Annotated in this window: 42 protein-coding genes (1 of these 42 running past the window's edge); 15 read left to right on the top strand and 27 right to left on the bottom strand. The window is 60.9% G+C overall.

Features of this window, described 5'->3' with window-relative positions; translation table 11 throughout:
* On the top strand, nucleotides 1-2,575 hold the 3' portion of the coding sequence (locus U1A53_RS12390; RefSeq protein WP_322281303.1) for a protein kinase. 563 nt of this gene lie to the left of the window's left edge; the window shows 2,575 of its 3,138 coding nt (coding positions 564-3,138); its start codon lies off the left edge, out of view; its stop codon occupies nucleotides 2,573-2,575.
* A 3-nt stretch (nucleotides 2,576-2,578) separates the two neighbouring features.
* Here U1A53_RS12390 and hisC read toward each other — a convergent pair whose 3' ends face one another.
* The gene (gene hisC / locus U1A53_RS12385; protein ID WP_322281302.1) at nucleotides 2,579-3,673 is read right to left on the bottom strand and encodes a histidinol-phosphate transaminase; all 1,095 of its coding nucleotides are present in this window, start codon (nucleotides 3,671-3,673) and stop codon (nucleotides 2,579-2,581) included.
* 93 nt (nucleotides 3,674-3,766) lie between these two features.
* Between hisC and U1A53_RS12380 the strand changes: the two genes are divergently transcribed.
* The 3 genes from U1A53_RS12380 to U1A53_RS12370 are packed head-to-tail and all read left to right on the top strand — an operon-like array spanning nucleotide 3,767 to nucleotide 6,698.
* Nucleotides 3,767-4,465: a DUF2238 domain-containing protein gene (locus U1A53_RS12380; RefSeq protein WP_322281301.1), complete on the top strand. Its 699-nt coding sequence runs from the start codon at nucleotides 3,767-3,769 to the stop codon at nucleotides 4,463-4,465.
* A 12-nt stretch (nucleotides 4,466-4,477) separates the two neighbouring features.
* Nucleotides 4,478-5,734, top strand: coding sequence for a DUF4010 domain-containing protein (locus U1A53_RS12375; protein WP_322281299.1), 1,257 nt, complete (start codon nucleotides 4,478-4,480; stop codon nucleotides 5,732-5,734).
* Between the two features lie 22 nt (nucleotides 5,735-5,756).
* Nucleotides 5,757-6,698, top strand: a complete 942-nt coding sequence (locus U1A53_RS12370; RefSeq protein WP_322281297.1) for a manganese-dependent inorganic pyrophosphatase — start codon at nucleotides 5,757-5,759, stop codon at nucleotides 6,696-6,698.
* Nucleotides 6,699-6,846: 148 nt separating this feature from the next.
* Here U1A53_RS12370 and U1A53_RS12365 read toward each other — a convergent pair whose 3' ends face one another.
* From U1A53_RS12365 to U1A53_RS12320, 10 genes are all read right to left on the bottom strand, one after another.
* Nucleotides 6,847-7,572, bottom strand: coding sequence for a hypothetical protein (locus U1A53_RS12365; protein ID WP_322281295.1), 726 nt, complete (start codon nucleotides 7,570-7,572; stop codon nucleotides 6,847-6,849).
* A gap of 15 nt (nucleotides 7,573-7,587) precedes the next feature.
* Nucleotides 7,588-7,830, bottom strand: coding sequence for a phosphopantetheine-binding protein (locus U1A53_RS12360; RefSeq protein ID WP_322281293.1), 243 nt, complete (start codon nucleotides 7,828-7,830; stop codon nucleotides 7,588-7,590).
* Nucleotides 7,827-9,068, bottom strand: a complete 1,242-nt coding sequence (locus U1A53_RS12355) for a dihydrolipoamide acetyltransferase family protein (protein WP_322281291.1) — start codon at nucleotides 9,066-9,068, stop codon at nucleotides 7,827-7,829. The genes U1A53_RS12360 and U1A53_RS12355 overlap by 4 nt, the downstream gene beginning before the upstream one ends.
* A complete protein-coding gene (locus U1A53_RS12350; protein WP_322281289.1) occupies nucleotides 9,061-10,062 on the bottom strand; it encodes an alpha-ketoacid dehydrogenase subunit beta in 1,002 nt (333 codons plus the stop codon). Before U1A53_RS12350 ends, U1A53_RS12355 begins: the two co-directional genes overlap by 8 nt.
* Nucleotides 10,059-11,039 (bottom strand): pyruvate dehydrogenase (acetyl-transferring) E1 component subunit alpha, encoded by a 981-nt coding sequence (gene pdhA, locus U1A53_RS12345; protein ID WP_322281287.1) that lies wholly within the window; start codon nucleotides 11,037-11,039, stop codon nucleotides 10,059-10,061. Before pdhA ends, U1A53_RS12350 begins: the two co-directional genes overlap by 4 nt.
* A gap of 1 nt (nucleotide 11,040) precedes the next feature.
* Nucleotides 11,041-12,792 carry an acetate--CoA ligase gene (gene acsA, locus U1A53_RS12340; protein ID WP_322281285.1) on the bottom strand — a complete coding sequence of 584 codons (1,752 nt, stop codon included), beginning with the start codon at nucleotides 12,790-12,792 and terminating at the stop codon, nucleotides 11,041-11,043.
* 82 nt (nucleotides 12,793-12,874) lie between these two features.
* Complete coding sequence (locus tag U1A53_RS12335) at nucleotides 12,875-13,444, bottom strand: PqiC family protein (RefSeq protein WP_322281283.1); 570 nt, start codon at nucleotides 13,442-13,444, stop codon at nucleotides 12,875-12,877.
* On the bottom strand, nucleotides 13,441-14,451 hold the full coding sequence (locus U1A53_RS12330; protein WP_322281281.1) for an MlaD family protein: 1,011 nt from the start codon (nucleotides 14,449-14,451) through the stop codon (nucleotides 13,441-13,443). Before U1A53_RS12330 ends, U1A53_RS12335 begins: the two co-directional genes overlap by 4 nt.
* Nucleotides 14,448-15,209, bottom strand: a complete 762-nt coding sequence (locus tag U1A53_RS12325) for an ATP-binding cassette domain-containing protein (protein WP_322281279.1) — start codon at nucleotides 15,207-15,209, stop codon at nucleotides 14,448-14,450. Before U1A53_RS12325 ends, U1A53_RS12330 begins: the two co-directional genes overlap by 4 nt.
* A 2-nt stretch (nucleotides 15,210-15,211) precedes the next feature.
* Nucleotides 15,212-16,336 carry an ABC transporter permease gene (locus U1A53_RS12320; RefSeq protein ID WP_322281276.1) on the bottom strand — a complete coding sequence of 375 codons (1,125 nt, stop codon included), beginning with the start codon at nucleotides 16,334-16,336 and terminating at the stop codon, nucleotides 15,212-15,214.
* 184 nt (nucleotides 16,337-16,520) lie between these two features.
* Between U1A53_RS12320 and U1A53_RS12315 the strand changes: the two genes are divergently transcribed.
* Nucleotides 16,521-17,459 (top strand): J domain-containing protein, encoded by a 939-nt coding sequence (locus tag U1A53_RS12315; protein ID WP_322281274.1) that lies wholly within the window; start codon nucleotides 16,521-16,523, stop codon nucleotides 17,457-17,459.
* Nucleotide 17,460: 1 nt separating this feature from the next.
* On the top strand, nucleotides 17,461-17,715 hold the full coding sequence (locus U1A53_RS12310) for a chaperone modulator CbpM (RefSeq protein WP_322281272.1): 255 nt from the start codon (nucleotides 17,461-17,463) through the stop codon (nucleotides 17,713-17,715).
* A gap of 49 nt (nucleotides 17,716-17,764) precedes the next feature.
* Here the strand turns inward: U1A53_RS12310 and U1A53_RS12305 are convergent, their stop codons facing one another.
* From U1A53_RS12305 to U1A53_RS12290, 4 genes are all read right to left on the bottom strand, one after another.
* On the bottom strand, nucleotides 17,765-22,381 hold the full coding sequence (locus U1A53_RS12305) for a PAS domain S-box protein (protein WP_322281270.1): 4,617 nt from the start codon (nucleotides 22,379-22,381) through the stop codon (nucleotides 17,765-17,767).
* A 180-nt stretch (nucleotides 22,382-22,561) separates the two neighbouring features.
* A complete protein-coding gene (locus U1A53_RS12300) occupies nucleotides 22,562-23,953 on the bottom strand; it encodes a Gfo/Idh/MocA family oxidoreductase (RefSeq protein ID WP_322281269.1) in 1,392 nt (463 codons plus the stop codon).
* A gap of 105 nt (nucleotides 23,954-24,058) precedes the next feature.
* Nucleotides 24,059-24,541 carry a hypothetical protein gene (locus U1A53_RS12295; protein ID WP_322281267.1) on the bottom strand — a complete coding sequence of 161 codons (483 nt, stop codon included), beginning with the start codon at nucleotides 24,539-24,541 and terminating at the stop codon, nucleotides 24,059-24,061.
* A gap of 3 nt (nucleotides 24,542-24,544) precedes the next feature.
* Complete coding sequence (locus tag U1A53_RS12290) at nucleotides 24,545-24,865, bottom strand: hypothetical protein (RefSeq protein ID WP_322281265.1); 321 nt, start codon at nucleotides 24,863-24,865, stop codon at nucleotides 24,545-24,547.
* A 142-nt stretch (nucleotides 24,866-25,007) separates the two neighbouring features.
* Here U1A53_RS12290 and U1A53_RS12285 point away from each other — a divergent pair, with 142 nt between their 5' ends.
* The gene (locus tag U1A53_RS12285; RefSeq protein WP_322281263.1) at nucleotides 25,008-25,376 is read left to right on the top strand and encodes an iron-sulfur cluster assembly accessory protein; all 369 of its coding nucleotides are present in this window, start codon (nucleotides 25,008-25,010) and stop codon (nucleotides 25,374-25,376) included.
* A gap of 7 nt (nucleotides 25,377-25,383) precedes the next feature.
* The gene (locus U1A53_RS12280) at nucleotides 25,384-25,944 is read left to right on the top strand and encodes a hypothetical protein (RefSeq protein ID WP_322281262.1); all 561 of its coding nucleotides are present in this window, start codon (nucleotides 25,384-25,386) and stop codon (nucleotides 25,942-25,944) included.
* A gap of 27 nt (nucleotides 25,945-25,971) precedes the next feature.
* Here U1A53_RS12280 and U1A53_RS12275 read toward each other — a convergent pair whose 3' ends face one another.
* From U1A53_RS12275 to U1A53_RS12265, 3 genes are read right to left on the bottom strand one after another with little or no spacing between them, the layout of a single operon-like run.
* Nucleotides 25,972-27,822, bottom strand: coding sequence for a hypothetical protein (locus tag U1A53_RS12275; RefSeq protein ID WP_322281261.1), 1,851 nt, complete (start codon nucleotides 27,820-27,822; stop codon nucleotides 25,972-25,974).
* 55 nt (nucleotides 27,823-27,877) lie between these two features.
* Nucleotides 27,878-30,244, bottom strand: coding sequence for an FtsX-like permease family protein (locus U1A53_RS12270; RefSeq protein ID WP_322281259.1), 2,367 nt, complete (start codon nucleotides 30,242-30,244; stop codon nucleotides 27,878-27,880).
* Nucleotides 30,245-30,262: 18 nt separating this feature from the next.
* Entirely contained in the window at nucleotides 30,263-32,629 is a 2,367-nt protein-coding gene (locus tag U1A53_RS12265) for an FtsX-like permease family protein (protein ID WP_322281258.1), read from the bottom strand.
* Nucleotides 32,630-32,775: 146 nt separating this feature from the next.
* Here U1A53_RS12265 and U1A53_RS12260 point away from each other — a divergent pair, with 146 nt between their 5' ends.
* The gene (locus U1A53_RS12260; RefSeq protein ID WP_322281257.1) at nucleotides 32,776-41,601 is read left to right on the top strand and encodes a polyketide synthase; all 8,826 of its coding nucleotides are present in this window, start codon (nucleotides 32,776-32,778) and stop codon (nucleotides 41,599-41,601) included.
* On the opposite strand, the gene U1A53_RS12255 is transcribed toward U1A53_RS12260, so the two are convergent.
* Nucleotides 41,589-42,833 (bottom strand): fatty acid desaturase, encoded by a 1,245-nt coding sequence (locus U1A53_RS12255; RefSeq protein WP_322281255.1) that lies wholly within the window; start codon nucleotides 42,831-42,833, stop codon nucleotides 41,589-41,591. The two genes, U1A53_RS12260 and U1A53_RS12255, sit on opposite strands and share 13 nt — an antisense overlap.
* A gap of 216 nt (nucleotides 42,834-43,049) precedes the next feature.
* Between U1A53_RS12255 and U1A53_RS12250 the strand changes: the two genes are divergently transcribed.
* The gene (locus U1A53_RS12250) at nucleotides 43,050-44,081 is read left to right on the top strand and encodes a hypothetical protein (protein ID WP_322281254.1); all 1,032 of its coding nucleotides are present in this window, start codon (nucleotides 43,050-43,052) and stop codon (nucleotides 44,079-44,081) included.
* Nucleotides 44,082-44,316: 235 nt separating this feature from the next.
* On the top strand, nucleotides 44,317-45,426 hold the full coding sequence (locus U1A53_RS12245) for a hypothetical protein (protein WP_322281253.1): 1,110 nt from the start codon (nucleotides 44,317-44,319) through the stop codon (nucleotides 45,424-45,426).
* 48 nt (nucleotides 45,427-45,474) lie between these two features.
* Here the strand turns inward: U1A53_RS12245 and U1A53_RS12240 are convergent, their stop codons facing one another.
* Complete coding sequence (locus U1A53_RS12240) at nucleotides 45,475-46,164, bottom strand: SGNH/GDSL hydrolase family protein (RefSeq protein WP_322281252.1); 690 nt, start codon at nucleotides 46,162-46,164, stop codon at nucleotides 45,475-45,477.
* Between the two features lie 121 nt (nucleotides 46,165-46,285).
* Here U1A53_RS12240 and U1A53_RS12235 point away from each other — a divergent pair, with 121 nt between their 5' ends.
* The gene (locus U1A53_RS12235) at nucleotides 46,286-46,825 is read left to right on the top strand and encodes a hypothetical protein (RefSeq protein ID WP_322281251.1); all 540 of its coding nucleotides are present in this window, start codon (nucleotides 46,286-46,288) and stop codon (nucleotides 46,823-46,825) included.
* 27 nt (nucleotides 46,826-46,852) lie between these two features.
* Here U1A53_RS12235 and U1A53_RS12230 read toward each other — a convergent pair whose 3' ends face one another.
* Together U1A53_RS12230 and U1A53_RS12225 are read right to left on the bottom strand one after the other, a co-directional pair.
* Nucleotides 46,853-48,052 (bottom strand): aminotransferase class I/II-fold pyridoxal phosphate-dependent enzyme, encoded by a 1,200-nt coding sequence (locus tag U1A53_RS12230; protein WP_322281250.1) that lies wholly within the window; start codon nucleotides 48,050-48,052, stop codon nucleotides 46,853-46,855.
* A complete protein-coding gene (locus U1A53_RS12225; RefSeq protein ID WP_322281249.1) occupies nucleotides 48,049-48,528 on the bottom strand; it encodes an Lrp/AsnC family transcriptional regulator in 480 nt (159 codons plus the stop codon). Before U1A53_RS12225 ends, U1A53_RS12230 begins: the two co-directional genes overlap by 4 nt.
* A 97-nt stretch (nucleotides 48,529-48,625) precedes the next feature.
* Between U1A53_RS12225 and U1A53_RS12220 the strand changes: the two genes are divergently transcribed.
* Nucleotides 48,626-49,963: a CCA tRNA nucleotidyltransferase gene (locus U1A53_RS12220; RefSeq protein WP_322281248.1), complete on the top strand. Its 1,338-nt coding sequence runs from the start codon at nucleotides 48,626-48,628 to the stop codon at nucleotides 49,961-49,963.
* 58 nt (nucleotides 49,964-50,021) lie between these two features.
* Here the strand turns inward: U1A53_RS12220 and bla are convergent, their stop codons facing one another.
* Together bla and U1A53_RS12210 are read right to left on the bottom strand one after the other, a co-directional pair.
* Nucleotides 50,022-50,867: a subclass B3 metallo-beta-lactamase gene (gene bla, locus U1A53_RS12215; RefSeq protein WP_322281247.1), complete on the bottom strand. Its 846-nt coding sequence runs from the start codon at nucleotides 50,865-50,867 to the stop codon at nucleotides 50,022-50,024.
* 137 nt (nucleotides 50,868-51,004) lie between these two features.
* Entirely contained in the window at nucleotides 51,005-52,066 is a 1,062-nt protein-coding gene (locus tag U1A53_RS12210) for an aminopeptidase (RefSeq protein WP_322281246.1), read from the bottom strand.
* An 18-nt stretch (nucleotides 52,067-52,084) separates the two neighbouring features.
* On the opposite strand from U1A53_RS12210, the gene uxaC reads away from it, so the two are divergent.
* Complete coding sequence (gene uxaC / locus U1A53_RS12205) at nucleotides 52,085-53,491, top strand: glucuronate isomerase (protein ID WP_322281245.1); 1,407 nt, start codon at nucleotides 52,085-52,087, stop codon at nucleotides 53,489-53,491.
* Between the two features lie 72 nt (nucleotides 53,492-53,563).
* On the opposite strand, the gene U1A53_RS12200 is transcribed toward uxaC, so the two are convergent.
* Nucleotides 53,564-53,770 carry a hypothetical protein gene (locus U1A53_RS12200; protein ID WP_322281243.1) on the bottom strand — a complete coding sequence of 69 codons (207 nt, stop codon included), beginning with the start codon at nucleotides 53,768-53,770 and terminating at the stop codon, nucleotides 53,564-53,566.
* Between the two features lie 233 nt (nucleotides 53,771-54,003).
* Between U1A53_RS12200 and U1A53_RS12195 the strand changes: the two genes are divergently transcribed.
* Entirely contained in the window at nucleotides 54,004-54,537 is a 534-nt protein-coding gene (locus U1A53_RS12195) for a hypothetical protein (protein WP_322281242.1), read from the top strand.
* A gap of 23 nt (nucleotides 54,538-54,560) precedes the next feature.
* Here U1A53_RS12195 and U1A53_RS12190 read toward each other — a convergent pair whose 3' ends face one another.
* On the bottom strand, nucleotides 54,561-56,507 hold the full coding sequence (locus tag U1A53_RS12190; protein WP_322281241.1) for a DUF6600 domain-containing protein: 1,947 nt from the start codon (nucleotides 56,505-56,507) through the stop codon (nucleotides 54,561-54,563).
* Nucleotides 56,508-56,794: 287 nt separating this feature from the next.
* Nucleotides 56,795-57,184: a hypothetical protein gene (locus U1A53_RS12185; protein WP_322281240.1), complete on the bottom strand. Its 390-nt coding sequence runs from the start codon at nucleotides 57,182-57,184 to the stop codon at nucleotides 56,795-56,797.
* Nucleotides 57,185-57,671 lie beyond the last annotated feature (487 nt).

Genomic DNA, 57,671 nt, shown 5'->3' with positions numbered 1-57,671 from the left:
GGACTTCGGCCTCGCCAAAATCAACCAAGGCGGCGAATCCGGTCTCACCCGCAGCGGCACAGCCATGGGCACGCTGCATTACATGGCCCCCGAAACGCTGACGCTCGGCGCGGCGGTGGATCATCGCGCGGATCTGTATGCTGTGGGGGTCATGCTCTTCCAGATGCTCACCGGCAGCCTGCCGCAGGGCATGTTTGAAATGCCTTCGGAGCAGGTGCCCGGCACGGACCCGCGCTTTGATGCCATCATCATCAAGGCGCTGCGCAATGACCGTGACCTGCGCTACCAATCCGCCGAAGCGCTCCGTGCGGACTTGGACGCCATCCTGACCCAACCAGTGGCCAAGGTGTCCGCTGATGATTCTCATGCCCACGCCGCGCTGCCGACAGATGCACGCCCCCAGAGGCCGGAGGAGGAAAGCGACAGGGAGATCGAAGAAACCGAGCCTGTCGTCATCCGGCGTGGCGGTTCTTTCCTACGACAGGCAGCGCTGCTGGTGCTCGGCAGCCTCGCAGCCGGGTTCTATTGGGAGAAAATCCAGAACACACCGCCAAAGACTGCCGCAAGCGCTGAGCCCACCACTCCGCCTGCTCCAGTGCAGACACCCTCACCTCCCACCGCCACCACACCACCGCCTCCAGCCACTCCTGCGGCAACTGCAACTGTCGAAAAGCCAGCGCCAGTCGTGCCTGAGCCAACTGCACCAGCGAGCACTGCGGCAGCCTCATCAATGACCACCGCGCCTGTTCCGCAACCCACGCCCACCATCCCTGTGGCCGTCGTCACACCGCCATCCACCACCGCTGCACCACCTTCAATCACGCCGCTTTCCAAACGCGTACGTACCCAATCCACCTCGATTCCCGCCGATGCCTTGTCCTACAAGACCTCACGGTACAAGTTTGTTCCCGGTCCGATCACCTGGAACGACGCCAAACGCAGGGCCGAGGTCATGGGAGGGCACCTGGCCACCATCACCAGCAGCGAAGAGCAGCGATGGCTCCAACGCTCGTTGCCGCCCGGCATCAAAGCAGTAACCCTCGGCGGCGAACTGACCCCCAATGGCAAATGGCGCTGGATCACCGGGGAACCTTGGAGTTTCACCGCCTGGGCACGCAATCCGGATGGCACTGGCGAACCCAACGGCGCCGGTCCCAATGCCAAGCTGGAGTATATGACCTACTTTTACGGGCCTGACGGTGGCTGGAATGACCTGTTCGAAGACGAGGCTGTGAAAATCAATCAGTCCATCCGTGCCTTCCTCGTGGAGTGGGACAACTCCGCGCCCCTCTCCATCAACGACGCACGCGTTTCCGCGCTCGACGACTCCTTCGCCGCCGCTTACGAAAAGGATGCCGCCCAGCCTTGGCGGGAAGCCATGAGCACGCTTCGCGAGCAGTATCTCCAGGCTCTGCAACGTAGGCTGGCGGAAATCCGGCCACGTCCTGAGATGCGCAATGCAGTTTCGATCATCGAGGCAGAGATCGCCCTGATACGTTCCGGCCAGAACATGCCTGCCGACATCGCAACGGATCATCCCGTCCTCACCAGCTTGCGAAAGACTTATCGAGACACTGCCAAACGGCACCTGACGGAGCGCGAAAAAGTCACCATCCCTCTCTACGACATCTACACCAAGACGCTCGCAACCTACGAGGCTGAACTTCTGCGCAACAAGCGCAAGAACGAGGCCTACACCATCAAAGCACTGCGTGAAGCCGTGCAGAACCGGCAGATCACCCCGCTGGCAGAGGCTCCGCTCACCACCACGTCCTCCTCGGCCCCGATTCCAGCAGCCCCCGCACCTCCTAGCTTTCCTCTCAAACAAATGTTCGTTTGGAGCGACACCCAGGGAAAAGACATCCTCGCAGATTTTGTTGGAATCGAGAGTGACCTGCTCGTCATGCGGCTGCCGAGCCAGGCCATCGCACGCATGCCGATGAACACACTCGCCGCCGGAAGCAGGCAACTCGCGCTGGATCTCCAAACGAAACCCGGACAACCCGTCTGGACGCCGCTCTGTGACGGCACCACGCTCGTCAGGTGGAAAGGTGACACCACCGGCTACCAGATCATCAGCGCGGTGCTCACCAGCACAGCCACCGGCAGCGATTTAATTTCAGACAAGGAGTATGGCAGCTTTCACCTGAAGTTTGACCTGCGCCTCTCGCCAGGTGGCAACAGCGGTATTGGTGTTTGGTGCGCGGAGGACAAAGGAACTTTCAAATCCCTCTCTCACACCGGCTTCGAGATCCAACTGCTGGACGACAATGCTCCACTGCATGCAAACATGGAACGCTGGCAGCAGCATGCGTCCATCTACGGCATGCAAGGCCCGGATCGCAAAACCAGCGTGACAACGGGTGTCTGGGCAAGTCATGAGGTCATCGTCCAGAACGACCGGGTCACTGTCATCATTGATGGTGCCACCGTGCAGGATGCCGACCTCCCACGGTTGAAAGTACAAGACAATTTTCGCCCACCACTCGACATCTCCAAACGCCGCGGTCATCTCGTCCTCTGCGGGCGGAAAGGCCCGGTCGAGTTCCGCAACATGCGCATCAAGGCATTGTAGCGGTCATTTCCCCAACACTTCCTTCAGCACCTCGATGCAGCGCACGTTCTGTGGCATGGTGCCGATGCTGATGCGCACCCACTCCGGCAGTTTGTAAGCGGCCATGGCGCGGACGATGACGCCCTGGTCCATCATGGCTTTGAAGACGGCGTTGCCATCGCCGACTTTGACGAGGACGAAATTGGCGTAGCTCGGGATGTATTCGAGGCCCATGGCACCGAACTGAGCCTGCAAATACGTGCGACCTTCGTCGGTGATGCGTTTGGTCTTGTCCTGGTGTTCCTGATCGAGCAGACCGGCCAAGGCACCTGCCTGGGCGACGGAATTGAGATTGAAGGGCTGCCGCGTGCGCTGGAGCACGTCGATCAATTCCTTGTTGGCGATGCCGTAGCCGACGCGGGTGCCTGCCAGGCCTTGAATCTTCGAGAAGGTGCGCAGGACGACCACGTTGCGGCCTTCGCGCACGTATTTGAGCGTGTCGGGAGGATTGTCGAGGAACTCGTAGTAGGCCTCGTCGAACACGACAACGACATGATCGGGAACCTTGGCCATGAAGCGGTCGATCTGCTCCTGCGTCACCAAAGTGCCCGTCGGATTGTTCGGATTGGCAATGAAGACCTCCTTCGTCTGCGGCGTGATCGCGGCGGCCATGGCGTCGAGATCATGCACGTAGCCGGGATCAGGCACTTCAATGGTGTCCGCACCGAAGACCTTGGCCATGAGCTTGTACACGAGGAAGGCGTGCTCGGCGGTGATGATATTGTCACCGGGCTTCAGGAAGGCGTGGCCGATGAACTCGATGATCTCGTTGCTGCCGCTGCCAACGATGATGTTGCCCATCTCCAGGCCAAACTTGTTCGCCAAGGCATTGCGCAGCTTCCATGAAGCACCGTCGGGATAGATGTGAACCTCCTTCACCGCCTCCTGCATCGCCGCGATGGCCTTCGGCGACGGGCCGAGCGGATTCTCGTTTGAAGCGAGCTTGATGATGTCTTCCGGTTTCAAGCCACGTTCGCGGGCCACATCCTCGATGGGCTTGCCGGGTTCGTAGGCGACGAGGTCTTTGAGCTGCGGGTTGGCGTAGTTCCAGATGGACATGGTTGGGGGCTTGGAGGAATGTTTCTTGGACTGGGATGACCCCGATGGCAAGTGCGCGTGAAATGCTTTGTTTTCAATTCTATGATCCGCCCCATGACTTACGAACGGCTGGTGAAACTGCTGGGGGCTCTTTTTTTGCTGCTGTGGGTGGCGCTGGCCATCAAGCCGCTCTACCGCGCAGACTGGATGGTGGAGAACGTGCTCGTGCTGCTCCTGGTGCCACTCCTCATCGCCGGTTACCGCAAGCACCTGTTCTCCCGGCTTTCCTGGGTGCTGATCTTCGTGTTCATGTGCGTGCATGAGATCGGCGCGCACTACACTTATTCCAAGGTGCCGTACGATGAATGGTGCCGTTCGCTCACCGGCCACACCATCAATGAAGTTTTCGGCTGGGAGCGCAATCACTTCGACCGCTTCATCCACCTCATCTACGGCCTGCTGCTGGCCTATCCGTTTCGAGAAATTTTCCTGCGCATCGCCAAAGCGCGTGGCTTCTGGGGCTATTTCCTGCCGCTGGACCTGACAATGTCCACTTCCATGCTGTTTGAACTGATCGAATGGCTGGCGGCTGAGGTTCTCGGCGGGGATCTGGGGCAGGCTTATCTGGGCACCCAGGGCGACATTTGGGATGCTCATAAAGACATGGCGCTCGCATCACTCGGTGCCATCATCGCCATGCTCATCATCGCCGCCATCAACTACCGCTATCAGCGTGACTTTGCACGCCAGTGGTCGGACAGTTGGCGCGTGAAGGCATCCGGTGATGCTTTCGCAGCCGAACCCAAGAAATAAAACCGCCCCTTCATGCCCACCGCGCTTCCAGACACCGCCGAACTGCTGCAATCTTTCGGCACGGCGCTGGGACTTGGACTGCTCGTCGGTTTGCAGCGTGAATGGGTGCAGAGCCGGGTCGCGGGCATCCGCACGTTTGCCTTGCTGTCACTGTTCGGTGCGCTCAGCGGCGTGCTGGGGATCGTGTATGGCGGCTGGGTCATTGCAGCGGCCTTGATCGCCTTCGCCAGCATGGTGATCCTCGGCAATCTGGCAGAAATGAAGAGCAAAGAGCTGGATTCCGGCCTCACGACCGAAATGGCCATGCTCGTCATGTTTGCGGCGGGCATCCTCACGGTGCTCGGCCATCGCCTGGAGGCGGTGGTCATCGCCGGCACGGTCATGGTGCTGCTGCAAAGCAAAAAGCCGCTGCACAACATGGTCCGCCGCATCGGCGAGGATGATCTGCGCGAGATCGCGCGACTCGTTCTCGCAGGGCTGGTCATTCTGCCCGTGCTGCCGAATCGCGAGATGGGCTGGCTCGGCGTGCTGAATCCTTTCGCCATCTGGCTCATGGTCGTGCTCATCGTCGGCATCAGCCTCGCCGCGTATCTCGCCGGCAAATTCATGGGCGGCAACAAGGGCGCGGCGCTCGCGGGCATCCTCGGTGGTTTGATCTCCAGCACCGCCACCACCGCCAGCTTCGCACGTCGCAGCCATGTGGCAGGAGCGTGCGGCATCAGTCTGGCCGCCATCATCCTCATCGCCTCAGCCATTGTCTTCCTGCGCGTGATGGTCGAGGTCGTCATTGCAGCACCAGCGCACCTCAAAGAAATGCTGCCGCCACTGCTCGCCATGATGTTCTGGTTCGGCCTCGTCGCCGCCATTGCTCACCGCATCTCAGAAAAACAGGGCCAGCATCGCGCCGATGAGCAGCCGCCCTCCGAACTCAAAAGCGCCGTGATCTTCGGCCTGCTCTACGCTGTCGTATTGATCGCCGTCGCCGCCGCGCGCGAGCATTTCGGCAATTCTGGCCTTTACGTCGCCGCTGCCATCTCGGGCCTCACGGACATGGATGCCATCACGCTTTCGACCTCCCGTCTCGTCAGCACCGCTCACCTTGATACAACCACCGCCTGGCGCATGATCCTCGTCGGCGGTCTCGCCAATGTCGTTTTCAAAGGAATACTCGTCGTCGTCCTTGGCGCGCGCGCGTTCATCAAGCCTGCGCTGACCGGCCTTGGGATCGCCCTCGCTGGCGGTGTGGCGATTTTGGCTCTCTGGCCGTGATTGGAAACCTGTCGCGCTGTTTATGGAAGAACCCATCCACGTCATCGGTCACAAGAATCCCGACACCGACTCGATCTGCTCGGCGATCGGTTACGCCTTCCTGCGGAACGCGCTGGGAGACGCCGAGGTGCGACCGGCACGAGCGGGCGAACTCAACCGCGAAACCCGGCATGTGCTGGAGCGGTTCTCACTGTCGGAACCTGATCTGCTGACCACTGCAACTGGACGTCAGTTGATCTTGGTGGACCATAACGAGGTCGCGCAGGCGCTGGACGACATTCGGCACGGCACGGTGCTGGAAGTTTGGGAGCATCATCGCATCGGCGATCTGCAGATCCCGAGTCCAATCACTTTTCACTGCGAACCCGTCGGTGCCACGGCGACTCTCATCGCCGAGCAGTTCTTCCTTCATGACATCGAGCCGCCACCTGCCATCGCCGGGGCGCTGCTGGCCGCGATTCTGTCAGACACGCTCGTGCTCGCCTCCCCCACCACCTCGGGAAAAGATCGCCGCATGGCCCCACGGCTCGCCGCGCTGGCAGGTCTGGAGGTTTCGGAGTTCGGAGCAGAATTGATGGCTGCACGGGGAGACATTGCCACGCGCTCGGCGCGCGATCTCATTGACGCGGACTTCAAGGCGTTCAACTTCGCCGGGCACCGCGTGGGAATCGCCCAGGTGGAAGTGCCGGATGCGCGACCGCTCGTCACGCGCCGCACAGAGTTGTTGGAAGCCATGCGGCGTGTGAAGGATGAGCAGAATCTCCGTCAGGTGATCCTGATCGGCACCGACATTTCACGCAAAGGCAGCTACCTGTGGGCCGTCGGCGAACTTCGTGACGTGGCGGAACGCGCGTTTCACTGTCAGCTCACCGATGAAGGTGCGTTTCTCGAAGGCTGCATGTCGCGCAAGAAGCAGGTCGTGCCAGTCCTGGAAGCGGCGTTTGCAAGTGTTCCGACCGGGTGATGTCACACTTGTCAATTTTAAGAGCCGCTCATGGGATGGAACCCTGCCAGGAGAACGCTAAGCTGCTTGATGTCGCAAGCTGATACCGCGAGTTCATTAACCGCGCTTCTTGCGTGGCTGATCCGTGCGCTCCACCGGCTTCTGCGACTCACCAAGGATTGCCGTTTGGCGCATGGAATTTGTGTCCTCGCCGACAATGCAGCCACGCGCTCCACAACCAGCCATACATCACCACAAAGCCAAGCCGCTGCCACAATCCACGGCGGAACTCTAGGTGGTCACCCATCAAAAAGAGCACGGACATCGCCAGTACCGCGCCGAAGGTTCCCCAGGCGAAAGAACGTCCAAGCGAAGACGGAAACAAACCCGCTGCGATGAAGGAAATGCCTGTCAGGCCCATGCTCACAACAAGGCGGATGGCACGGTAGTGGACATCGGCATAGGCGTCCGCCATGCCATGCTCATAGGGCGTATGCGAGGTCTGCGAGGTGAACCACCATGTCGGCGTCCACCATTCGTGGGCGGGCGGCGGCGGTTGCTCGACACGGCGCATCGGTGCATAGGCCACGAAAAAATTGCCCATCGCCGTGGCGGCGAGCAGCAGACAACCGGCGACGATGAGAATCCGTCCCCCGCCCTGTCGCAGAAACGCCAACGCGAGCAGGAACAGCAGCAGCGCAAAGGCAAAGCTCGCCACGATGAGCCAGGGCCAGTGCGGCGCCTTTTTCATGTACTCCGTGATATAGCTGTCCATGAGGCTCAGCCCGCTCTCCGCGCCACCCACATGACCGTAAATCAGGGCAACCAGGATGACGAGCAGGCAAAGGACAATGCCCGCTTCAATGAATCGCGAGATGAACGAGCGGTCATTCATGGATCTGGGCTGGTCTCACACCTTCGGGACGAGATAACGTAGCATGGCATCAAGGGTGTTCAGCTTGCCGTAGTCGGCTTCGGGGATTTCCACGCCGAGTTTGTCATGCAGGGCGATAAGGAAGCTGAGGAAGTCGAAGGAGTCGATGTCGAGTGTCTCACGGATGTTCTGATCGCCACGCAGCATGGCGGGATCTGCCTCGGGTGCGATTTTGCGCAATCCATCAAGGAGGAGTGCTTTAAGTTCGGCTTCACTCATGGCTGGTCGGGCGTTTGCAGGTGACGGTTCAGTGCTTCGAGGAATTGGGCGCCGAGATGACCGTCGGTGGCACGATGATCAGCGGCAAGCGAGGCGGTCATCACGGGATGAACGCCGAGCATGCCATCCTTCGCCCAAGGTTGTTCCATAATCTTGCCCAGACCAACAATCGCGACCTGCGGGGGATAGATGACCCCAAACACCGTCTCCACGCCGAGATCGCCGAGGCTGGTGATGGTGATGGTGGCATCCGTCATCTCGGAACTGCGCAGACGGCCACTGCGGGCGCGGGGAATCAGATCGCGCAGGTCGGTCATGAGTTCGTCGCAAGATTTCTTGTCCACATCATGAATCGCCGGGGCCACGAGGCCGCCGCCCTTCATCGAGATGGCAAAACCAAGGTGAATGGCCTCCGAGACGCGATGCTGGCCGTCGATCCAGAAACCATTGAGCTGCGGCACGTCACGCAAAGCCTTCGCCAGAGCCTTCAGCAGCGGCACTACCGGCAGCAGGCGGTCTTTGATGCTGCGCTTCTGATTCTCAGCCTGGAGCCACGACAGCAGCGCACTCATGTCGATGCGTGTTTGCAGGTAGTAGTGCGGAATCTCGCGCTTCGATTTTGCCATCGCTGCCGCGATGGCGCGGCGCATCGCGTCGCTGGGTTTGTGCGGAGCAGCGGCACGTTCAATGTCGGCAGCTTCGATGGCGCCGTCAGGGCCGCTTCCTTGGATGTGAGTGACATCGACATGCAATTCCTCGGCCCTTCTGCGTGCCAGAGGCGAGACCCTCACACGAGTTTGCGGAGCAGAAACAGGTTTGGCGGCTTGCTCGACATCTTCGCGATCAATCAAACCGCCTGGACCGGTGCCGTGGCCGACGAGTTTGTTCAAATCGACTCCAAGCTCAGCCGCGATCTTCTTGGCGAGTGGCGAGACATGAATGTGCGGCACCTCAGTTACCGCCACTGGCGCAGGAACAGGTGTCGCAGCCGCTACAGGAGCTTCACCGCCTTGGATCACCGCCAGCAGCGCACCGACGGGAATCTTCGCGCCAGGTTCGATCACGAGCTTCTCAATGATGCCAGACTGAAAGCATTCGACATCGATGATGCCCTTGTCGGTATCGACCTCGGCGATGATGTCGCCGCGCTTCACGGCATCGCCGGGTTTGACGTGCCATTTCACGAGTGTGGCGGACTCCATGTCCGCGCCGAGGCTGGGCATGACGAAATCAGCCATGGGAACGGACGAGGTTTTGCACGGCGGCGATGATCGACTCTACCTGTGGCAGCGCCGCCTGCTCCAGATGCTTCGCATAAGGAATCGGCACCTCGGCGGAGCACAGACGCTGCACCGGGCGGTCGAGTTCAAAAAAGGCCTGCTCCTGAATGCGCGCGCTGATCTCAGCGGAGATGCCACCGCTGCGCCAGCCTTCATCCACGATGAGCACGCGGTGCGTCTTCGCCACACTGCTCATGATGGTCGCGTCATCGAGGGGTCGGAGAACCCGCAGATCCACGACCTCGGCATGAATGCCCTGCTCTGCGAGCTTCGCGGCGGCTTCGAGGGACTTTGGCAAACTCGCGCCGTAGGTCAGAATGGACACGTCCTTGCCTTCACGACGCACTTTGGCACTCGAAATGTCCACCGGGCCGGCATTGGCAGGCAACTCGCCTTCCATGATATAAAGCGTTTGGTTTTCAAAGATCAGCACCGGATCAGGATCGGCCAGCGCGCTGGCCAGCATGCCGTAACCATCCTCCAGCGTGGCCGGCGTGAGCACCTTGAGGCCAGGAATGTGCGCATACCAGCCTTCGAGGCTGTGCGAATGCTGAGCGCCGAGTTGCTTGCCGCCGCCGGTGGCCATGCGAATGACGATGGGCACGTTGAACTGCCCGCCGGACATGTGCAGCAGCGATGCGGCGGTGTTCATGATCTGATCCAGCGCCAGCAGGCTGAAATTGCAGGTCATGATCTCGACAATCGGCCTCATGCCGCCTAGTGCCGCGCCGATGCCCGCGCCGACAAAGGCCGACTCGGCCAGTGGCGTGTCGCGAATGCGGTCCTCGCCAAATTCAGCCAGCAAGCCGCGGCTCACGGCAAAACAGCCGCCGTAATGCCCCACGTCCTCGCCCATCAAGAACACGCGCGGATCATTTTGCATGGCGCTGCGGATGCCTTCGCGCACCGCATCGCGATACGTCATCTTTTTCGGCGGATCGGTCGCGTTCATGATGGTGTCACCTCCGAATAGACAAAGCGTGTGAGATCTTCCACCGGCTCCCAGGTGCCCGCCTCGGCAAAAGCGACTGAGTCATCGACTTCCTTCGCCACCTCCGCCTCGACGGCGGCGTAATCGGCATCGCTCAGCACGTTCGCCGCCTTCATCGCATCAAAGAACAGCGTGATCGGATCACGCTTCTTCCATTCCGCGACCTCGTCCTTCGAGCGATACAGCTCAGCGTCGAACATCGAATGCGCACGGAAGCGGTAGGTGCGGCATTCGAGCAGGAAGGGCTGGCCTTCGCGTGTCGTCGCGATAGCTTTGCGCGCCGCCTCGCTGACAGCGAGCACATCCATGCCATCAACGACGGCGTTGGCCACGTTGTAGGCATCGCCTTTCTTGGCGATCTCGGTTTTTGATTCGGTGTACCGCAGCGCCGTTCCCATCGCGTAGAGATTGTTCTCGCACACAAACAACACCGGTAGTTTCCACAGCGCGGCGAGATTCATCGACTCGTGAAACTCGCCCTCTGCCACCGCACCTTCGCCAAAAAAGCAGGCGGTGACGGCTTTGCGATTCTGCATCTTGTCCGCCAGCGCCAGACCAATGGCCAGTGGCAGTCCGCCGCCGACAATCGCATTGCCGCCGCAGAAGCGCGTCTTCGCATCAAACAGGTGCATCGAACCGCCGCGACCACGCGCACAGCCTTCCTGCTTGCCATACATCTCCGCCATGATCGATCCTGCGCTCATTCCGCGCACGAGCGCCTGACCATGCTCGCGATACGTCGCCACGATGGCGTCCTCGGGTCGTAGCTGCTCGATGATGCCCGTCGCGACGGCTTCCTCGCCGATGTAGAGATGCATGAAGCCGCGAATCTTCTGCGCGCTGTACATCTCGACGCATTTCTCCTCGAAGCGCCGGATGCGCACCATCTGCCAGAGCAGGCGGCGGGCTTGATCGTGGTCCGGCAGGGCGGTGCTCATGTCAGTCGTTCTCCAAGGTGGATAAATCGCCCTCAGGCAGGCCCAACTCGCGAGCTTTGAGCAGACGGCGCATGATTTTGCCACTGCGAGTTTTCGGCAGGCTTTCGACAAAGGCGATCTCCTTCGGTGCGACCGCAGGGCCAAGGCGTTTGCGGGCAAAACCGATCAATTCCAAACGCAGTTCCTCACTCGCGGCATGCCCGGCCTTCAGCGTGACGAACGCCTTCACCAACTCGCCGATCAGCGGTTCCGGTTTGCCGATCACACCCGCCTCCGCGACCGCCGGATGCTCCATGAGCGCGCTTTCGACCTCGAACGGACCGACCATGTGGCCGGAGGTCTTAATGATGTCATCCGCACGACCGACAAACCAAAAATAGCCATCGGCATCGCGCTTTGCCAGATCACCGCTGAGATACCAGCCATCCACGAAGCACTTCGCGTAGCGTGCCTCATCGTGCAGATAGGCGCGAAACATCGAGGGCCAGCCCGGCTTGAGCGCGAGTTCGCCTTCCACATCGGGTTCGGTGATGACTTCGATGCCATGCTCGCCGCGCTTCACGATGGCCGCATCAATGCCCGGCAGTGGCTTGCCCATCGAACCTGGACGAATGTCCATCGCGGCGTAGTTCGCGATCATGATGCCGCCGGTTTCCGTCTGCCACCAGTTGTCGTGAATCGGCAGACCGAGCGCCCGCTCGCCCCATACGACAGCTTCAGGATTGAGCGGCTCACCGACACTGTGAATGAGGCGCAGATGACTCAGATCATACTGCGTGCGTGGCTCACCAGGAATGCGCATGAGGCGGCGGATCGCGGTCGGTGCGGTATACCAAACCGTCACCTTCTGATCCTGCAGCAGGCGATACCAACGCTCCGCGTCGAAGTCCGCCTCATCGACCAGATTCGTCACGCCATGCAGCAGCGGCGCGAAGATGCCATACGATGTGCCCGTGACCCAGCCCGGATCGGCGGTACACCAGAACACATCATCGGGGTGCAGATCGAGCACATAGCGGCCGGTGGCAAAGTGCGTAAGCGCCGCCTGATGCACATGCACCGCGCCCTTTGGCATGCCGGTGGTGCCACTGGTGAAATGCAGCAGTGCCATGTCCTCGGGACTGGTCGGCGGAATCTCGAACTGATCGTTCGCAGCGGCCATCAGCTTGGGCAGTGAGAGTACGCAGGCATCCAGATCGTTATCCGCATCCGCCAGCAGGATGTGTTGCAGCGTCGGCAGACGTTCGCGCAAAGCGGCGACCTTTTTCTCGTACAACGCCTTGGTCGTCACGAGCACCTTCGCATCACCACGGCTCAGTCGTTGAAACACCGGCTCAGGCCCGAACTGCGAGAACAACGGGCAAAACACGCTCACATTCTTCAACGTGCCCAGCGCGGCGAGATACAGCTCCGGCACACGCCCCATCAGCGCAAACACGCGCTCGCCCTTGGTCACACCGAGAGCCCGCAGCACATTCGCAAACTGCGCCGATCCTTGTGCCAAGTCGGCGTAGCTCAGATCGCGCACTGTGCCATCCTTGCCGAGCCAACGCAGTGCCAGATGATTGGCACGTGCCCCCGCCGCATGACGATCCACCGCCTCATAGGCGAGATTCAAACCTCCGCCCGGAAGCCCCTGCAACTCAGCCCGCACCGCGTTCCAGGAGAAAACCGCGCGTGCTACGGCATAGTCCGCGAGATTGGGCACCATGGAATGCGCACCAGGAAGTTTCAGAATGGGGTCAGGTGGCATGGCACGTTAAATTCTCTGCGATTCCGCCCTGAATGTCTTGCCTGCGCTTGCGCAACGAAGGGCCGATGTTGCGCCTTACGAACTATTTTACTGCAGCGATGTCATGTGCAAGCCGCACAAGCGCCTGGTTCATCGCCGTGACACGATCCTTCATCACCGACGGGTCCGACTTCATCGGCACTGCGATGCGGAAAAAGTGGAAGGTTGCCTCCTTGCCCGTCACAGGCTGCAGTTTCCAGGTGCCTTGCAGCACCATGGTGTTTGCGGCGTCGGGTTCGAACTGGGTGATCCGCAACTCCAGCAAATCGGTGTAGTCGAGCGTGCTGAACCGTTCCACGGGCTGGATATTCATCGAACCGGTGAGTCTGCTGAGATTGCCCGCCACGACCCGTGAGATGCCGACATCAATCGGCTCAGCCCAGAGGTCGAGCTTGCTGGCCACGAGCACACCGTCACGGCGTGTGATGAGTTGTTCGCAATCAAGGTAGCTGGGAAGCGCGGCTCGATTGACTGCAATGGCGGGAGTGGTGGCACCAAGCGTCCGATCAGGCACCAACGGCTCAAGCAGGTGATGGACTGCGCTGTCTTTCACAGGCCGAAACATGCTGCAACCGCCAAGAAACAGCATCAGTGTGACAATACGGGCATTCATGGCTTGGAGTCCTTGCCGAGAAGGAGCGAGTTGGGGTTGCGTTTCAGATCGTTGGCGAGTTCTTTGATGGCGCGTGAAGCATGCTCGGCTTCTTCGAGGACGAGTTGGAGCCGCATCAGAACCGGTGCGCGAGGGTTTGCGACTTTGGAGATATCCGCGCTGGCAGTTTCAAGCTGCGTGAAGGCCGCGCTGGCCTGCTTCACGGCTTTTTCCATGTCAGTGAGCATGGGATCAATGCCTTTATTGGCCTTGGCCGTAAGTTCTTTCAGGTTTGCCAATGCAATGTCAAGATTGTCGATGGCGGCGGACAGTTTGTGGCTTCCGGTCAGCGCACGCATGTCGGCGGTGAGGCCCACGAGGTTGTCATTGATCTCCTTCATTCGCAGCGCATCGACCTGAGTCTTCGCACTCGCCAGCGTGTCGCGCAGATCTTTGATCAAGCCGGTGAGATCGATGTTGTTGAGCTTCTTCAACCCATCGCTGATGCTCAACATGAGCGCATCGAGTTCCGTGCCAACGGTGGGCACCACGGGATAGGGGGGCTTCACGGTCGGTTCAAAGATCAGCCCTTGGACGTTGGGCGCGATGTCGAACTCGATGTTCATCTGCCCCGTCACGAAGCTCATCTGCTTCATGCGTGCTCGCAGGCCGCTGGACACGGCTTTTTGCACGCCTGCATCGGTGGTGAAATCGATGCCGCCTCCGATCGTCGCTCCCACTGCAGCAAGCTGCTTGGTGGACAGCTCAACAAGGATGGGGATGATCTTGCGGTTCTCCTTGGGGTCGACGAGCACATTGATGGAACTCACGCGTCCGATGCGCACGCCGCCGAAACGGACTTCAGAGCCGACGAGCAGACCGTCGGCGCTTTTGTCGAAGTAGAGCATGACGTTGGTGGTCTTCTCGAAAAATTTGCCAGCACCGAGCAGCACAAGGGCCGTGCCAGCAAGCACCAAGCCGCCAAGGGTGAACAGTCCGATCAGAGTAGGGCTGGCGTTCTTGCTCATGTCGGCGGGTTGGGGGGGGTGCCGCGATTCAAAAAGAGCCGCACCGCAGGGTTGTCAGAATGATCGCGCAGGTGTTTGGGGTTGCCTAGAGCTCCTTGCATGTGCGTGGCAGGATCAAGGAACAACGCGTTGTCCGCAATGCCAAAGATGCTCGCCAGCTCGTGCGTGACGATGACGATGGTGCAGCCCTGGCTGTCTCGCAGGCGCAGGATCAGATCGTCCAGCCGTTTGGAGCTCAGCGGATCAAGCCCGCCTCCAGGTTCGTCGAGAAAGAGAATGTCAGGATCGAGCGCCATCGCCCTTGCGATGCCGGCACGCTTCTTCATGCCGCCGCTCATCTGCGCAGGATAGTAGTCCTCATAGCCGGCCAGTCCGACGAGCGCGAGCTTGTAGGCCACGAGATCGCGCACGGTCTTGGCGGGCAGCTTGCCTGCCTCCTCGATGAGCATGGAGATGTTCTCCCCCAGTGTGAGCGATGACCACAACGCGCCCCATTGATACATGACACCGAAGCGACGGATAAACTTGCCGCGCTCGTCGTCCCTCGCAGCAGTGAAGTCCTCGCCATCATAGAGAATGCGGCCCTTGGCAGGTTCCGTGAGTCCGACAAGGTGTCGCAGCAGGGTGCTCTTGCCACAACCGCTGCCGCCCATTATGACGAAGATCTCCTTGTCCTGGATCTCGAACTCCAGGTCACGCATCACCACCAATGGTCCGTAGGACATGGTGAGATCATGCACACTGATTTTAGCAGTCATGGTCAGATGTTGAGCAGGGTGAAGATGGCGGCGAAGGCGGAGTCGAGCACGACGATCCATGTGATGGCCGCCACAATGGCATGCGTGGTGGCCTCGCCCACTGCGGCGGAAGATTTGCCTGCACGCATCCCCTGCATGCAGCCACTGATCGCAATAGTGGCGCCGAAGAAGACGCTCTTGATGACGCCAAGCGAGGAGTTCGTGAGATTGATCGACAGAAGTGTTTCATTCCAAAACAACACCGCCGGAATGCCGACAAACGAGCCCACCATCATGCCGCCAAGAATGCCGACGGCGTTCGAATAGACTGTGAGCAAAGGCATCATCAGCACCAGCGCCAGCAGCCGTGGCAGCACCAGGAAGTCAAAGGGATCAAAACCGGATGTACGCAGCGCGTCGATCTCCTCATTGGACTTCATGCTGCCGATGTGCGCAGCGAAAGCGGCACCCGTGCGACCGCTCATGATGATGGCGGTCATCACCACGCCCATCTCACGCACCATCGCTATGGCGACCAGATCAGCAACGAGGAGGTTCGCACCGAAATTGGTGAGCTGCGCATTGCCGACAAAAGCTAGAATCATGCCGATGAGAAAGCTGATGAGCGTGACAATCGGCAGCGCTTCAACACCGCACTCCTGCACGCAGACCCACAGATCTTTCGAGCGGAAGCGGGCACGTCCGGTGATGAACCTGCCAAGGGAAAGGGAGCATTTCCCCACGAATTCAATGACATCCACCGTGCTCGCCCAGGCCCTCAGTGAAAACCTGCCAAGCCTGACCATGGCCGGGGATTTACCAGCAGCGTTTTGTTCCACAATTTCCTCGGGCACCGCAAGCGCCAGTTCCAACAGGCCCCGCAGGTTGACTGGCAGCCCATCGAGCGGCGGCGCCATACCGTTGTCCTTCACCTGGCTGCGCAGGTGTGCGAGCAGGAAGGCTGGCAAGGTGGAATCAAAAGTGCCCAGCGCTTCTGTCTGGTAACGAGCAACAGCTCGATCCGGTGCTGTGCCCGTGACGACCACCTCAGCCCCGCCACGACGCCAGTCCCCGGCCAGCTCAAGAATTTGCACAACGCCGTCCTGACGCCAAATGGCGCGCGGCGGTTGGACTTCGGCGGAGGTCATGGATTTTGAGGGGCACAGGCTTCAAAGGGCTCTCCAGCGTTCGAACGCTGAAGGAATACGGCTGTTCAGCCTGCACGTCCATGGTCTTGTGCTATGCGCGACAGCGCCGATTTTGCGCAGTCCGCCGCACCAAACGCGATTCGCGATGACAGCGCGGCTGTCCTCATCATTCTTCCCACCAACCATGCCCGCCCAGTTCAAAGATTACTATGCCACGCTCGGTGTCGCGCGCGATGCTAGCGCTGACGACATCAAGAAGGCCTTTCGCAAGCTGGCCCGCCAGTATCATCCTGACACCGCGAAGGACAAAAAATCCGCCGAGGAGAAGTTCAAGGAGATCAATGAGGCCAACGAAGTGCTCGGCGATCCGGAGAAGCGCAAAAAGTATGACACGCTCGGCGCGAACTGGCAGGAACCTCAGGCTGCCGCCGCCCACGAGCAGGACGTTCACTTCGGCGGCACCGGGTTCAGCGATTTCTTCGAGCAGTACTTCAGCGGTGGCAGCCGCTACGGCTTTCCGCAGGGCTTTGATGAAGGCATCCCCACCGGTGCGGGCAAAGGCCGCGCCCGACGCGGTCATGACATCGAGGGCGACATCCTCGTCACGTTGGAAGAAGCGATGCATGGCACACAGCGTCCGATCTCGCTGCAAACGGTGAATCGACAGACCGGCGCGGTGCAAACGCACACCTTCGAGGTGCGCATCCCGCCCGGAGCCACCGATGGCCGCCGCATCCGCGTGCCCGGCCAGGGCGAACCGGGCCACAACGGTGGAGAAGCGGGCGATCTCTACCTGCGGGTGCGTCATGCCTCGCATCCCGACTTCACCACGCGCGAGGCCGACCTGCACCACGAACTCGATGTGGCCCCATGGGAGGCGGTGCTTGGAGCGGAAGTCATCGTGCCCACGCTCGACGGCTCCATCAAGCTGCGCATCCCGGCTGGCACCGAAGACCGCCAGCAATTGCGCGTACGCGGCAAAGGCCTGCCGAAGGGCAAGACCGGCGAGCGCGGCGATTTCTTCGTCACCATCAATGTCGTGCTGCCCACACAGGTCAGCGACGACGAACGCAAGCTGTGGGAGCAACTCCGCAACGCCTCCACCTTCAAACCACGCGCCTGACATGAACGACGCCACACCACAAGCCTACACGCTGGAGATCCTTGCCAAAATCACCGGCGTCTCCTCGCAGACCATCGTGCAGTATCAGGAGCACGGCCTCATTCGCCCTGAGTTCGACGATGAAACCGTGCGTGCCCTGCGCCGCATCGAGCACCTGCGCGAAACGTGCGAGATGAACCTCGCAGGTTTGAAATTGCTCACCAGCCTGCTCGATGAAGTCGATCAGCTACGTGAGGAGTTGCGGTGGCGGCGTTAGTCATGTCGCGGCCTAGGAACCCAGGTATCTGTTCTTCCAAATCTGGCGGTCATTTCGGCGCGAGAAGATTCTTCAACGCCTCTGCCAGTTGACCTTCGGTGAACGGTTTGTCCAGCCGGCTCGTCACGCCCAGACTCTTGAACTCTTCAGCCACCGCGTCGTCCAGTCGTCCGCTGGCGACTACGACCGGGATGTCCGGCAGCATCCGCCGGAGCGTGCGGACAAATGCCAGGCCGTCCATGTGAGGCATGTGGAAGTCCGTGACGATGGCACGCAGTTCGGTGCTGTGCTGCACCGCCAGCAACAAGCCATCCACGCCGTCGGTGGCGATCAGCGGCTTAAAGTTCAGCCGTTGCAAGACTGCGCGTGCCATCTCGCGCACGCCCGCCTCGTCATCCACGAGGAGGATGGTTTCCTCCCGCCCGTGGAATTCCGTCGGCACTTTGGTTTCAAGTTCCGCGTCAATGCCTGCTGTGTTGGCGGGCAGATAGGCGGTGAACGTCGAACCTATTTCAGGCTGCGAAGAAACTTGCAGGAAGCCGCCGTGGCTTTTCACAAGGCCCATGACGGTGGAAAGGCCCAGCCCTGTGCCTTTGTCCGGCTCTTTGGTCGTGAAGAACGGGTCAAAAATCCGGTCGATGATTTCCTGCGGGATGCCGGCACCAGTGTCCTGCACCCGCAGTGCCAGGTATTGGCCCGGCTTTGCGTCGGGCACCGAGCTGGCAAAGGCGGCGTCCACCTCTGCGCGCCGCGCCTCCAGGGTAAGCGTGCCTCCTCGCGGCATGGCGTCGCGGGCGTTGACGCACAGGTTCAGGAGGATCTGGTGCAACTGCGTGGCATCGCCCAGCACCGTTGGAAGTTCCGGCTCGCATTTGATCACCAACTGGATGTTTTTGGGGAAGCTGCTCATCATCAAGTTCTCCAACTCCTTGATCAAACGCTCGACTTGCAGGACGACGCGCTCGCCCTCCGCGCCTTTGGCAAAGGTCAACAACTGGCGCACCATGTCCGCGCCCCGCTTGGCGCTGGTTTCAAACATGTCCACGATTTGCGATTCGGCGGGATAGCGCATCCTTAGCAATTCCACTCCCATCATGATGGGGGCGAGCGCGTTGTTCAAATCGTGTGCCACGCCACCCGACAGGGTGCCGACGGCCTCCATCCGTTGCGAACGCAGGGCCAGGTGTTCCATCTTCTTGCGCTCGGCGAGATTTTGACCACGCTCCAGTTCCATCGCCACCCGCTGAGCAATGATGCGCAGGATTTCCTGATCTTCCTCGGTAAACTCGTGCAGCTTGGAGTCCAGCAGGCAGGTGATGGCGACCACATTGCCTTGGGCGTTCAGTGAAGGCACGCCGCAGTAGGCAACCGCGTTGTGGTCGCGGAGAAACGCTGCCTGCGGGAAGTGCTCCTGGACGCGCTCGTAGGTGCGCAAATCCTTGGTCACCTCCACCGTCGCACAAGGGGTGATGGCCAAGGGACATCCACCCGCATCCCGGAAAATCTGCCCGTTGGCACACACCGCCTTGAACCGCAGCTCCTGGCCGACGATCTCCGAGAGGCAAACCACGGGAACTTGAAACAGTGTGGCCACCATGCCCACAACCTCCTCAAACACCGCCCCAGGATCACCCGACAACTGCATGCTCAACTCGGAAAGCCGCTGCAACTTCCGCAGGTGCGCGGCGTCCCGCTCCTCGGCCAGCTTGCGCTCGGTGATGTCCTGGACGGTGCCAAGCGAATGCAACGGCCGGCCTGCGGCGTCATAAACAGTCTCGCAACGTTCCTGCACGAACTTGAGGCGGCCATCGGACAGAAGCAGCCGGTGCTCAATTTCATACGGTGTGTGATTGCGCACCGACTCGGTGTACGCGCGGTTGACCATGTCGCGGTCCTCGGGGTGAATTGTTTGCAGGAACGCCTCGTAGGACGCCCAGAATTGCTGAGGATCCTGCCCAAAGATTCGGAAGATTTCGTCCGACCACGTCAGACGGTTCGCGACCAGGTCCAGATGCCAGCTTCCCATCTGGCCGATGCGCTGGGCCTCGCGGAGTTGCGCCTCCTTCTCTTTGAGAGCGCCGGTGCGCTGGACGACGAGTTGTTCGAGTTCCGTGTTAAACTGACGGATCTCTTCTTCCGCCCTTTTCCGTTCTGTGATGTCCTGTACGATGCCCGTCATGCAGGGGGAGCTGCCCGTGATGTTACAAATCAATTCACCGCAACCCTTGAGCCAGCGAACCGAGCCGTCGGGCCTGACCGCCCGAAACTCCAAATCAGCGGGTTTTTCTCCCGCCTTACATGCCGCCAGCCATCGCTGCATCTCCGACCGGTCATCAGGATGAACCAGATTGATCCACGAGTCGATGGTTGGAGTGAATGTCTCCGGTGGAACGCCATAGATACGATAGGTCTCATCCGTCCAGTGGATGATACCTTTCATATCCCAGGACCAGCCGCCAATATGCGCGATGCGCTGAGATTCGGAGAGAAGACGGCCATTCTCACGCAACGCCTCCTCCATCAGCCTGCGGTCGGTGATGTCCGCGCGGATGGCGATGTATTGCGCGGGCTTCCCGTCGGCGCCGAGGAAGGGCACGATGGTGGTGTCCACCCAGTAGAACGAGCCATCCTTCGCGCGGTTTCTGATCTCGCCTTTCCACACGCACCCGCTGGTGATCGTCTTCCACAGTTCGCGGATCATGCTTTTCGAGTGATACCCGGAATTGATGATGCCATGATCCTGGCCGAGCAGCTCCGCGCGCGCATACTTCGAAATCGAGCAAAACTTGTCGTTCACGTAGGTGATGACGCCCTTCGCATCCGTGACAGCGACGATGGCGTGCTCGTCGAGCGCAGCCTTGAAATCCGCCAGCACCTTCTCGGCCCGCTTGCGCTCCGTGACATTGATATGGGCAATGACCGCCCCGCCTTCTTGCCGGGACAGGGGGGAGACATGCATGGTGAACCAGCGGTGTTCGGTGGGCGAGTGGCAGGCATACTCATGTTTGAAGGTCACCTTGGAATGCGCCAGCACACCACGCAGCCCGTCCAAAATCTGCTGCGCCTCCCCGCCCAAGTCCTGTGCGGCCCGCTTGCAAACCTCCAGATAGTTGGCACCCACACCCACAGCGGACATCGTGGCATCAGCACCATTCTCCCTCACAAAACGTTCCCAACCATCGTTGATGGTGATGATCGTGCCGTGCTGGTCCACGACGGCGATGTTCGCCATCATGGAATTGAGAACGGCACGGTTCAGAGCGTCGCTGTCGCGCAAAGCCCGCTCGACGGCGTGTTCCCCCGTCACATCCCGGAAGACCAGCACCACGCCGATGATGCGGCCCTCAAGATCACGAATGGGTGCGGCGCTGTCGGTAATGGGCCGCTCTGTGCCGTCGCGGGCGATGATGACGGTGTGGTTGGCCAGGCCGTGGATTTCACCGGTGGCCAGCACATCATCCACGGGGATGATGGCCGGCGCGCGGGTCTCCTCGTTTATGATGTGGAAGACTTCGTCCACCGGGCGGCCCAGCGCCGCAGCCTGCGTCCAGCCCGTGAGTTTTTCCGCAACGGGATTCAACCGCGTGATACGCCGCTGCTCGTCGGTGGCGAGCACGGCATCGCCAATGGAGTTCAGCGTGACCGCCAGTTTTTCCTCGCGGACGCGCAGGACTTCAGCGGCGGCTTTCAGCTCCGTCACATCGCGTGCGGTGGCAAACATGAGCCCGCCCGGCTGCGGCACGGACTTCCACGACAGCACGCGCCAGGAGCCGTCTTTGTGCTGATAACGGTTTTCAAAGTGAAGCACTTTTTCACCGGCCACGACCTGGCGCTCGACCTCGCGAAGCGTGGCTGGCCGGTCGTCGGGATGCACAAAGTCCAGGAATGGTCGCTTTAGAAACTCCCTGGCGCTCCAACCCAGCGTGTGGGTGAACGCGGGGTTAACGTGTTTGAAATAGCCGTCGGCACTGGCAATGCAGAGCATGTCCAGCGGGAGGGTGAAGAAGCGGTCGCGCTCCGCTTCCGCCTGCTGCCGCTTTTCCAAGTCACGCCGTACGATGAAGCTGGCGAGGCCGATCATGCCGAGCGAGAGGAGGCCGCCGAAGGCCACAATGATCATGGTCGTGCGAGACAGTGCCTGCGCCTCGGCCCTGAGATCTGGGAGGAGTTGATCCTCCTCGGCCTTCATTTCGACAATCAACTGGCGAATTTCACCCATCGTTTGCTGCCCCTGTCCCGCGCTGATGAGCTGAAGCGCCCCGGCCGTGTCACCGCTGCGGCGCAGTTGGATCACCTCGCTGGCATGGGTGATTTCCCCTTGAATCAACGGCTCAAGAACCGCCAGCCGTCGTTGCTGGTTGGGATTGTTCTGCGTCAATCCTTTCGCCGTCTCGAACGATTTCGGCACCGCCGCGATTCCGGCCTGATACGGCTGCAAAAATACTTCGTCGCCAGAGATGGCAAACCCGCGGTTCCCCGTTTCCACGTTGAGCAGTTCCACGAGCATCTCGTCGAGCGTGTCATTGACCCGATGGGTGTGATCAAACGAGCTAAAAGTTTCCACATTCCGTTGCTCGCTCCACCACGCGGTCCCGCCAGTGAGGAGCAGAAAAGCCAGGGCAACGGCGAAACCCGCCTGAATTTTGTGTTGTATCAGCAATTTCATGAAGACTCGGCTTTCTAGTCAGCCCGGACGGGCGTGGCGTGAATGCCGTGACGACGAAGCGCGTCCTGGCCTCCGGGACGGCACGCACCGGGCGCATGGCTTGCGCACGTGATTTTGAATTCAAATCGAATAGCATCCAGACGAACGGCACTCCAGACGCTAACCACGAGCGGGCTCAGTTCACGCAAACTTGGTCACACCGGGAAGCGGTATCGGACCGGGATCGAACTTGTCGCCGAACTGGAGATTGTCGGGGGCGAGATCCTGCTTGGAAGACATCATGGCAAGAGCCACACGTTCGGGAGCCTTGTCTTTCTTCGCTTCCTTGTCCTTGCCTTCGGGGGCGGGAGCAGGTGGCGGGGAATCGTCCTTCCAGGCGATTTTTTGACCCGTGTAGGCGGCTTCGCGGCCCATGACTGCGACGAGACTGGAGAGCATCATGCGATCTCCATTGTTGATGACCTCGCCTTTGCGGATGGCGGCAAACAGCGCGTCATGCTCGGCCTGGTGCATCTGGCGCTCGTCTTCGCGATGCCGCCAACGTTTTTCCCCCTCGATGTAGGGATACTGGCCTTTGCCGAGCACCAGCCTGCCCTTGGTGCCGCTGACCACGTCAATGACCTCCGAGTGCGTGCCACGCTGCTGGCGGGAACCGAAGTGGCAAAGCACGCCGCCATCCCATGTGTAGGTGACATTGAAGTGATCAAAGATGTTGCCGCCTTCTGCGGGAATCTGGCGGCCACCGCTGGCGATGCAAGAGACGGGCGGCGTGTCCCGCATGGCCCAGACAACCTTGTCGATGCTATGCACGGCCTGCTCGACGATGCTGTCCCCGGAGAGCCAGGAGAAGTTATACCAGTTGCGGATCTGCCACTCAGCATCGCCCATGCCAGCGGGGCGGCTGCTGGCCTCTGGCATCGGCTTGACCGGACCGGTGTGGTAGGAGGCATAAATGTCGCGGATCTCGCCGATGTCACCGCCATGGACGCGCTTGTAGGCCTCGATGCGCGAGGCGCTGTAACGCCAGCAGAAACCGGCCACCAGATTGATCTTTTTCTCCTGCGCCTTGCGCACGGCCGCCATGGCAACGTGATAACCGGCGGCATCCACGGCCATCGGCTTCTCGCAGAAGATGTGTTTGCCGGATTCCACGGCGGCGGTGAGATGCTGCGGGCGGAATCCGGGCGGCGTGGCGAGCAAAACGACATCCACATCCGTGGCGAGGAGCTTCTTGAAGGCATCCAGGCCGGTGAAGCGCATCTCTGGCTTCACATCGACACGGTCGGGGAACTGTGTGGAGAGATTTTTGATGCTGCTCTCGATCTGCGTGTCGAACGCATCCGCCACGGCGACGAGCTTCGTGTTGTAGTCCGCCGTCAGCGCCTGTGCGGCAGCGCCGGTGCCGCGTCCGCCACAGCCAATGAGGCCAATGCGCAGCGTTTCATTCGAGTCCACCTTCTGCTGCGCACGCAGCGTGGTGGCAGCAGTGAGGATGGCAGGAGCAAGGAGAGCTCCGCCGCTGGCATTGAGAAAACGGCGGCGGGAGAAAGCGGAGACGGCAGGATCGGACATGAGGACGCTGAGGTTGGGTAAAATGTGAGCTGAAATTTCGCCACGGCAGCAGCAAACCTTTCAGTCAAAGGTCAGATTGAACAAAGACGGCCGCTCAAGCGGCGGTCAGGCCTTGCGCGGAATGATATTCGTCGGCCCGGAGGCCTGCGGCGGGTGCCCGTCGCCTGGCAGTTCGCTCAGCGGCTGCGTTTCCTCACGGCTGGACTCGTCATCGGGCGCGGGTTGCAGCAGCGCCTGCACGAGGAGTTGCGTGTCTTCGAGGAAGGTGAGTCCGGCACGACGCAGAAAATCCACCTCCGACGCATGTGTGTGCAGCGTGATGAGCAGGCACTCGCCTTGAAACAGGGCCAGCACAAACACGCCCTCGTAGCCAAACCAGAAGGTTCCCACATCGCGATCTCCGCCGCTGGCGAAGTGCGCGCGCGCGTCATGCAAGGTCTGCAGCAGGCGCTCGGCGCGGAATTCTTCAAACGGCAGCAGGTTGATGAGGATTTGCCGCCGCCAGCACAGCAGCATGCCGTTCACCGAACCGGCGTGCTTCAGGCGTTCGAGGGCGGAACGAAGGGAGGGGGTGATGGATGCAGCCATAAGTTATGCCTCCATTGAGTTCGCCCGGGTGAGCAGTTCAAACATCGGCATCCGCTCGCCGATGAGCGCGCCTGCACCGGGATCCTGCGGATCGGTGCCGGCGTCGAAATAAGCGAAGTTCAGGGTGAAATCCTCCTCCTGCAGCGTTCCGCACCATGGCGCGCCCAGTTCCAGGCACTCGCCGATCTTCAGGCCGAAGTGCCGCAGACCCTGGAAGTCGGCCGCGTAGTTGTTCACGGCCTCCTGGCCGCTGTCACTGGCCACAAGGCCGTCTTTCAGGGTGAAAAGTTGCAGGGGGAGAGGTAGAACCTCGGTGGCGCTCATGGGATAATCAGATTGCTCCCTCCTTCGTCTCAAAAAACCACAGACGAGGCAAGCATAATCCACGCCGCAGCCAAAAAAGCCCGTCTGACCGTTCAATGTTCCATGTTCAAGGCTCCCTTTCTGCGCTATCGCTGCACTGCCCATGACCGCCACTGCTCCCAGCTTCAAAATCGGCAACGAGAAACTCATCAAGGTGCTGCCCAACGCCGCCAACCGCCTGCTCGGCCTGCTCAAGAAGCAGGGGCGGGCCGACAACGGTGCCCTGCGCGTCGCTGTCGTCGGTGGGGGGTGCTCAGGCTTGCAGTACAAGATGGATCTCGTCGATGGCCCTGCCAATCGCGACATCATGGTCACTTCCAGCGACGTGCGCGTCGTCATCGACCCGAAGAGCGCCCTGTTCGTCTCCGGTTCCGAGCTCGATTACAGCGACGACATGCAGAGCGGCGGCTTCAAGGTGAAAAACCCCAACGCCGTCGTCACCTGCTCCTGCGGCGAAAGTTTCTCCGCCTGATCCCAAGATGTCGAACGCCTTCGCCCTCCTCGGCCTGCCGCGTGTGGCGGCGCTCGATGCCGAAGCCTTGCAGCAGGCCTGGCTCGCCGCCAGCCGCAGCGCCCATCCCGACCAGCCCGGTGGTGATGCCACCCGCGCCGCCGAGATCAACGCCGCCCACGAAACACTGCAAACACCCGAAAAACGCCTCAAGCACCTGCTTGATCTGCATCAGGTGCCCTGGCGCACCGTGCCCATCGATGACGCGATGATGGCACTCTTCAGCGAGCTCGGCCCCGCGCTGCAAAACGTCGCTGCTTTCCTCAAACGCAGGCAGTCCGCCGCCTCCGCGCTCGCCAAAGCCCTGCTCGCCCCCGAGGAAATGCGCCTGCGTGAGCAACTCGAGACCCTCGGCACCACGCTCGATGAGGAGCGCACCACCTTGCTCGAAGCCCTCCCCGCCTTCGACGCTCGTCTCAGTTCCGGCGACACCACCGCACTCGCTGATCTCCAAATTCTCCAAGCCCGCCTCGCCTACCTCGGCAAATGGCAGACCCAGGTACGCGAAGCGTTGTTGAGCTTGATGTGAAAGCGCCAGGCCGGCGGCTTTCTGTGCTCACCGCTTCTCAAACCGCTTTCTCAGTTCGTTGAAGTAACGCCGCACTTGCTCGCGACGGGCAGGAGGCAAAGCGGATTCGTCGAGGGCGGCTTCTTCGGCCTGGATGGCATCGAGGGCGGTCTGGGTGGCACTGCGGGTGGATTGTTCAGTGCGCGTGCCGCCTTCGACGCTGCGCACGGTGCTCTGGCCTTCGTTGTTCTGCTGGGCTTGCACGACGCTTTGATTGCCGCTGTCCTGTTTCTGCGTGGGCGTGTTGTTGAGATCGGCCTTGCCAACACCGGGTTGCGGGCCTGAACCAGGCAGAGCGATGACGGGACCGTTGGGATCACCGGGGGTTTGATCGCCGGGAATGATGATCACAGGGGATTTGTCATCGGGCTTCGAAGCGCCACCGGGAACTGGAGCGAGGAGCATGGGCTGGCCATTGGAAGGTTGCCCCTGCTGTCCGGGCTGGCCTTGCTGCCCCTGCCCCATCATCATCATTTGCTGCTGGCCCTGTCCGCCCTGCGGCTGCTGTTGCATTTGATTTTGCTGTCCCTGCTGCTGCCCCATGCCGGGCGGATTGAGCATCTGCTGAGGATTTTGCGCCTGCCCGACCTGCGGAGTGCTGCCTTGTTGTCCTTGTTGACCGCTTTGTCCGGCCTGGCTCATCTGCTGCATCGCCCCGTTGCTCTCATTCTGTCCGGCGATACTGCTGCCGGAATCACGCAACTGCTGCGCAAGCTGCTGGAGTTCGTTGCGCGATTGCTCACGCAGCGCGAGATCGCGCAGTTTGTCGGCGAGCTTTTGGAATTCCTCGCCCGCGCCAGACGGTTTGCCCTGCTGCATCTGATCACCTGCGGCGAGCACGTTCTGGCCGACGGTGCGTTTGCGATCCTCCTTGTCAGACTGCTGCTGCACATCCTTGAGCGTTTCATTCATGCGCTCCTTCGCCTCAGCACCGAGCTGCGGTGATTTGAGCTGGCTGGCGAGCGTTTCGGCGGCTTTCGCGGCAGCCTTCGCGTTCTTCGCGGCCACGGAATCGCCGAGATCGGCGGTGTCGGCATGCTTGCGCAGCGCCTCGATGAGTTTCTCCGAAGCCCAGGCCTCCTTGCCGTTGCCAAGTTCATCTGCGAGCTTCTCCGCGTCGCGCGCACGGCGTTCGAGTTCGGCCAAAACAGCGCGCGCATCCTTGCCACCGGCGTTGGCAAGATCGGTGGCGGTCTTCTGCAGCTTCTGTTTCAAATCCTCGACCTTCTTCGTCTCCTCGTCCTTGAGACCCGCGAGTTTCTTCTTCTCCCAGTCGGTCTGCGCGAGTTTTTGGGCCTCTGCGGCGGCCTTGCGCGTCATTTCCTCGTTCATCACGATCACGTCTGAAGGCGGAGCGATGACGATGCTGATGAAGCTGCCGAGAATCGCCAGGAGCAGCGGCAGCGCGAGCCAGCGATCCGGTCGCAGCGGCAGATCTTTTTTCAAAGCAGGCAGCGCGTGCGGCAAAACCTCACGTTGCGAGGCGATGTGAGCACGCGCAGCATCGCCGCCTTCGTCACGCTGCTCAAACCACCATGCGGAGGCAAACGCCTCACGCCGTCCCGCCGCCTGATCCCACAGCGCGAGCGCACTGAACTGCCCAGGACGCTGCCACCAGGCGTAAACAAGAGTGCCTGCGGACCAAAGGAGCAAACCGATCCACGGCGTGAAATGCGCGCCCGCCCCGCGCAACGTGGCCAGAATCAGCAGCACAAGCACCAGCGAGGCGGGAATCAACGTCATGCGCAGCACTGCCAGCCAGCGCCGCAGCGTCACCCACACCTGCACCTTCTGCGCCACGGGGGCGAAGGCGGATTCGGCGGATGGGATGGCGTTCATGGTTTCAATACATCGTAAAACGTGGCGAAGGCCAAGTACTTTGGGTGCTACTTATTCAATCCCGGGCCTTGAGCACGCCCACCATGTCCAGTTTGCGCAGCATGCGGCCGACGACGATGAAGGAGGCGCAGGCAGCCGCCGCGACGACGAGCACGGCCATGGTGTAGGTGTACAGGCTGATTTGCAGCGGCATGCGGATCGTCTCGGTGCGGACATTTTCGATGATGAAGATCGCCAGGCCGCGTCCAAACAACAATCCAAGCGGCAGAGCGGTGATGATGAGAAGGATCAATTCTCCCAACAGCACCCCCGCAATCTCGCGCTGGGTGAAACCAACCACACGCAACGTGGCCAGATCACGGCTGCGCTCGGAAAGGGCGATGCGCGCGCTGTTATAGACGACACCGAAAGCAACGATAATAGCCAGGATGAGGTAGAGCTTGCGGATGATGCCAATGCTCTGCCCGGTGGTGTCACGAAAGGCCTGGAGCTGGTCCTGCTTCACCATGGTGATGGCCACGCGTGGTGTGTCCTTCACCTCGCGCATGAAATCGGCCCAGCGCGCCTGATCCACCGTCAGATAAGCGCCGCTGATCGTGTTCCCCTCCTGCATGAGGCGGTGAAGCGCGTCGATGTCCATGAAAGCGGAGACGCCGGCAAAATCCTCCATGAAGCCACGAATGGCGACGCTGAGCACAGCACGCCGGCCTTCGAGCGCTTCGATTTGCACGACATCGCCAATGCGTGCGCCGAGGATCTGGCCAAGCTGCGCGGACATGACGACGCCTTCTTCAGGCAGCACGATATGACGGCGTTGCGCATCCATGAGGCGGTTCAGATCCGCGTTTCGCGGCAATCCGCTGACGGCGAGCTTGCGCGAATGATGGCCAAAGCGGATGCGCGCCTGCACCGCGCGCACCGGCTCGGCACGCTGCACTCCAGGGAGCCTCTCCAAGTCGTGCAGCGAGTCCCCTGATCCTGGTTCGGAGAAAAACACGACCACATCCTGCCGCTGCACATCATTCCACTGATAAGTGAGCATGTAATCGATGCTGTCCGCCATCGATCCAGGCAGCACCATCAGCCCCGTGGCCAAAGCAATACCGAAGATGGTGAAGAGAGCCTGCACGGGCCGCCGCTCGATGTTTCTCAAGGCCATGCGCAAAGCGGGACCGCTGCCACGCGTGAGGCCGAGTCGTTCCAGCATCGAAGGTTTAAAATCCGCGGGCGGTTCTGGCCGCATGGCCTCGGCAGGTGGAAGTTTGACCGCCATCCATACGACGCTGATGACGCCGAGAATCGAAGCTCCGGCACTAACGACGAGCGCGAGGCCAACCGCGCTGTAATCCATGCGGAAGTTCAACGCCGGAAAGCGGAAGAACAGGTCGTAAACGCGCACGAGGCCGCCGCCCATCCAACGTCCCACAATGCCTCCGATCAAGGTGCCAAGAACGACGATGACGAACGCATAATTCAGATAGTGCCGTCCCACCTGCCAGGAGGAATAGCCGAGCGCCTTGAGCTGAGCGATCTGCTCCCGCTGCAAACGCACGAGACGTGCGAGCACCGCGTTCACCATGAACGCCGCCACACTGAGAAAGACGACAGGATAGGCCACGGACAGCGCATTCACCACACGCAGCTCGTCATCCAGACGCTGCGCGCTGTTGTGATCACTCCGTGTGTAGGCCCCCTGCGCGCCATAATCAGCCAGCAAGCGGTCCATTTCCTCCATCACCGGACCCGCCTGCGTTCCTGGCGCGAGATCGACGCAGATGTCGTTGAACGCGCCATCAAGGTTGTAGGGCACGGCGATGGCACGGTAGTTCATCCAGAACACGCCATAACGTTTGTTGTCCGGCAAGGACTGGCCGGGACGCGCCTCAAAAACGAACTCGGGCGAAAGACCAATGCCGCAAACGATGAGCGTGTCGCGACGACCATTGATGACGGCAACAATACTGTCGCCAATTTGCAGCTTGTTGGCGAGCGCGAAGGATTCGCTCACCACCGTGTGCCGTCGTTCATCAGGCAACGGCAGCCGTCCCAAGCGGACGAACACCTTGTTCAGTGTCTGCGGCCGGTCCTCCGGCAACGAAACCAGATGCGCCGACGCCGGCTCGGTCATGCCCGCGAGATCGAGTGTGGCATCGACAACGACGCGCGCCTCGATGGCGGTCACCCCTGGAATGACCGCGATGCGATCAGCCAGCGACAATGGCGCACGTTTCAGCGAGGCAAAGACATCCGCCAGCCGGTAGCGCTGGTAATAGGCGTCACGCGTGCCCTCCAGCGTCAGGATGATGCTGCGCGTCATGATCATCATCGCCAGTCCGCAAGCCATGACGAGGCTTACCGCCACGATCTGGCCCTTCATGCGACCGAGGTCGCGGAAGAGCTTCAAATCGAGCGGTGTGAGCATGAACGTGAGAGCTGGAATTTAATCCCGCGCCTTGAGCACCCCCACCATGTCCAGCTTGCGCAGCATGAGGCTGACGAGAGTGAACGAGGCACAGGTGGCCGCTAAAACAACGAGCACGGAGCCGGCATAGGTGCTGGGATTGATGTGCGTTGGCAGCCGGACCGTCTCCGTGCTGACCGCCGCGATGACATATCTGGCCACCCCATGCCCGAACAGCAGCCCTGTCGGCAGGGCGACCAGCACCAGCAGCGAGAGTTCCCCCAACAGCACACCGATGATTTCGAGCTGCGTCATCCCAATGACGCGCAGCGTGGCCAGATCACGTCCGCGTTCGGAGAGGGCGATGCGGGCGCTGTTGTAAACAACACCGAAGGCAACAATGACCGCCATCCAAAGAAACAACTGGCGGAGAAGGCCGATGCTCTGGCCGGTGGAGGCGCGGAACGCCTGCAACTGGTCATGCTTTACGCTGGCAAAATCGACCTTGGGCTGGCTTTTGACCTCGCTCATGAAGTCCTCCCAGCGGCTTTCATCGACGCTGGCAAACGCACCGGTCATTGTGTCGCTTTCCCGCAGGTGGCGTTGGACCGCGCCGATGTCCATGTAGACCGCAAGACCGTAAAAATCCGACATAAAGCCACGCACCCCGACCTCCCGCATCTCGCAGTGGCCCTCCAGTGCCTGCACGTAGATTTTGTCCCCCATTTTGGCCCCAAGCACCTCCCCCAGTTTCCGCGAAATCACCACCCCCTCCTGCGGCAACACGATGGGCCGCCCCAGGACGTCCCTGGGCTGGATGAGACGGCTGTTCCCGCTGATCCCCAGAATGTAAACCATGCGTTCATGATGGCCGTTGCTCACCCGTGCGAGGAACCCGCGGTAAGGCTCGATCAGAATGACGCCAGGGAGATGACTGAGATTGTACTGTGCCCTGCTGGTGGACGTCTCCCTCATGTGGATCATCACATTTTGCCGGAGATGATCATTCCATTGATAGGTCAGGAGATAGTCCACGCTGTCCGCCAAACCACCCGGCAGCACCAGCAGCCCCGTGGCCAGCGCCAGGCCGACAACGGTGAAGCCAGCCTGCGTCGGACGGCGTTCGATATTCCGCAGAGCCATTCGGAACACCAGGCTGGTGCCGCGCGTGAGGCCGAGACGCTCCAGCAGCGAGGGCTTGAAATCCGCCGGCGGCTCGGGCCGCATGGCCTCCGCCGGCGAGAGCCTGACCGCCATCCATACCGCTCCCGCCACCCCCAGCACAGCAGCAATCACACTGACAGCCAGCGCCACCACGAGGGCACCCCGATCCACTTGAAAGCTCAGTTCAGGAAAGTGAAACAGGAGCGTGTAAACCTGCAGCATGTGCCCGCCAAGATACCAGCCGGCAATGATGCCGATCACGCCGCCAATGGCCACGATGACCAGCGCATAGTTCAAATAGTGCCATCCTACCTGGGCCGAGGAGTAGCCCAGAGCCTTCAACTGGGCGATCTGCTCGCGTTGCAAACGAACCAGGCGCATCAAAACCGAGTTCACCATAAAAGCCGCCACGCAGAGAAACACGATGGGATAAGCCACGGAAAGAGCCTCAACGATGCGCAGTTCATCAGTCAGGCGCTTCGAGCTGGAATGGTCTTTCCGCGCGTAGGCACCGTAGGCACCGTAAGGCAGCAACAAACTGTCAACCTCCTCAATGACTTGTTTCGGCGGCGTTCCCGGTGACAAGTCCATGCAGAAATCATTGAACGCACCGTCAAGGTCGTGAGCGGCGGCAATCGCCTGGTAGCGCATCCAGAAAACGCCATAATGCCGGTTGTCCGGCAAGGTCTGGCCGGGCGGCGCCTCAAACACGAACTCAGGTGACAGACCGATGCCGCAGATGTCGAGATGATCACGATGACCGTTGATGATGGCGGTGAGCCTGTCGCCGATGTGCAGACCATGCGCCTGCGCGAAAGCCTCGCTCACCACCGCCCCCCTTTGCTCGTCGATTCGCGGCAACCGCCCCCGACGCAGAAAGATATGATTGAGGTTCTGCTGGCGGCCATCCGGCAAGGAAACCAGGCGGGCTTTGACCGGCTCCTGCACCCCGGCCATGTCCAGCACGGCGCCTTCCACGACCCTGAGATCCACGGCCGCCACGCCCGGGATGTTGCTCAGCCGTTCCCTCATGGATAGCGGGGCGCTCTTGATGCCACCGAACACATCCGGCATACGGAACTGTTGATAATAGGCGTCACGCGTGCTCTCCAGGCTCAGAATGATGCTCTGCGACACGACCATCATCGCCACACCACAAGCCATGACCAGGCTCGCAGTGATGATCTGCCCCTTCATTCCGCCTATGTCGCGAAGGAGTTTACGATCAAGTGTGGAAATCATTACAGGACGGATTCACAGAAGCGGATTATAGACACAAACCCACAGGCCAGGATATGAGTGGAGCACCATGCCCTGCAGCACACTATTTCCGAGCCGGTTTCTTGACAAGCCGCACGGTGTGGAAGTAAGCAACTCAAAATATATTCATGCCCGTATCTCCCGCCTTCGAACCCATCGCCATCATTGGAATCGGATGCCGCCTGCCTGGAGGAGCGAACAATGCCGAATCCTACTGGAAGATGCTGCTGGATGGCGTGGACGCCATCCGTGAGGTGCCGCAGTCCCGCTGGGACAGCCGGTTTTTCTATGATCCGGAACAGGGCAAGCCGGGAAAAACCTATTCCAAATGGGCGGGCCTGATCGATGAGATCGACACGTTTGACCCGGCCTTTTTCGGCATCACGCAGCGTGAAGCCCCCTTCATCGACCCGCAGCAGCGCCTGCTGCTGGAGGCAACGTGGGAAGCGCTGCTGGACGCCGGGCAGCAGGTGGACATCGCCAAAGGCGAGGACACCGGCGTCTTCGTGGGCATCTCCACGCATGATTACAGCGACATCCAGCTCATGGATTCGGGACGCGCAGTGGCCGACGCCTATTCCGCCACCGGCAGTGCCTCAAGCATTGCGGCGAACCGCATCTCCTATGCACTCAATTTCCAGGGCCCCAGCATGGCGGTGGACACGGCCTGCTCCTCATCCATGGTCGCCGTTCATCTGGCCTGCAAGGCGCTGTGGAACAAAGAATGCCATCGGGCGATCGCCGCCGGGGTAAACTGCATCATCAGCGCTTATCCTTTCGTCGCCTTCTCCAGCATGAGCATGCTGTCCCCTGATGGCCGCTGCAAAGCCTTCGACGCCAGCGCCGACGGCTTTGTCCGTGGCGAAGGCGTGGGCGCGGTGTGCCTGAAGCCACTTTCCGCGGCCTTGGCGGACGGCGATTCGATCTATGCGGTGATTCGCAGCACCGCCGTGAATCAAGACGGGCGAACCTCCGGTATGACCGTGCCAAGCCGCGGCTCCCAGCAGGAACTCGTGGCCGAAGCATGCAGGCTGGCCGGAGTCTCGCCCCATGAGATTCAATACGTGGAGGCCCATGGCACCGGCACCACCATCGGAGACCTCATTGAAGGCAGCGCCCTTGGCACCATTCTCGGAGTCGGGCGGAAACCCGGTGAAGACTGCCTCGTGGGTTCGGTGAAAACGAACATCGGACACCTAGAGGCCGGTTCGGGCATTGCGGGCCTCATCAAACTGGCTCTCTGCCTCAAACACGGCGTGATTCCGCCCAATCTCCATTTCAAGAATCCGAATCCCTCCCTCAATTTTGAACGGCTGCGCCTGAAAGTTCCGCTGACGGCCACACCGTTGAAAAAAGACGCGGAACACCGCCTGCTGGCGTGCATCAACTCATTCGGTTTCGGCGGTACAAACGCCCATGCCGTGCTGGAGGCCGCGCCCGAACCAGACATGGAACGGCCGTACGTCATCCCCTCTGACGGGCCTGAACTGCTGCTGCCCCTGTCCGCACGTGGAAGCGATGCGGCATTGACCGCCGTGGCGCGGTCTTTCCAGTCCTATCTTGAGTCTGCGGACAAATCCCTCCATTTGAATGCCATCTGCGCCGCCGCCAGCCGCAGACGCACACATCATGAGCTGCGTCTTGCCGTCATAGGACGCACGCGCTCGGAGATGGCCGAATCGCTGGCCGCATTTTTGCGTGGAGAAGCTGATCCGGGACTCCATTCAGGGCAACCGGTGAAAAACGCCCGCCTCGTCTTTGTCTTCAGCGGCCAGGGCCCCCAGTGGTGGGCCATGGGGCGTGAGTTGCTGGCAAACGAGCCCGTGTTCCGGCAGACCATTCAGGCCTGCCATGATGAATTGATCAAGCTCGGCGGCTGGTCCCTTCTGGATGAACTGCAGCGTGGTGAAAACGAAACCCGGCTTGATGAAACTCAGATAGCCCAGATAGCGCTCTTCTCCCTTCAGGTGGCTTTGGCAGCACTTTGGAAATCCTGGGGGGTCTCTCCTTATGCCGTCGTCGGCCATAGCATGGGAGAAGTCGCCGCCGCTCATGCGTGTGGCGCGCTGGATCTTCCCACCGCCATGCGTGTGATTTATCACCGCGGGCGTTGCATGGAGCAGACTCCGCTGCGGGGGAAAATGATCGCCGCAGCCCTGACGCGAGAGGATGCCGAGGAGCGAATCTCCCGCTATGGCGGCCGGGTCTCCCTGGCCGCCGTCAACGGCCCGCAGATGGTTTCCATTTCTGGCGATGCCGACGCCGTGGATGAAATCTTCCACGACCTGGAGAGCAAAGCGTCCTACGTACGACGGGTTCCGGTCAATTACGCCTTCCACAGTGCCCACATGGACCCCGTTCAGGGTGAACTGGCCGCCGCCTTGGAAGGCTTGAAACCACAGGCTGGAAATGTGAAGATCTATTCCAGCGTCACGGGTCAGTTGGCCGAAGGCACGGACTATGACGCAGACTACTGGTGGCGCAATGTGCGGCAGAGCGTGCTCTTCGCTCCTGCCATCGAGTCCTTGATCGCGGCAGGACACACTCACTTTTTGGAAATCAGCCCGCATCCGGTGCTTTCCAATTCCATCACCGAATGTCTCACAAGCGCCGACACCAGCGGACTGGTGCTGCCTTCGTTGCGGCGTCAAAAGCCGGAACGCGCCACAATGCTCGGCTCACTGGCAGAACTGCATGTCCATGGGCATGAAGTGGCCTGGTCAGCCCAGTATCCTCAGGTCAGCAAGGACGTCCGCCTGCCCGACTATCCCTGGCAGAAAGACCGTTACTGGCATGAGCCGGCTTTTTCGCTGCGCCTGCGTGCAAACCCGCCGTTGAATCCGCTCATCAAGCTGTCGTTGCAGAGCATTCACCCGACGTGGGAAACGCCCTTGAGAAAGAATGTGCTGACCTGGCTGAGGGATCACCGCGTAGGCCAGCACATCATCTTCCCAGGAGCGGGTTATGTGGAGATGGCGCTGGCGGCCGCACGGGAGTTGCACAAGAACACGCCCGTGGTGATCGAGGAACTCGAAATTCACCGCGGTTGCATTCTTCCGGCAGGTGACGAGGCCCCCATCATCCAGATCGCCTGCCTGCCCGCTGAGAACAGCTTCGTCATCCAAAGCACACTCACCGAAGACACTCCAAGCTGGACTCAGCATGTGACTGGCAGACTGCGTCCGGAACCGGAACGTGCCCCTCCCGGATGTTTCGATCTCGACGACATCAAACGCCGCTGCCCTCACGAACTGGATGGGGGGCCGTTTTATCAATCAGCCGCCAGTGCTGATCTGCACTACGGCCCGCATTTTCAGGGAATGACCCATGTCTGGGCCGGCAGCGATGAAGCCTTGGGCCGCATCGAAGTTCCAACCTCGGTGGTGGCTGAAATGGACCGTTATGAGATCCATCCCGCACTGCTGGACGCCTGCATCCACCCCACCATCGCCATCCCGGCAGACGGCCTCTACCTGCCGGCGCGCATGGAGCGCATCCGCTGCTATTCCAAGCCCGGATCCAAGGTCTGGGCCTATGTGCGGAAGACCCGGGCCATTGAGAAGAAGATCATCGTCGTTGACCTGTTTATTCTGGATGATGCAGGCCAGGTGCTGTTGGAAATCACCGGCTTCCTCTGCAAATACACAGCCATGAGCAGCGCTCCGGGTTCGGGAGCGGAGGCGGACTGGCTGTACCAGCCGCAATGGCATCTCAAGCCGCTGGCAGCCTGCACACAAGCCCGCAGCCTTGCGGATTACCTGCCGGACAACATCACGCTGGCCGCGCAACTGCGGCAAAACGCGGCCCGGTTCAGCGCCGGACTCGGCATGAACCAGCGCTATCAGGAGTGGGAACCACGCCTCAACCAGCTCAGCCAAGGCTACATTCTCGCCACCTTCAAACAGCTCGGCTGGCGGCCCAAACTTCAAGAGACAGTCACGCTCAAGACCTTGATGAAGCGCCTCAAGGTGCTGCCTGCTCATGAACGCTTGCTGCGACGGCTGCTAACCCTGCTCGAAAAAGAAGGACTGCTCACACCTGCTTCCGCCGCCGAAGAACCAGCGTGGACAGTGACGGTCAAGCCTGCCGCCATCCACTGCGACAAGCTCTGGCGGGAAATCGTGTTTCATTTCCCCAGCTTCCACCCGGAACTCATCTTGCTGGACCGCTGCGCCAGCAGTCTGGCCGATCTGTTGCGCGGCGAGCGTGATCCGGCTCAAGCGCTCTCGGTGAACATGCTGGAGCACTTCCAGGCCGGTTCGGTCTTCACCCGTGTCTATAATCACCTCATCGGTGAGGCGATGGCTGCGGCTCTTGCCCGTCTTCCCGAGGGAAGACCCGTGCGCATTCTCGAAATCGGTGCCGGCACTGGCGGAGTGACCGCCAGCGTGCTGCCCCGCCTGCCACGTGAGAATGTGAGCTATCGTTACACCGATGTGACGGACCGTTTCTTCGATCAGGCCGCGCAAAAGTTTGGTGATCATCCCTTCGTCCAATATCAGGTGCTCGATCTCGACCTGCCGCCTGATGAACAAAGCTTGGCGGAAGATCGCTTCGACATCATCCTCCTTTCAAATGCCCTCTCGCTGACCACCGATGTGCAGAAATCGCTGCGGCATGCGCGGCAGTTGCTCGCTTCTGGCGGACTGCTGGTACTGTTGGAAACAGAACGTCCCTCCGCATGGCATGATCTGGTGCTCGGCATGAACGAACGCTGGTGGTCTTTCCAAGACACCGCCCTGCGTGCCAATCATCCGCTGCTGAAATCGGCCGACTGGCAGAAACTGCTCGCCGCGGCAGATTTTGCCAACATTGAAGCCATCACGGATTCCGACAACACGAGCCAGACAGGTCAGGTCGTGCTGCTCGCCCAAGGTCCCGAACAGCCGCAAACGGTTCCACAAGCTGCGGCGCAGGATCAAGCTGAAGCCGGAAGCTGGCTCATCTTTGCCGACAAACAGGGCGTGGCACAGAAGCTCGCCGATGCGTTGCGCCAGCGCGGGGAAACTTGCCTGCTGGTGAAGGCGGCGGAAGCCTTCCAACGTGTTTCTGCGGATGAAGTGCTGCTGCGTCCATCCGTCTTGGAGGATTTCACCCAGTTGCTCGCGCCTGAGCACCGCGCCACGCCGCTGCGCGGTGTTGTTCATCTCTGGAGCCTGGATGCACCTGCTGGATGGGACTTTTCGACCGCCGCACTCGTCGAGGCACAGACATTGGTCTGCCACAGCTCGCTGCACCTGATGCAGGCCTTGAATACCGCCGGTCTTCCCGCCTGGCCAGGCCTGTGCTTCGTCACCCGTGGCGCTCAGCCGGTCGGCATGAAGCTGGAAGGCCTTTCACTGACGCAGTCGCCATTGCATGGCATGGTTCGCGTCATCATGAGCGAGCATGCGGAAGCGCGCTGCCGCTCGATCGATCTCGATCCCTCGCCGGGTGCTCGCGACACCGAGGTTCTCGTGAACGAGCTGTTGTACGCCGATGCTGAAGACGAAATCGCCTGGCGTGGCGAAGCCCGCCACGCGCTGCGTCTCGTCCACGGTTCGCTGGACAACCTGGCTCTATCCTCACAGGCGTCGCTCAATCCCGATCAAGGTTTCCGCCTGGAATCCGCCAAGCCCGGCTCGCTCGACAAGCTGGTGTTCCGCGCCAAACCACGCCGCGCCCCCGGCCCCGGTGAAGTTGAAATCGAAGTGTGTGCCGCCGCGCTGAATTTCCGCGATGTGATGAAGGCGCTCGGCATCTATCCCGCCGAGGCGGAGGATGCCATGCTGCTCGGTGATGAGTGCGCCGGGCACATCGTGCGCGTCGGTGAAGGTGTGACCGAGTTCAAAGCAGGCGACGAGGTGATGGCGCTCGCCGCCGGTTGTTTCGGCACTTACGTCACCACCGTGACCCATGCGGTGCTGCTCAAGCCGCCCCATCTGACGATGGAGGAGGCGGCCACCATGATGGTCACCTACCTCACCGCTTCCTATGCGCTGCAGCATCAAGGCCGCATGGTCAAAGGCGAGCGCGTTTTGATTCATGCCGGCACCGGCGGTGTCGGTCAGGCTGCCGTGCGTTTGTCCCAGGCCGTGGGCGCTGAAATCTTCGCCACGGCGGGAAGCGCCGAAAAACGCGCCTTCCTCAAAAAAATCGGCGTGCAGCAGGTGCTCGACTCACGCACGCTTTCCTTCGGTGAGGAAATCATGCAGATCACCCACGGCGAAGGCGTCGATCTGGTGCTCAACTCCCTCGCGGGCGAGGCGATCCATCAAAGCCTTTCCGTCCTGCGCCAGTACGGGCGTTTTCTCGAAATCGGCAAACGCGACATCTATGGCAACACCAAGGTGGGCCTCTTTCCGTTCCGCAAAAACCTCTCGTATCACGCGATCGATCTCGGTCACGCGCTCGACCCGAAGAATGCGAAGCCGTTGATGCGCAATTTGAGGCAGCTCATTGCCACGAAAAAGCTGCCCCCCCTGCCCTACCGCACCTTTGCGCTCTCCGACGCTGTGCGTGCGTTCCGTTACATCACCCAGGCACGCCAGATCGGCAAGGTGGTGCTGACGGTTCAAGACGCTCGTGTCGATCTCACGGAGACAGCGCCCTCCTCCGACATCCAGCTTGATCCGGCGGCCACCTACCTCGTAGCCGGCGGCCTCGGTGGTTTCGGCCTGGCCATGTCGCAATGGCTGGTGGAAAAAGGCGCGCGGCATCTGGTGCTCAGCAGCCGCAGTGGCATCTCCACCGATGAGGCACGCGACGGTGTGGCCGCCATGCAGGCCGCAGGCGCGACAGTCACCGTGATGAAATCCAATGTCAGTGATCCCGCAAGCGTGACGGCCCTGCTGCAGGAGATCAAGGCATCACAACCGCCGCTGCGTGGCGTCTTCCACGTGGCGATGGTGCTGGATGACGGTCTCATCCCTCAGCTCAACGTGGAACGGTTCCAAAAAGTCACCACCCCCAAGATCAACGGTGCCTGGAACCTGCATTTGCAGACCCAGGACATGCCGCTCGATCACTTCGTGATGTTCTCCTCGGTTGCCTCGCTTATCGGCAGTCCTGCACAGGCCAATTACGCCGCCGCCAACGCTTTCCTCGACGCTTTGGCGAATCATCGTCGTCTGCAAGGCCTGCCAGCTTTGACGATCAACTGGGGTGTCATGGCCGGAGTCGGTTACGTGGCACGTCACAAAAAGCTGGAGGAACACTTTGAACGCATCGGCTGGTCAGGTCTGACGCCCGCGCAAACACTGCCCATCCTTGGCCGCTTGCTGCAACAGCCTGCGATCAGCCAGATGATGGTCTCCCGCATCGACTGGACCAAATGGGCCGCTGTCTCCCCACGCCTGATCACGACGCCACGCTATGCGCTGCTCACGACCGAGAATGCGTTGAAACAACACAAATCGGAAGGAGCCGACTGGCTGCGTGAGAGCGTGCTCAAAGCATCTGCGGCAGAGCAGATCGGCATTCTGGAAACCTTCCTGTGCGGGCAGGTGGCCAAGGTGCTCCGCACCTCTCCCAACAAAATCGACACCAAACGTCCGCTGAATGACATCGGCATCGACTCGCTCATGGCCGTCGAGCTCATCCATCAGATCGAAAGCCAGATCGGCATTGCCATCCCGACAGGACAGTTGATGGGAGGAGCACCGACCATCCAAAAGCTCGCTGAAATCGTGCTCAACAACCTGACAGGCGGCAAAGTGGAACCCGCGCCCGCACCACCACAGAAAACTGCGGCAGACACGACCGCCGCAGCCACTGACAGCTTCGTCAAGGATGCCGACCTGGCGGGCGCGCACATTCCGTTTGCAGCCGGAATCGTTGAAACCGCGCAGATCAAGCAACCGAGCAACATCTTCCTCACCGGGGCGTCGGATTTCCTGGGTGCCTACCTGTTAAAAGAACTGCTCCTGCAAACGCATGCGCACATTCACTGCCTGATCAAAGCCAATGACGAATCTTCCGCCATGCGGCTGATCGAGGACCATCTGACCCGCCATGAATGCTGGGAGGATTCCTTCCGTTCCCGCATCTTTCCGGTGCCGGGGGATCTCGGCCAACCGTTGTTCGGTCTCGACCAGACTGTCTTCGACCATCTGGCCTCCATCGTGGATGTGATCTATCACGCGACGGCTCACATCAACCACATCGCCCCCTATGAGCAGCTCAAGGCGGTCAATGTGAACGGCACCCTCGAGATCATTCGTCTGGCCGCCCAAAGCAGGCTCAAGCCCGTCCACTGCCTCTCCAGCGTCAGCGTCCTTGGGGCAAGATGTTCCTCGGATGATCAGCACCCGCTTGAAGATGAACCGCTCACGGCCCATGAAAAGCTGACGGTCGGCTACTGTCAGAGCCGCTGGGTTTCAGAGCAGTTGTTCCTGCAGGCGCGCGAGCGCGGTCTGCCGGTGAACATCTATCGCCCCGGACTGCTCACCGGAGACGCACGGACCGGCATCTGCCCGCCGGATGACATCGTGTGGCTCTTCCTCAAGGCCTGCATCGAAATCGGTTTGGGACCGGATGCCACTTACAACAGCCTCCTGACCCCCGTCGATTACACCGCCGCCGCCATGTTGCGTCTGTCACAGAAGATCACTGGTCCCGGACGCAACTTCCACCTCGTCAACCCCGCCTCACCTAGCTTTGGCAGCCTGTTGCGGCTGGCGGTGGCCAACAACTACCCCATTCACATCGTGGGTGAAAGCGAATGGGAGGCCGCGCTGACCGATGGCAGACTCAAGCTCAAGCAAAACCCGCTCGCGGCCCACCTGCTGTTCATCCCGCGTCAGATCTTGTCGCATCTCGTTGAAGAGAAGTCGGCGGAATTCTGTCGCAACACGCTCCAAGGACTTCAGGGCACCGGGGTGAGTTGTCCGCCCATCGACCATGACAGGATGCATCTCTACCTCGACTTCTTCGTCCGGACCGGCTTCCTGCCGCCACCAGCTCACAAGTCTTGATCCGCATCCCGCTCGCCGGCGGTCGCGCTGGCCAACGTGTCCAGCAGACTGCTCCCGCCTCCCGCCGCGCGCACCACGCCAAACGTTTGCTGGACGCCGGCACGGTAATGGGAGGATTCACGCATCAGCGTCTCATGCACTTCGGCGAGACGGTCGTGGGGAATGTTGGGGTAGATGTGGTGGATGAGATGCAGGTCGTTCCCATAAGCCAGCAGTGCCCAGCGGGTGAACACGTCCACATGCATGATGCGCGTGTTGTCCATCTCGCCTGTTCCTGCGTTGGCATGCTGGTAAATCTCCCGCAGCAGCATGAGGTAGGGAAACACATAGAGCAGCGGCAGAACCCATAGAATCAAAAACCCCAGGATGACTCCGCCCCCCTGCTGCTCCGCCAGCGCGCCCAGCACCAGAGCTAGCAGCGTGCAAAAGCTCAGCCTCAGCAGCGCGGCGGATTTCAAAGAACCGGCAAAACTTCCCCCGCTTGAAAACGCCGCGGCAGGCAGCAGCGCCCACCCAATCACCGCCAGTAGGTACAGACCGCTCACCACGCCCCATGAGGAAACCCCGCGCCAGACAGACACCAGCGTCACGACACTGATGACGATGAAATAACCGGCCCCGAGCAGGCCTGGCCGCCAGCGGGATGAGCCATGGCCGGCGGAAGCGCCTCGGTTTTCCAGAGCCAGCACCAGAAAGAGATCCAGCAGGTTCCTCAGCACAAACGGCGGCCAGAAAAACTTCAGGTAATAGCACGCCACAAACCGTTCCTTGGTCATGGGAAACCTCGCCCAGATGCGCTCCAACTTGCCGCCCGAGAGGTTCGGATCATGCACTGGATCATTCGGATGCAGGTGATGTCCGAGATGCCGTTCGCGATACATGGTGAGCGTGGAAAACAACGGGTAAAAAATCAGCAGGTTCGCCAGCCAGTCGTTCCATGCCCGGTTCGAATGCAGCATGCCATGGGAGGCCTCATGCCCCATCAATGCGATCCGATGCTGGAGGCAGCCCATCAAAAAAACCGCCAGCAGCACCACCGGCACCTCCCAGGCCCAGTGCAGCCCCCCCGCAGAACGCACCGAATGAAACCAGACCACGCCACCGGCCACCAGCGCGACGCAGGCGTAGTCCCGCAGCAGAAAGGCACAGCTTCGCCACGGACGGAGCCGCGCCCACGCACGCAGTCGCGGCGAGTCGAGCAGTTGGGTGGATGGAAGCCCCGTGGTATTCATGGATGGCCTGGGCTGCCTGTCTGCGTTGACCGGACCTTCGCTGACCACACCGAATCACACCGGACCCGCCGTCTCCGACGCACCTCGCATGCTTCAAGGTTTCTGGGGAAACGTCCGGCCATAGGGTGGAAAACATGATGATAAATCCGCCCGCTTCAATTGCTGCTTCTGATCCTTTCTTGCCAATTGGAACGCCAGGTGCGACACCACTCCGGCATGAACGAGATCACCCGCCGTAAAAACTTCATCCCCGTCACGGATGAGCTGATCTCGTACCTCGACCAGTTCGGCCGCTGCTACTCCCTGCCCACCACGTATGACGAGCTGCTCGGCTTCGCCGAAAGCTACCCGCACTCCGACAAGGACGGCAACGCCACCTACTGGAGCAGTGTGCTCTACCCTCGTGAGCTCCAGCAGGAGCTCTACCCCAAGCTCACCAGCATCTACTCCCAGCTCCGCACCGGAGACTTCCACGCCGTGCCCCACCTCTTCGTCGAGCGCGTCGATTACTGCGAATTCGGCAACTCCCGTCCCTTCCGTGTCCGCGTCGTCAATCAATACAACGACAACTACGACCACTTCTACGTCAAGACCGCCGACGCCTCCCGCGTTTACGGCCTCGAATTGGAGCACCTGCTCTCCCCCAACCGCATCAACTACCTCATGCACCGCGGCGGCACACTCGTCGAGGAGCACATCGCCGGCGTTCCCGGTGACGCCTTCATCCGCGACTACCTCCACCGCCCCGACCTCAACCGCGTCCGCCTCGCCAAGGAGTTCGTCAAATTCTCCGAGCGCTGCTTCATCCGCCTGCTCGGTGACATGCGCAGCTACAACTACGTCATCGACATGACCCCCGACTTCGAGGAGGTGCAGTACCGCGTCCGCGCCATCGACTTCGACCAGCAGAGCTACGAGGGGCGCAAGAGCCTCTACCTCCCGCAGTTCTTCAAAGAGAACAACCCCGTCGTCCAGCTCTGCTCCGCCTGCCTGAACTTCCCCACCATGCGGCAGTACCAGGAGGAGGAGCGCAACCTCATCTCCCGCCGCTACCTCTCCGAGCACACCCGCATCATGGCCCTGCTGCGCTGCATGAAAAACAACGCCGTCGAGCCCTTCGAAAAGGTCATCCAGCTCCGCGCCGAGATGGGCCAGTACCACAACACCCACCTCTTCGACACCTGCGCCTCCATGGGCGAGATCGTCGAGCGCAACCTCGACATCATGCTCGGCCGGCATCTGGAGTGACCTTCTCCTCGATCCGCTCTCCCCTTCGCACTTCGCACAAAAGCATCCATGATCACTCCACCGACTCTCGTTCCAGCCATAGAGGGCTTTTCAGTCTTCATGCTTGTCGAGAGGCCCAAGTTGATCATATCCTCGTTTCATGACCTGTATCCGATGTATCAATCCCGCCGCCTGCCTTCTGCTGATTTTGTGCGTGGTGACTCCAGCGGGTACCGCATCGGCTAAAAACTCCCAGATGGCGCGGGAGCTGGCACCTCGCCTGAAGCCGCTGGGCCTGACAGAAAAAGCGGAGCCACAATGGTTGGCCCAGATCGTGCGTGGCCAGATCATCCCGATTCTCAGCGCCATGCAAAGCAGCACCCAGACCGGTGGCCCGGACGGTCGCAGCTTGGTGGACACGGCTTTTGAATTTCAGCCAACTGTGGGTGACGTGCAAAAGATGACCGTGCTGGGTAATTTGGTGCAGATGTGGCAGGAAGCTCGGGCGCTGGGTTGTTTCAACGCGGAGCACCAGTTCTCGGGTGCGATCACCAAGGGGCCTGATGCAGGCGCCCAGGTGGTCTTTGAATATATCGTGCCGCTGGAACACGCCCCCAAGTTCTCGCGCGATCTGTCCAATGTGCGGCTGGTCCCGCCCGCTAAAAGTCGCGAGAAGGGCGGAGCCAATGCTGAGCGTGACCTGGCTTTTGGCAAGCAACTCCTCGCCGTGGAGCGTGAGGTCGTTGGCATGATCGCGCTGCGCAAGATCGAAAACGGACCCCCGCCGAAAAAGCCGGAACCCACCAACAACCTGGGACAGACGAAAGAGGAGCAGTTGCGGCTGTTCGAGGCGGAAATGACGCTCGCAGGCGATGCGGCGCTCAAGACCCCGTCCATTCGGCTCGGCGGCCGGCTCACCGAGCAACCCATGAAACGCAATGGCTATCAATGGATCTACACCGCCGAGCTCACGAACCTCTCACCTCATCCTACGGAAGTCGCCGTGGAATGGTGGCTGATCGGCGACACCGAGATCAAACACCTCAATTACTTGATGGCCGAAGGTGAGGAGACGTTGAAGTTGCGCTCCGCCGGCATCGAGCGGCTGGAGTTCAAGACCAAGTCCAAGAGCCATTATGACGGTCGGGCCGATGATCTGGACGGCCTGGCGGCCAAGGACCCCATGCGCGGGAAAACAGAGCCAAAATATCGAGGAATCGTGATCCGGGTCATTCATGGCAAGGATAAAAAGACGGTGGCCACCTGGACCTCAGATGCCACCATGGCACGCTCACTGTCCGACGAACCCGGGGAGCAGTACGATCTCGACCGCCTGCCAAGGCTCTACGAAAGCGCCTCGAAGTAATATCGATGAGAGTGTCTTCTGATGGTCTCGCGAAGAACCGAAAGCCCCTCATTTCCACGCCTTCGCCATCGCTACAAAGATCGCGTCTGCAATCGCTCCCATGCCCTTGTCCCCCGGATGACGCGCCACGCCTTCGTGCTCAAACTTCCGTTCGGATCGCGCATAGTTCGCCTCATCCTTGCCCAAGGTGCCAATGTCCACAAACACGCCTCCCGTTGCCTCGCACGCCTCTTTCAGAATCGCGTCCTTCGTCGCATCCGCCCAAAAGCAGCTCCGTACATACAGCGTGGCTTGGCCGTCACGCTTCAGCAGTGTCAGCAGTTTCACCATCGCCTCCTTGAACTGCGTCTTCGCTTCTGCCGTCTTCAGCCCCGGCACATTCTCGCCGATCGCCACGATCACCGTGTCAGCCTTAAAGGCCACTTCGGTCGTTAGCTTCGCCGCTGCATCGACAGTCGCGTAGCTCCGTTCCAGATCCGCCACGTTCGCCACAAGGAACTCCGGCTTCACGCCGCGTTTCTTCGCCACGGCATCCACCACGAGATGCACATAATCCTTGGCCTCCGCACTCGCCGCCATGCCCCAGTTCCCCGTCCACGCCACCTTCGCCGACGGCCCATGCCGCGTGATGCTGTTGCCAATAAACAGCAGCCGCTCGCCTTTTCCGACCTGAGCATGGCTCAGACCGGTGGAAGACAGCACGGCAGCGATCAGGAGGGAGAAACGGCGGAGATTCATCAGGAAGAATGGATATAACCACACCGATGAACGCAGCATGCCCCGCGATACTAGCTTTTTGTCAGATATAAAGATGCTGACAAACTCACTGATTTGCTCATGATTCATCTATCAGTTCAAAATGAAAACCACCATCGACCCATATTGGCTCTCAGAATTTCGGCAGCGGATGTCGGATTTCTCCCCGACAGATCATGAAGATGCTCTCGCTGTCTCGATCAAGCTGAAAGTCGAGTCTGGGTGCTTCTGTAAAAGCTGTTGCCCAGAAGGACATCGCGAGATGTCGAAATATCTACACTGGCCTCCCGAAGCTCTAAAGGGAGTCAAAGTCGTCGAGCATGAAAGTGGGCCGGAAATTCTCACATACATGAGTCTTGCTGGAGGAGTATTCTCGTTCGCGGCGGCGGTCATCAGCTTGATCGTAGCCATTATTCAGGCACGAAACGAAGGCGTAAGGCGCGGAGACAAGAGAGGGCATCCATTCAAGCTGATCGTTCGGCGGCTAGACGACAAAGATGGATTCAAAGAAGATATACTCCTTGAAATACCTCCTGATGCCGATGTGGATGCTGAAAAGATTTCCGCCTGTCTTCTCAGCTATGCTAAAGCGACGGCGAAGTCATCACAGCCAAAATCAAAGAAACGCAGCAAGAAGGACTAACTAAGTTCAATCCGCGAATGGGTCACCCTACTTCCCACGCACCTCATTCACGAACTCCTCCATCAAATCCATCGCCTTCGCGATGAGTTCGGGGGCGGTGGCGTAGCAGCAACGAACAAAACCTTCACCGGCGCTGCTGAAGGCGCTGCCGGGGACGACGGCGACGCTTTTCTTCTCCAGAAGCTGGATGGCGAACTCCTTGCTGGTGAGGCCGGTGCTGCGGATGTCCGGGAAGACGTAGAAGGCGCCGCCGGGATTGAAGCAGTGCAGGCCCATGCCGTTGAGACGGCTGACGATGAGATTGCGGCGCTGCTCGTAGCTCTGGCGCATGTCCTCGTAGGCACTCTCGCCCATTTTCAGGGCCTCAATGCCGGCCATCTGGCTCATGATGGGAGCGCAGAGCATGCAGTATTGATGAATCTTCATCATCGCCTCGCGCAGCGGGGCGGGAGCACAGGCGTAGCCGAGACGCCAGCCGGTCATGGCAAAGGCCTTGCTGAAGCCGTGCAGCAGCACGGTGCGTTCACGCATGCCGGGGAACTCGACGATGCTCTTGTGCTTGCGGCCGTCGTACAGCAGCTCGCTGTAAATTTCGTCGGTGAAGACAAGCAGGTCGTGCTTCACGGCCAGCGCGGCGATCTTAGCCAGCTCTTCCTCCGGCATGATGCCGCCGGTAGGATTCGTGGGGAAGTTCATCGCGATGACCTTCGTCTTCGGCGTGATCGCCTTCTCCACATCAGCGGCCATCAGCGCGAATTCATTCTCCTCACGCGTCTGTACCACGACGGGCACGCCGTAGGCCATCTTGATGCTCGGTGAGTAGCTCACATAGCACGGCTCATGATAGATCACTTCGTCGCCCGGATTCAAGACGGCACGGAAGGCGATGTCGAGAGCCTCGGACACGCCGACGGTGACGAGGATCTCTGTCTTCGGATCGTAGGTGGTGCGGAAATGCTTCGTCACATACTCGCTGATCAAGATGCGCAGGGCTTCGAGGCCGAGATTGGAGGTGTAGCTCGTCTGGCCTTTCTCCAGCGAACGGATCACCGCCTCGCGGATCGGCCACGGGGTCGGTTTGTCCGGCTCACCGACGCCAAGAGAAATGACATCGGTGCGGCCGATGACGAGTTCAAAGAAATCGCGGATGCCGGAACGCGGCAGATCGCGAATGATGTGGGAAATTTTGTTGTCGTAGTCCATGACCTCTATGTCCTCGCCACTCATGGAGCCACCAGCAGGCGCTCTTCATCGCCGCCATCGTTCGACAGAAACCCGTTTTCTTTGTACGCCTTCAATTGAAAGCGCGTAGCCGTGGACAGCACACCGCCGAGGGTGCTGAGCTTTTCAGCCACAAAGGTCGCCACATCGAGCAGGTCCTTGCCCTCCACGATCACGGCAAGGTCATACCCACCGCTCATGAGGTAGCAATCGCGCACTTGGTCGAACTTCGAGATCCGACGTGCCAGACGATCAAAGCCGCCATCGCGTTCTGGCGAGATGCGCACCTCGATCAAGGCCGTCACCCGGCGGTCCCCCGCCTTCAGGCGATCCACCACGGCGCTGTAACCCAAAATCGTGCCATCGGCTTCCGCTGCGGCGATCTGTGCGGCGACGTCGGCTTCCGAAATGCCCATGGCGAGGGCGATCTCCTTGGGAGTGCGGTTGGAGTTGTTGCGAAGCAGTTCGATGAGCGGGTCCATGATAAGGGCCGCGATTGTAACGCGAGAGCGTGGTTTGAACAACGGAAACCCGAAGGAACCTTGCACTTTGAGCCAGTCACATGGAAGGATCGCCTGCATGCGCCAAACCGCCGTCCAGATCATCGAAAAACTCACGCAAGCAGGCCATACGGCCCTGCTGGCAGGCGGTTGCGTGCGGGACATGCTGCTGGGGCGCGAGCCGAAGGACTACGACGTGGCCACCAGCGCCACGCCGGAGCAGGTGGTTAAGCTGTTTCCCGGCGCGCAGACCGTGGGCGCGCATTTCGGCGTCGTCATCGTGCGCTTGAACCACATGCATGTCGAAGTGGCCACCTTCCGCAGCGATGGCAGCTACAGCGATGGCCGCAGGCCGGACAGCGTGACCTACTCCACGCCGGAACTCGATGCCGAGCGCCGTGACTTCACCATCAACGGCCTGTTTTTCGATCCGCTCACAGATCGCGTGATCGACTATGTCGGTGGTCAGGTCGATCTACGCATGGGGCTGCTGCGCGCCATCGGTGTGGCGAAGGATCGTTTCGAGGAAGACCATCTGCGCCTGCTGCGCGCGATCCGTTTTGCCACCGTGCTCGGTTTTGACATCGAGCATGCCACCTGGGAGTCGATCTGCGGCTTGGCCGAGAAGATCAAGAGTGTGAGCATCGAGCGCATCCGCGAGGAGTTCATCAAAACAATGCTCAGCCCGAACCGCGTGCGCGGTTTCGACCTGCTGGTGAACAGCGGCCTCATGGCGCAGTTCCTGCCGGAAATCCTCGTGCTGCAAGGCTGCGAGCAGCCACCGCAGTTTCATCCCGAGGGCGATGTCTTCATCCACACGCGCCTCATGCTCAGCCTGCTACCTGCCGATGCTTCACTGCCACTCGTAATGAGCGTGCTGCTGCATGACATCGCCAAACCAGCCACTCAAACACGCGACGCCGACACCGGCCGCATCCGCTTCAACGGCCACGACAAGCTCGGCGCTGAGATGACCGGCAGCATCCTGCGCAGGATGAAATTTCCCAACGACGTCATCGAGCCCACGGTGATCGCGGTGGAGAACCACATGGCCTTCATGAACGTGCAAAAGATGCGCACCGCCACGCTGCGCCGCTTCATGGCGCGACCATCGTTCGAGGACGAACTGGCCCTGCATCGCGTCGATTGCCTCGGCTCCAACGGTTTCACCGACAACTACGACTTCCTGCTCGCCAAGAAGCAGGAGTTCGCCAACGAGCCGCTGCTGCCGCCGCGCATCGTCACTGGCGCCGATTTGATCGCGCTCGGCTGGCATGCCGGCCCGGCCATGGGCCGCCTGCTGACGACGATTCAGACGCTGCAGCTCGAAGGCACGCTCCAAACGAAGGACGACGCGCTGGCGTGGATTGCGAAGAATACGCCGACGCCGGATGTGTTTGAGGCAGTGGAGGAATAGGAGGGCGGACCTCCGCGTCCGCCGAATTCGGCAAAGCTGGAGCCTTGCCCTCCCAGAATCACTTCACGCTCTTCTGCCTCTCCCACTCCGCACGGAAGGCCTGTTCCCTGTCCGTCACATAACGATGGTAGCCTGCGGGGTCGATGAAGGGATTGTTGCCGCCTGTGACGAGGAAGCGAGTGTGCTTGGCCTCCAGGCCGTAGTAGCCGCCGTGGGCGCCGAGGAACAGATCGACGGGGAGCGCTTTCAAGACGCGGAAGGTAAGCTCGTAGTCGGTGGCGATGGTCGGGTAGTTCTTGTTGCCGATGAGGATGTAGCCGGGGTTCACGTTCGGACTGCCGATGATGACGGCGTTGAGCCCGTCCACCTTCATCGTCCACGTCGTGCAGCCCGGCGTGTGGCCTGCTGTCAGATGCGCCACCAGCGTTGCATCACCGAGCTTCACTTGCTCACCGTCCTTGAGGCGACGATCCACCTTCGCGGGCGGGAACTGCGTGTAGTCCCCCTTCCCCAGCCGTGTCTTCTTCGCGCCGCCCTGTTCCACCGCGTTTGCATCGCCTTCCATGACGAAATGTTTCGCGCCGGTGAGTTTCAGGATCTCCGCGCTGCCCGCGCAGTGATCCGAATGCGCGTGGCTGATGAGGAGAATGCGGATGTCGGTGAATTTGAAGCCGAGCTTCTCCACACTAGTGCGAATCAGCGGCACCGATTCCTCCAGGCTGCTGTTGATGAGGATGTGTCCCTCCGGCGTCGTGATCAGGTAGGAGGCCAGATCGCGTGATCCGACATAGTACAGATTCCCCGCGATGCGATGCGGTGGGAAAGGCTCCGTCCAAGCAGACGACGGCTGGGCTGTGGCGAAGGAGCACAGGCTTAGAAGCAGGAAGACAAAGCGCTGGATCATGCCGTGCATCACAGCGCATGGAATCCCGTGCTGCAAGAGAGTTCCGGCGTGGCCGCTCAGTTGTACTGTAGTCCCGGCGTTTTCCGGCTTCTGAACTGACCGGCTAAAGCCGGGACTACAGAACACAGAACAGCGGTTCAGCGTGACGGCGTTCCCAGAATCTTCAGGCGCTCCGCGTTGTTGAGTTTCCGCATGGCGGCGACTTCGCGGTGGAAGGCTTCGAGATCGCCCTGGTGCTTCTGCAGCAGTCGTTCAAAGCCGGGCACCATGGTGTAGTAGGCGGCGACGGTGTTGAGGCGGGCGTTGTTCCACGTGCGGCTGGCTTGCTGCTGCTGGTGAATCCGGGCGTTGGGATTGATGGCGAGGGCCTTTTTCAGCATGCTGTCAAAGACGCGCTGCTTGGCGAGCCGTTCGGTTTCCACGCTGCGATAGACGCAGGCATACACCTCTTTGAGCTGGTCCCGGGCATCGAGCACCAGGCCGATGATCTGACGGTTCTTCTTCAAATTCAACTCATAGGCACGCAGGCCGGCCAGGTCGCCTTTCGAGCGCAGCCAGAGGCGCACGCCGTTCTCGGCGTTGGCGGTGGCGAAGGCCTCGTTGAATTCGGTGTCGCCTGGAATGAAGACCTTGGCGTGGGTGAGCTCGTGGAAGATGAGTTCGGCCAGCTCGGCATCGCTGCGATGAAGGAAGGTGTTCAGCACAGGGTCTTTCAAGTAGCCAAGCGTCGAGTAGGCCTCCACTCCGCCAACGAACACATCGCAGCCCTTTTGTTTCAGCCGCCTGCCTTCGTTGACGGCATCTTTTTCGTTGAAGAAGCCGCGATACTTCAGGCTGCCGACGAGCGGATACCACCACTGCTTGCCCTCGACGGAAAATTCCGGCGCGGCAAACACGACCCACACGACATAGGGCCGCTGGAGGTCGCAGTACTTGCCGAAGCTTTTGGTGGGGAGGCGCAGATCGCTCGCGGCGAAGGCGCGCAGCTCCTCGATCAGTTGCAGGCGCTGCTTCACATGCGCGTTGACGCCTGGATCGGCCAGCACCTTGGCATTGGTCCGTGACTTGCGCCAGATTTCCATCTGGCCGTCGAGCGCCTGGGTGTAAAAATTGAAGGTGCCGCACGAGCACACCAGCAGAGCCGGAAGGAGCGCGAACCAGTTGCGTGCGAACATCATCGCTCCAGTGTAGCGGCTCATTTCCAACCGCAAACCGCAATGTCTTTCATCCACGACAATTTCCTGCTCAGCACCCAGTCCGCCAGCCGCCTGTACCACACGTTTGCCAAGGACGAGCCGATCCTGGACTACCACAATCACCTGCCGCCGAAGGACATCGCGCAAAACCGGCAGTTCAAGAACCTGTTCGAGATCTGGCTGGAAGGCGACCACTACAAATGGCGTGCGATGCGCTGCAACGGCGTGCCGGAGGAGTTCATCACTGGCAAGGCCAGTCCGCGCGACAAATTCATGGCCTGGGCCAAGACGGTGCCGCAGACGCTGCGCAATCCGCTCTACCACTGGACGCATCTGGAACTGAAGCGCTACTTCGGCATCGACACGCTGCTGGATGAAAAGACGGCACCCGCGATCTGGGAGCAAACCGAAGCCGCGCTGGCGCAGCCGGAGATGAGCACCCGCGGCATCCTGCGCACGCAGAAGGTGAAGGCACTCTGCACCACCGACGATCCCATCGACGATCTCGCCTGGCACCGCCAGTGCGCGGCGGATGGTTTTGAAGTCGGCGTGTATCCGACCTTCCGCCCCGACAAGGCGCTGGCCGTGCATCAACCCGAAGCCTGGAGTGCGTGGTGCGACAAACTCAGCGCCGCCAGCGGCATCGAAGTGAAAAGTTATGCGTCGCTGCTCGATGCGTTGAAGCAACGCCATGATTTCTTCCACAGCGTCGGCGGTCGCTTGAGCGATCACGGCCTGAACTACTGCCACGCCAACTTCGTCAGCGATGCGGAAGCCGAGCGCATCTTCCAAAAAGCCCGCAGTGGCAGCGCCGCGAGCGCGCAGGAGCAGGATCAGTTCGCCAGCAACGTCATGCTGCACGTCGGCCGCCTCAATGCGTCACGCGGCTGGACGATGCAGCTTCACCTCGGCCCGGTGCGCAACAACAACAGCCGCTTGGCGCGTGAAATCGGCGCGGATGTCGGCTGCGACAGCATCGGCGACTATCCGCAGGCGGAGACGCTGTCACGTTTCCTCGACCGCCTCGACACCGAGAACGCGCTGCCCAAGACCGTGCTCTACAACGTCAATCCCGCGCACAACTACGTCTTCGGCACCATGGCCGGCAATTTCGCCGACGGCACCACGCCCGGCAAAGTGCAGTTCGGTTCCGCGTGGTGGTTCGTGGATCAGAAGGAAGGCATGGAGTGGCAGATCAACGCGCTGAGCAATCTCGGCCTGCTGAGCCGCTTCATCGGCATGCTCACTGACAGCCGCAGCTTCATGAGCTTCCCGCGTCACGAGTACTTCCGCCGCACGCTGTGCAATCTGCTCGGTGCCGACATCGAATCCGGTGCGATCCCCAATGACGACGCGCTCGTCGGCACGATGGTGAAGAACATCTGCTACGCGAATGCGCAGGCGTATCTCGGGCTGAAGGTGGCGTAGCCCACGAAAGAACGAAAAGGCACGAAAGCCGGATGTTGAACTCTTTGGTTTCTTTCGGCCATCCCTGTCCGGCTACTCCTTCCAGCGCATCAGCAGCAGCGTCAGCACGGCGCCGCTGGTCCACAGCAGCCAGCCTTCGGTGATGAGGTAGGTGCAGGCCAGCAGGGCCGCGCCGAGGATCATCTTGATCACGGATCCCGTCGTCTTGCCGAAAAGCAGCGCCCCCAGCCCGATGGCACCGAAGATCAATCCTCCCAGAAATGTGGCTTCGGTGGGCATGCGCCCGTCATGCGGCCTTTTACCCCGCCTTGCAATGTCTCTTCTGCCGGGAACACGCAGCTCCGGCCCCGCAGCGGTGTGCCGAAGCCGGGCGGGTTCCGGATGACGGCAAAGAGCAACGGCCGCGATTCATAGGCGTCAGCGAACGCTTGTGAGCGTAGCTCTTGTGACAACCCAACCGCAGGAGGCAGGTCATGAGAGCGTACCACGCCCACCAGAACCAGTTCCAGACCATGTCGAGCGCCATTGCCTCGATGGCGGTGGTGGCAGTCGTCGCCATTCCTCTTTTGAGCGGGAAGTTTCATGAGGGCATGTCGAAAATGGCCATCGAGTCGTGGGAACCGCGCATCCACTTTTCCCATCGAGGGCGCTTCAGCACCTTCGGCGGGCCGGCTGATGCCACGATGAGCCGCAGCGAGGTGCTGGCCTTGTTTGAAAATCGCGCCGAGGCCGGACACCCCTCCGTGCGGGAGTACTTTCTCTGGCCGCCACCACCCGGCATCAGCGGCACCCTGCGCCAGCTCGATCCCCAGAAGTTTTATGTCGCGTGTCGTTGGGACTATTCCAAAGCCTCCAAGAAGCTGCTGCGTCAATCGTTCGTGACCGTCACGAACCCGGCCAACGGTCGGAGCACCCAGGCCAAGCCGGTTGATTGGGGCCCCGCCGCGTCCACCGGACGTGCGGTGGACATGTCGCCCGGTCTGGCGGCCTTTCTTGGTGTGCAGGTGAACGATGAGGTCATCGTCACCTTCGAGACGGAGCCATGATTGCGTATTCCCTGCCAGGGTGTTCAGCCTCGTCCCCTGCGACCTCTAGGATCGCCCGTCGACGGACCGCTGGAAGGTGCACTGGGCTGCGGCGTGCTCGGACGCTGTTGTGGAGTGAACGACGGGCGCTGCGGCGGCGGCGTGAATGATGGGCGCGACTGTGGGGCGCTGGGCTGCGGCGTGCTTGGACGCTGCTGCGGTGTGAACGAGGGCGTGCTCGGACGCGGTGTCGGCGTGAACGACGGGCGTGACTGCGGTGCACTGGAGCGCGAGTTCGGCGGCGGTGTGAAGGACGGGCGCTGCTGCGGCGTGAAGGACGGCGTGCTTGGACGCGGTGTCGGCGTGAACGATGGACGCGACGACGGCTCGTTGGAGCGCGAACTCGACGGCGGTGTGAACGACGGACGCGAAGGCGTGGCGGGGCGCACCTCAGGCGGCGTCAGGGAGGGCCTGGTGCCGGGCGTGAAGGAAGGGCGCGATGACGGATCGCTGGAGCGTGAACTCGACGGCGGCGTGAACGACGGACGCGAAGGCGTGGCGGGGCGCACCTCGGGCTTGGTTTCCGGTGGCCGGGACGTCTGCGGGATGCCCGAGCGGGAGCCGAAGGGTGACGTTGGGAGCGCTGGACGCACCTCATCGGCCTTCTTGAAGGTCGATCCGGGCATGGGGGGCCGCCCTTCAGCCGTCGCCGATGGATTGCGCGATGACGAGGGGCCTCGTTCGGAAACGTCCGGGCGCTGGCTGCCGCCGGTGCCCGGGATGGGCAGGGCGTCAGGCCGGCCGAAGCGTGAGCGTGAGCGTGAATCCGACGGAGTGCTTCCTGTCCGTGGGGCGGGTGGTTGACCGGCGGTGTCCGCAGGCGTGGCCTTGCGCACTTCCACCGGCGTCGCACGCGGTGTTTCTCCCGCACTGCTGCGGGAAGAGCCCGGGCCAAAGCTGCGGCGCTCGGTGCTGGAGAGCGTGCGGCCCACGGCAGGCGGCGGCGTGGTGCTGGTGGCGATCACTGGCCGGCGTTCCGGCAGATTCTTCGGCAGGTTGCGTGACTCCTGCTCGCGCTGGCTGCGCAGGCGGCTGCTTTGCTCACTGTTGCCAGCGGTGCGCCAGCCGCGGTCAATGTCCGGCTGTGCGATGCGTTCCCGCACGCGGGAGGGCAATCCAGGGCTGTCATCGCGGCGGATGTTGGGGGAGGCCACGATCAACTGGCCGCGGTCCACGCGGGAGAGGCTGCGCGGATCACGATCTCCATCGCGGTTCAGCCAGTCGCGGCGCATGCCCTCGTCATCGCGGCGCAGGGAGTAGCGCGGCACCCGGTCCCGGCCCATGCGGTCCATGCGGTTCACGTCCGGCCCGCCCACGAAGATGTTGTTCACCACCGTGTTGTTGTAGGAGATGTTCGTGATGTTCACCGACTGGTCGTAGTACGTCATGTTGTTGCGGCGGTTCATGAAAAAGGGCCGCAGCGACGTGCGGCAGGCGAACGACTCATACGGCACAAAGCTGTAGTAGCTCGGGCCGATGTCATAGTAGCTGTCCGTCCACGTGCTGAAGCCGATGCTCATCGACCATGCGGCCTCCGGCGGCAGCGGTGCCCAGCCGATGTGCGCGTTGCTCTGCCGCCACGAAACCCACGCCGGCGCCCAGTCATAGCCCGGCACCCAGCACCAGCGGCCCGCGTTCATCATCCAGCGGCCATAGTGATACGTCGCCCAGCCGAAAGGCTCGTCCGTCATCCACGTCCAGCCACCATCCGTGTGGGCCCAGTAACCATCCGTGTACGGCTGCCAGCCATCACCCACCAGCTCCGGGTAGGGCTCCCAGCAGTAGCCGTAGTTGTCGATGTAAACCCAGTCCCCGTAGGGCTGCAGCGCATCGTAAAAGAAATCGATCGAGACATCGACGTTCGCCTGCGCCCGCTGCACCGGCGCGATGAGGATCAACAGGGCCGTGAAAGCCAGAGCAAGAGTTTTCATTGCTTTACTGGACGCATTCGCCGCTGCGTTATTCAGCCCATCGTCTCGCCAGTAATCAGTGACCAGTGGTCGGTGATCCGTAAGTCCGTCCACCACTCCATCCATTCTCCCGAATAACTTGGCTGGTAAAAGATTGGCGGTAAAAAATGGAAACCGTCGTTTTCCGATCTTTTACCTCCCATTTTTTACCAGAGAAAGTTACTCCCTGGTTCACACGCCCACCCGTCGTTCCAGTGCTCCGTTCCGTTCTCCGTAGCTTTACTGCGAAGGATGAACCACTCCACCGCCTACTGACCACCCCTCACCGTCGCCGACGCCCGCGGCTGCAGGCGAGGGTACGCGGGCTCCGAGCGGTACACCATCACTGGAGCGCCCCAGGTGTTGGGATAACGAGACGTGTACTGCCAGGTCGTCACCCGCTGCGGCGCCTGGACCGGGTACCGATACCGACTCGATGCGCTGTGGTAGTGGTACAGGGGGCCGACGTAGGACGGGCCATAGGCATGAAAGCTGCGGTCGGTGTAGGGCGCGCCGTAGCGGTAGTAGCTGGTGCCGTAGTACGGGCCGTTGTACTGCGGACCGCTGTAGCTCCCGGCGGCATACTCGGCGGGGTAATAGCAGGAGGACAACGCACAGGCCACCGCAAGCCCACAGACGATCAAGCGCAAGGTTTTCATAAGCATGGAGGTAGGGGGCAGGAGTCGCCCGGAAGAGATACGCCGCAGGAAGACACTTCGTTGCCACGTCCTTGGGGAAGCACAGTGGAGCAGTGGAGTGGTCAAGTTTCGTGCCTGTCTGAAATCGTGCTCCTATTGACTCGTTCGCGCCTCACGCTCATCTCGGGCTGCGCCCAATGCTGCGCATTGTCTGTCTCGGCTCCACCAGTCGCCTCGGCTCGAACTCGTCCTCGACGTTCGATGGCCAGCGTCCACACCCGCAGCAACTCACCCAAGGAGAGGGGACATTCCATTCTCCGTTCCGTTCTCCGTAGCTTTACTGCGAAGGATGAACCTGTCCCCTCAGTGAGCCTTCTTCGTTTATGTGGACAGCAAAAGTTGGGTGACAACCCAAACCGACATGAACAAGACGACAACGACAAAACGCACCTTTGACGAGCAGTTCAAGCGCGACGCAGTCGCGCTGCTTGAGGGTGGCCGCAAGGCT

Origin of the sequence: Prosthecobacter sp., assembly GCF_034366625.1 — a bacterium.
In the GTDB taxonomy this organism is placed as follows: Bacteria; Verrucomicrobiota; Verrucomicrobiia; order Verrucomicrobiales; family Verrucomicrobiaceae; genus Prosthecobacter.
Note: the sequence above shows the minus strand (reverse complement) of the source record. Positions and strands in the feature narration are given on the sequence as shown.

Coding starts and splice junctions, on each gene's coding strand:
- hisC (WP_322281302.1), bottom strand. CDS start 3,673: ATGTCCATCTGGAACTACGCCAACCCGCAGCTCAAAGACCTCGTCGCC.
- U1A53_RS12380 (WP_322281301.1), top strand. CDS start 3,767: ATGACTTACGAACGGCTGGTGAAACTGCTGGGGGCTCTTTTTTTGCTG.
- U1A53_RS12375 (WP_322281299.1), top strand. CDS start 4,478: ATGCCCACCGCGCTTCCAGACACCGCCGAACTGCTGCAATCTTTCGGC.
- U1A53_RS12370 (WP_322281297.1), top strand. CDS start 5,757: ATGGAAGAACCCATCCACGTCATCGGTCACAAGAATCCCGACACCGAC.
- U1A53_RS12365 (WP_322281295.1), bottom strand. CDS start 7,572: ATGAATGACCGCTCGTTCATCTCGCGATTCATTGAAGCGGGCATTGTC.
- U1A53_RS12360 (WP_322281293.1), bottom strand. CDS start 7,830: ATGAGTGAAGCCGAACTTAAAGCACTCCTCCTTGATGGATTGCGCAAA.
- U1A53_RS12355 (WP_322281291.1), bottom strand. CDS start 9,068: ATGGCTGATTTCGTCATGCCCAGCCTCGGCGCGGACATGGAGTCCGCC.
- U1A53_RS12350 (WP_322281289.1), bottom strand. CDS start 10,062: ATGAACGCGACCGATCCGCCGAAAAAGATGACGTATCGCGATGCGGTG.
- pdhA (WP_322281287.1), bottom strand. CDS start 11,039: ATGAGCACCGCCCTGCCGGACCACGATCAAGCCCGCCGCCTGCTCTGG.
- acsA (WP_322281285.1), bottom strand. CDS start 12,792: ATGCCACCTGACCCCATTCTGAAACTTCCTGGTGCGCATTCCATGGTG.
- U1A53_RS12335 (WP_322281283.1), bottom strand. CDS start 13,444: ATGAATGCCCGTATTGTCACACTGATGCTGTTTCTTGGCGGTTGCAGC.
- U1A53_RS12330 (WP_322281281.1), bottom strand. CDS start 14,451: ATGAGCAAGAACGCCAGCCCTACTCTGATCGGACTGTTCACCCTTGGC.
- U1A53_RS12325 (WP_322281279.1), bottom strand. CDS start 15,209: ATGACTGCTAAAATCAGTGTGCATGATCTCACCATGTCCTACGGACCA.
- U1A53_RS12320 (WP_322281276.1), bottom strand. CDS start 16,336: ATGACCTCCGCCGAAGTCCAACCGCCGCGCGCCATTTGGCGTCAGGAC.
- U1A53_RS12315 (WP_322281274.1), top strand. CDS start 16,521: ATGCCCGCCCAGTTCAAAGATTACTATGCCACGCTCGGTGTCGCGCGC.
- U1A53_RS12310 (WP_322281272.1), top strand. CDS start 17,461: ATGAACGACGCCACACCACAAGCCTACACGCTGGAGATCCTTGCCAAA.
- U1A53_RS12305 (WP_322281270.1), bottom strand. CDS start 22,381: ATGAAATTGCTGATACAACACAAAATTCAGGCGGGTTTCGCCGTTGCC.
- U1A53_RS12300 (WP_322281269.1), bottom strand. CDS start 23,953: ATGTCCGATCCTGCCGTCTCCGCTTTCTCCCGCCGCCGTTTTCTCAAT.
- U1A53_RS12295 (WP_322281267.1), bottom strand. CDS start 24,541: ATGGCTGCATCCATCACCCCCTCCCTTCGTTCCGCCCTCGAACGCCTG.
- U1A53_RS12290 (WP_322281265.1), bottom strand. CDS start 24,865: ATGAGCGCCACCGAGGTTCTACCTCTCCCCCTGCAACTTTTCACCCTG.
- U1A53_RS12285 (WP_322281263.1), top strand. CDS start 25,008: ATGACCGCCACTGCTCCCAGCTTCAAAATCGGCAACGAGAAACTCATC.
- U1A53_RS12280 (WP_322281262.1), top strand. CDS start 25,384: ATGTCGAACGCCTTCGCCCTCCTCGGCCTGCCGCGTGTGGCGGCGCTC.
- U1A53_RS12275 (WP_322281261.1), bottom strand. CDS start 27,822: ATGAACGCCATCCCATCCGCCGAATCCGCCTTCGCCCCCGTGGCGCAG.
- U1A53_RS12270 (WP_322281259.1), bottom strand. CDS start 30,244: ATGCTCACACCGCTCGATTTGAAGCTCTTCCGCGACCTCGGTCGCATG.
- U1A53_RS12265 (WP_322281258.1), bottom strand. CDS start 32,629: ATGATTTCCACACTTGATCGTAAACTCCTTCGCGACATAGGCGGAATG.
- U1A53_RS12260 (WP_322281257.1), top strand. CDS start 32,776: ATGCCCGTATCTCCCGCCTTCGAACCCATCGCCATCATTGGAATCGGA.
- U1A53_RS12255 (WP_322281255.1), bottom strand. CDS start 42,833: ATGAATACCACGGGGCTTCCATCCACCCAACTGCTCGACTCGCCGCGA.
- U1A53_RS12250 (WP_322281254.1), top strand. CDS start 43,050: ATGAACGAGATCACCCGCCGTAAAAACTTCATCCCCGTCACGGATGAG.
- U1A53_RS12245 (WP_322281253.1), top strand. CDS start 44,317: ATGGCGCGGGAGCTGGCACCTCGCCTGAAGCCGCTGGGCCTGACAGAA.
- U1A53_RS12240 (WP_322281252.1), bottom strand. CDS start 46,164: ATGAATCTCCGCCGTTTCTCCCTCCTGATCGCTGCCGTGCTGTCTTCC.
- U1A53_RS12235 (WP_322281251.1), top strand. CDS start 46,286: ATGAAAACCACCATCGACCCATATTGGCTCTCAGAATTTCGGCAGCGG.
- U1A53_RS12230 (WP_322281250.1), bottom strand. CDS start 48,052: ATGAGTGGCGAGGACATAGAGGTCATGGACTACGACAACAAAATTTCC.
- U1A53_RS12225 (WP_322281249.1), bottom strand. CDS start 48,528: ATGGACCCGCTCATCGAACTGCTTCGCAACAACTCCAACCGCACTCCC.
- U1A53_RS12220 (WP_322281248.1), top strand. CDS start 48,626: ATGCGCCAAACCGCCGTCCAGATCATCGAAAAACTCACGCAAGCAGGC.
- bla (WP_322281247.1), bottom strand. CDS start 50,867: ATGATCCAGCGCTTTGTCTTCCTGCTTCTAAGCCTGTGCTCCTTCGCC.
- U1A53_RS12210 (WP_322281246.1), bottom strand. CDS start 52,066: ATGAGCCGCTACACTGGAGCGATGATGTTCGCACGCAACTGGTTCGCG.
- uxaC (WP_322281245.1), top strand. CDS start 52,085: ATGTCTTTCATCCACGACAATTTCCTGCTCAGCACCCAGTCCGCCAGC.
- U1A53_RS12200 (WP_322281243.1), bottom strand. CDS start 53,770: ATGCCCACCGAAGCCACATTTCTGGGAGGATTGATCTTCGGTGCCATC.
- U1A53_RS12195 (WP_322281242.1), top strand. CDS start 54,004: ATGTCGAGCGCCATTGCCTCGATGGCGGTGGTGGCAGTCGTCGCCATT.
- U1A53_RS12190 (WP_322281241.1), bottom strand. CDS start 56,507: ATGAAAACTCTTGCTCTGGCTTTCACGGCCCTGTTGATCCTCATCGCG.
- U1A53_RS12185 (WP_322281240.1), bottom strand. CDS start 57,184: ATGAAAACCTTGCGCTTGATCGTCTGTGGGCTTGCGGTGGCCTGTGCG.